Origin of the sequence: Curtobacterium sp. PhB136, from assembly GCF_004346855.1 — a bacterium.
In the GTDB taxonomy this organism is placed as follows: Bacteria; Actinomycetota; Actinomycetes; order Actinomycetales; family Microbacteriaceae; genus Curtobacterium.
Genome location: NZ_SMGH01000005.1, coordinates 222,790 through 280,460 on the forward strand (window position 1 = coordinate 222,790; position 57,671 = coordinate 280,460).

48 protein-coding genes (2 of these 48 only partly in view) are annotated in these 57,671 nt (G+C 71.1%); 27 read left to right on the forward strand and 21 right to left on the reverse strand.

Annotated elements, in window-relative coordinates:
* Together EDF27_RS07480 and EDF27_RS07485 are read right to left on the reverse strand one after the other, a co-directional pair.
* Positions 1 to 991, reverse strand: partial view of a chloride channel protein gene (locus EDF27_RS07480; RefSeq protein WP_123702076.1) — the 5' portion only. 293 nt of this gene lie to the left of the window's left edge; only the first 991 of its 1,284 coding nucleotides appear in the window; it begins with the start codon at positions 989 to 991; its stop codon lies beyond the left edge, outside the window.
* A 58-nt stretch (positions 992 to 1,049) separates the two neighbouring features.
* Positions 1,050 to 1,484 carry a zf-TFIIB domain-containing protein gene (locus EDF27_RS07485; RefSeq protein WP_123702074.1) on the reverse strand — a complete coding sequence of 145 codons (435 nt, stop codon included), beginning with the start codon at positions 1,482 to 1,484 and terminating at the stop codon, positions 1,050 to 1,052.
* A gap of 175 nt (positions 1,485 to 1,659) precedes the next feature.
* Here EDF27_RS07485 and EDF27_RS07490 point away from each other — a divergent pair, with 175 nt between their 5' ends.
* Positions 1,660 to 2,835: an ROK family transcriptional regulator gene (locus EDF27_RS07490; RefSeq protein WP_123702072.1), complete on the forward strand. Its 1,176-nt coding sequence runs from the start codon at positions 1,660 to 1,662 to the stop codon at positions 2,833 to 2,835.
* Positions 2,836 to 2,867: 32 nt separating this feature from the next.
* On the opposite strand, the gene EDF27_RS07495 is transcribed toward EDF27_RS07490, so the two are convergent.
* The 5 genes from EDF27_RS07495 to EDF27_RS07515 all read right to left on the reverse strand — a co-directional run bounded on the left by EDF27_RS07495 (position 2,868) and on the right by EDF27_RS07515 (position 9,638).
* Positions 2,868 to 4,241 carry a sugar ABC transporter substrate-binding protein gene (locus EDF27_RS07495; protein WP_132047986.1) on the reverse strand — a complete coding sequence of 458 codons (1,374 nt, stop codon included), beginning with the start codon at positions 4,239 to 4,241 and terminating at the stop codon, positions 2,868 to 2,870.
* Positions 4,242 to 4,252: 11 nt separating this feature from the next.
* Positions 4,253 to 5,206: a carbohydrate ABC transporter permease gene (locus EDF27_RS07500; protein ID WP_123655630.1), complete on the reverse strand. Its 954-nt coding sequence runs from the start codon at positions 5,204 to 5,206 to the stop codon at positions 4,253 to 4,255.
* A 30-nt stretch (positions 5,207 to 5,236) separates the two neighbouring features.
* On the reverse strand, positions 5,237 to 6,202 hold the full coding sequence (locus EDF27_RS07505) for a sugar ABC transporter permease (protein ID WP_132047988.1): 966 nt from the start codon (positions 6,200 to 6,202) through the stop codon (positions 5,237 to 5,239).
* Between the two features lie 173 nt (positions 6,203 to 6,375).
* Positions 6,376 to 8,607: an alpha-galactosidase gene (locus EDF27_RS07510; protein ID WP_123702069.1), complete on the reverse strand. Its 2,232-nt coding sequence runs from the start codon at positions 8,605 to 8,607 to the stop codon at positions 6,376 to 6,378.
* Positions 8,608 to 8,654: 47 nt separating this feature from the next.
* Positions 8,655 to 9,638, reverse strand: a complete 984-nt coding sequence (locus EDF27_RS07515) for a magnesium and cobalt transport protein CorA (RefSeq protein WP_123655633.1) — start codon at positions 9,636 to 9,638, stop codon at positions 8,655 to 8,657.
* Positions 9,639 to 9,773: 135 nt separating this feature from the next.
* Between EDF27_RS07515 and EDF27_RS07520 the strand changes: the two genes are divergently transcribed.
* Complete coding sequence (locus EDF27_RS07520; protein ID WP_132047990.1) at positions 9,774 to 10,577, forward strand: tryptophan-rich sensory protein; 804 nt, start codon at positions 9,774 to 9,776, stop codon at positions 10,575 to 10,577.
* A gap of 267 nt (positions 10,578 to 10,844) precedes the next feature.
* Here the strand turns inward: EDF27_RS07520 and ald are convergent, their stop codons facing one another.
* The 3 genes from ald to EDF27_RS07535 all read right to left on the reverse strand — a co-directional run bounded on the left by ald (position 10,845) and on the right by EDF27_RS07535 (position 14,110).
* Positions 10,845 to 11,945 (reverse strand): alanine dehydrogenase, encoded by a 1,101-nt coding sequence (gene ald, locus EDF27_RS07525; RefSeq protein WP_123655635.1) that lies wholly within the window; start codon positions 11,943 to 11,945, stop codon positions 10,845 to 10,847.
* A 124-nt stretch (positions 11,946 to 12,069) separates the two neighbouring features.
* Complete coding sequence (locus tag EDF27_RS07530) at positions 12,070 to 13,092, reverse strand: AraC family transcriptional regulator (RefSeq protein ID WP_123655636.1); 1,023 nt, start codon at positions 13,090 to 13,092, stop codon at positions 12,070 to 12,072.
* Positions 13,093 to 13,147: 55 nt separating this feature from the next.
* Positions 13,148 to 14,110: a sugar-binding domain-containing protein gene (locus tag EDF27_RS07535; RefSeq protein WP_165931393.1), complete on the reverse strand. Its 963-nt coding sequence runs from the start codon at positions 14,108 to 14,110 to the stop codon at positions 13,148 to 13,150.
* Between the two features lie 182 nt (positions 14,111 to 14,292).
* Between EDF27_RS07535 and EDF27_RS07540 the strand changes: the two genes are divergently transcribed.
* Entirely contained in the window at positions 14,293 to 16,047 is a 1,755-nt protein-coding gene (locus EDF27_RS07540; RefSeq protein ID WP_132047992.1) for a glycerol-3-phosphate dehydrogenase/oxidase, read from the forward strand.
* An 88-nt stretch (positions 16,048 to 16,135) separates the two neighbouring features.
* Here EDF27_RS07540 and EDF27_RS07545 read toward each other — a convergent pair whose 3' ends face one another.
* Positions 16,136 to 16,792 carry a histidine phosphatase family protein gene (locus EDF27_RS07545; protein WP_132047994.1) on the reverse strand — a complete coding sequence of 219 codons (657 nt, stop codon included), beginning with the start codon at positions 16,790 to 16,792 and terminating at the stop codon, positions 16,136 to 16,138.
* A gap of 66 nt (positions 16,793 to 16,858) precedes the next feature.
* Entirely contained in the window at positions 16,859 to 18,394 is a 1,536-nt protein-coding gene (locus tag EDF27_RS07550; protein ID WP_123655639.1) for an MFS transporter, read from the reverse strand.
* A 198-nt stretch (positions 18,395 to 18,592) separates the two neighbouring features.
* Between EDF27_RS07550 and EDF27_RS07555 the strand changes: the two genes are divergently transcribed.
* Positions 18,593 to 19,120, forward strand: a complete 528-nt coding sequence (locus EDF27_RS07555) for a DinB family protein (protein ID WP_132047996.1) — start codon at positions 18,593 to 18,595, stop codon at positions 19,118 to 19,120.
* A gap of 265 nt (positions 19,121 to 19,385) precedes the next feature.
* Here EDF27_RS07555 and EDF27_RS07560 read toward each other — a convergent pair whose 3' ends face one another.
* The gene (locus EDF27_RS07560) at positions 19,386 to 20,348 is read right to left on the reverse strand and encodes a sugar-binding domain-containing protein (protein ID WP_123655641.1); all 963 of its coding nucleotides are present in this window, start codon (positions 20,346 to 20,348) and stop codon (positions 19,386 to 19,388) included.
* A gap of 77 nt (positions 20,349 to 20,425) precedes the next feature.
* Here EDF27_RS07560 and EDF27_RS07565 point away from each other — a divergent pair, with 77 nt between their 5' ends.
* The 5 genes from EDF27_RS07565 (at position 20,426) to EDF27_RS07585 (ending at position 24,945) form a co-directional block, all read left to right on the forward strand.
* On the forward strand, positions 20,426 to 20,905 hold the full coding sequence (locus tag EDF27_RS07565) for a ribose-5-phosphate isomerase (protein WP_132047998.1): 480 nt from the start codon (positions 20,426 to 20,428) through the stop codon (positions 20,903 to 20,905).
* Positions 20,906 to 21,250: 345 nt separating this feature from the next.
* Complete coding sequence (locus tag EDF27_RS07570; protein WP_132048000.1) at positions 21,251 to 21,883, forward strand: hypothetical protein; 633 nt, start codon at positions 21,251 to 21,253, stop codon at positions 21,881 to 21,883.
* A gap of 116 nt (positions 21,884 to 21,999) precedes the next feature.
* On the forward strand, positions 22,000 to 23,073 hold the full coding sequence (locus tag EDF27_RS07575) for an outer membrane lipoprotein carrier protein LolA (protein ID WP_132048003.1): 1,074 nt from the start codon (positions 22,000 to 22,002) through the stop codon (positions 23,071 to 23,073).
* 86 nt (positions 23,074 to 23,159) lie between these two features.
* On the forward strand, positions 23,160 to 24,083 hold the full coding sequence (locus EDF27_RS07580) for an ATP-binding cassette domain-containing protein (protein ID WP_132048452.1): 924 nt from the start codon (positions 23,160 to 23,162) through the stop codon (positions 24,081 to 24,083).
* On the forward strand, positions 24,070 to 24,945 hold the full coding sequence (locus EDF27_RS07585; RefSeq protein WP_279433185.1) for an ABC transporter permease: 876 nt from the start codon (positions 24,070 to 24,072) through the stop codon (positions 24,943 to 24,945). The genes EDF27_RS07580 and EDF27_RS07585 overlap by 14 nt, the downstream gene beginning before the upstream one ends.
* A gap of 3 nt (positions 24,946 to 24,948) precedes the next feature.
* Here the strand turns inward: EDF27_RS07585 and EDF27_RS07590 are convergent, their stop codons facing one another.
* From EDF27_RS07590 to EDF27_RS07610, 5 genes are all read right to left on the reverse strand, one after another.
* Positions 24,949 to 25,983: an NADP-dependent oxidoreductase gene (locus EDF27_RS07590; RefSeq protein WP_132048005.1), complete on the reverse strand. Its 1,035-nt coding sequence runs from the start codon at positions 25,981 to 25,983 to the stop codon at positions 24,949 to 24,951.
* Positions 25,984 to 26,130: 147 nt separating this feature from the next.
* On the reverse strand, positions 26,131 to 27,048 hold the full coding sequence (locus EDF27_RS07595) for a metallophosphoesterase (RefSeq protein ID WP_132048007.1): 918 nt from the start codon (positions 27,046 to 27,048) through the stop codon (positions 26,131 to 26,133).
* A 25-nt stretch (positions 27,049 to 27,073) separates the two neighbouring features.
* Positions 27,074 to 27,529 (reverse strand): hypothetical protein, encoded by a 456-nt coding sequence (locus EDF27_RS07600; protein ID WP_132048009.1) that lies wholly within the window; start codon positions 27,527 to 27,529, stop codon positions 27,074 to 27,076.
* A 112-nt stretch (positions 27,530 to 27,641) separates the two neighbouring features.
* A complete protein-coding gene (locus EDF27_RS07605; protein ID WP_132048011.1) occupies positions 27,642 to 30,185 on the reverse strand; it encodes an alpha-L-rhamnosidase in 2,544 nt (847 codons plus the stop codon).
* A 69-nt stretch (positions 30,186 to 30,254) separates the two neighbouring features.
* Entirely contained in the window at positions 30,255 to 31,097 is an 843-nt protein-coding gene (locus EDF27_RS07610) for a helix-turn-helix transcriptional regulator (RefSeq protein WP_132048013.1), read from the reverse strand.
* Between the two features lie 136 nt (positions 31,098 to 31,233).
* Between EDF27_RS07610 and EDF27_RS19630 the strand changes: the two genes are divergently transcribed.
* From EDF27_RS19630 to EDF27_RS07640, 7 genes are all read left to right on the forward strand, one after another.
* Positions 31,234 to 31,425, forward strand: a complete 192-nt coding sequence (locus EDF27_RS19630) for a ferredoxin (RefSeq protein ID WP_165931394.1) — start codon at positions 31,234 to 31,236, stop codon at positions 31,423 to 31,425.
* Entirely contained in the window at positions 31,422 to 32,639 is a 1,218-nt protein-coding gene (locus EDF27_RS07615; protein ID WP_165931395.1) for an FAD-dependent oxidoreductase, read from the forward strand. Before EDF27_RS19630 ends, EDF27_RS07615 begins: the two co-directional genes overlap by 4 nt.
* The gene (locus EDF27_RS07620; protein WP_132048017.1) at positions 32,636 to 33,868 is read left to right on the forward strand and encodes a cytochrome P450; all 1,233 of its coding nucleotides are present in this window, start codon (positions 32,636 to 32,638) and stop codon (positions 33,866 to 33,868) included. Before EDF27_RS07615 ends, EDF27_RS07620 begins: the two co-directional genes overlap by 4 nt.
* A gap of 183 nt (positions 33,869 to 34,051) precedes the next feature.
* Entirely contained in the window at positions 34,052 to 35,464 is a 1,413-nt protein-coding gene (locus EDF27_RS07625; protein ID WP_165931396.1) for an extracellular solute-binding protein, read from the forward strand.
* The gene (locus tag EDF27_RS07630; protein WP_207909581.1) at positions 35,461 to 36,432 is read left to right on the forward strand and encodes a sugar ABC transporter permease; all 972 of its coding nucleotides are present in this window, start codon (positions 35,461 to 35,463) and stop codon (positions 36,430 to 36,432) included. Before EDF27_RS07625 ends, EDF27_RS07630 begins: the two co-directional genes overlap by 4 nt.
* Positions 36,429 to 37,358 (forward strand): carbohydrate ABC transporter permease, encoded by a 930-nt coding sequence (locus tag EDF27_RS07635; protein WP_132048021.1) that lies wholly within the window; start codon positions 36,429 to 36,431, stop codon positions 37,356 to 37,358. The genes EDF27_RS07630 and EDF27_RS07635 overlap by 4 nt, the downstream gene beginning before the upstream one ends.
* 76 nt (positions 37,359 to 37,434) lie before the next feature.
* Complete coding sequence (locus tag EDF27_RS07640) at positions 37,435 to 40,101, forward strand: glycoside hydrolase family 78 protein (protein ID WP_132048023.1); 2,667 nt, start codon at positions 37,435 to 37,437, stop codon at positions 40,099 to 40,101.
* A 19-nt stretch (positions 40,102 to 40,120) separates the two neighbouring features.
* Here EDF27_RS07640 and EDF27_RS07645 read toward each other — a convergent pair whose 3' ends face one another.
* Genes EDF27_RS07645 through EDF27_RS07655 form a run of 3 tightly spaced genes read right to left on the reverse strand, consistent with a single transcriptional unit; the run spans position 40,121 to position 42,319 of the window.
* Positions 40,121 to 40,552 (reverse strand): DNA methylase, encoded by a 432-nt coding sequence (locus EDF27_RS07645; protein WP_123702033.1) that lies wholly within the window; start codon positions 40,550 to 40,552, stop codon positions 40,121 to 40,123.
* Between the two features lie 52 nt (positions 40,553 to 40,604).
* Positions 40,605 to 40,997: an L-rhamnose mutarotase gene (locus tag EDF27_RS07650; protein ID WP_243698251.1), complete on the reverse strand. Its 393-nt coding sequence runs from the start codon at positions 40,995 to 40,997 to the stop codon at positions 40,605 to 40,607.
* Positions 40,994 to 42,319 carry an MFS transporter gene (locus EDF27_RS07655; RefSeq protein ID WP_207909582.1) on the reverse strand — a complete coding sequence of 442 codons (1,326 nt, stop codon included), beginning with the start codon at positions 42,317 to 42,319 and terminating at the stop codon, positions 40,994 to 40,996. The genes EDF27_RS07650 and EDF27_RS07655 overlap by 4 nt, the downstream gene beginning before the upstream one ends.
* Positions 42,320 to 42,625: 306 nt before the next feature.
* Here EDF27_RS07655 and EDF27_RS07660 point away from each other — a divergent pair, with 306 nt between their 5' ends.
* The 11 genes from EDF27_RS07660 to EDF27_RS07710 form a co-directional block, all read left to right on the forward strand.
* Positions 42,626 to 43,636 (forward strand): LacI family DNA-binding transcriptional regulator, encoded by a 1,011-nt coding sequence (locus EDF27_RS07660; protein WP_123655657.1) that lies wholly within the window; start codon positions 42,626 to 42,628, stop codon positions 43,634 to 43,636.
* Between the two features lie 18 nt (positions 43,637 to 43,654).
* Positions 43,655 to 44,752, forward strand: a complete 1,098-nt coding sequence (locus tag EDF27_RS07665) for a LacI family DNA-binding transcriptional regulator (protein WP_123702029.1) — start codon at positions 43,655 to 43,657, stop codon at positions 44,750 to 44,752.
* Between the two features lie 304 nt (positions 44,753 to 45,056).
* Positions 45,057 to 46,379: an ABC transporter substrate-binding protein gene (locus tag EDF27_RS07670; RefSeq protein WP_132048025.1), complete on the forward strand. Its 1,323-nt coding sequence runs from the start codon at positions 45,057 to 45,059 to the stop codon at positions 46,377 to 46,379.
* Positions 46,380 to 46,459: 80 nt separating this feature from the next.
* Positions 46,460 to 47,314, forward strand: a complete 855-nt coding sequence (locus EDF27_RS07675; protein WP_123702602.1) for a sugar ABC transporter permease — start codon at positions 46,460 to 46,462, stop codon at positions 47,312 to 47,314.
* Between the two features lie 5 nt (positions 47,315 to 47,319).
* Positions 47,320 to 48,177, forward strand: coding sequence for a carbohydrate ABC transporter permease (locus EDF27_RS07680; RefSeq protein ID WP_243698282.1), 858 nt, complete (start codon positions 47,320 to 47,322; stop codon positions 48,175 to 48,177).
* A 110-nt stretch (positions 48,178 to 48,287) separates the two neighbouring features.
* Positions 48,288 to 50,597: a family 78 glycoside hydrolase catalytic domain gene (locus EDF27_RS07685; RefSeq protein WP_132048028.1), complete on the forward strand. Its 2,310-nt coding sequence runs from the start codon at positions 48,288 to 48,290 to the stop codon at positions 50,595 to 50,597.
* A gap of 326 nt (positions 50,598 to 50,923) precedes the next feature.
* The gene (gene rhaI, locus EDF27_RS07690) at positions 50,924 to 52,093 is read left to right on the forward strand and encodes an L-rhamnose isomerase (RefSeq protein WP_132048030.1); all 1,170 of its coding nucleotides are present in this window, start codon (positions 50,924 to 50,926) and stop codon (positions 52,091 to 52,093) included.
* 2 nt (positions 52,094 to 52,095) lie between these two features.
* Positions 52,096 to 54,180: a bifunctional aldolase/short-chain dehydrogenase gene (locus tag EDF27_RS07695; RefSeq protein ID WP_132048032.1), complete on the forward strand. Its 2,085-nt coding sequence runs from the start codon at positions 52,096 to 52,098 to the stop codon at positions 54,178 to 54,180.
* 4 nt (positions 54,181 to 54,184) lie between these two features.
* Entirely contained in the window at positions 54,185 to 55,678 is a 1,494-nt protein-coding gene (locus tag EDF27_RS07700) for a rhamnulokinase family protein (protein ID WP_132048034.1), read from the forward strand.
* Between the two features lie 128 nt (positions 55,679 to 55,806).
* Entirely contained in the window at positions 55,807 to 56,997 is a 1,191-nt protein-coding gene (locus EDF27_RS07705; RefSeq protein WP_123656005.1) for an alpha-hydroxy acid oxidase, read from the forward strand.
* Positions 56,998 to 57,076: 79 nt separating this feature from the next.
* A protein-coding gene (locus EDF27_RS07710) for an ATP-binding cassette domain-containing protein (RefSeq protein ID WP_132048036.1) crosses the window boundary here: on the forward strand, positions 57,077 to 57,671 show its 5' portion. Its footprint extends 341 nt past the window's final position; the window shows 595 of its 936 coding nt (coding positions 1-595); it begins with the start codon at positions 57,077 to 57,079; its stop codon lies off the right edge, out of view.

A 57,671-nucleotide genomic window follows, 5' to 3' on the forward strand; every position in this document is an offset into this window, starting at 1 on the left:
CCGCACCGGCACCGATCGTGGCCGAGGTGGTGATGGTCCGGATCAGACCGAGCACGAGGAGCAGCACGATCGGCGCGAAGCCGAGCATCGAGCCGTCGTCGACGGAGGTGTTCATCGCCAGGATGCCGAGCGCCCGGCCGTTGCCGAGGATCTCCGGGAACGGCACGGCGATGAGCCCGACCATCGCGAACACGACCGGCAGCACGACGAGCAGGTGCCAGCCCTTCGGCGCGATGCCTTGCAGCCGGTTGGTCAGCTTCACGAAGCCGACGCCGGCGAAGCCCAGCACCGGTCCGACGACGACGGCCCAGACGAGCAGCGACGGCGACATGTGCATCGCGGGCACGTGGTAGAGCACCTCGTCCGGGATCACGAGTCGCGCGACGAAGGCCGCGACGGCGCTCGTGGCGAACGCCGGCAGCGCGGTGGCGAAGGTGAGCTCGCCGAGCAGGACCTCGACCGCGAAGAGCGCACCGCCGAGCGGCACGTCGTACACGGCGGCGAGGCCGGCGGCGGCGCCGCACGCGACGAGGATCTTCGTCTCGCGCTTCGACAGTCCCGCGCGGGCGGTGACGAGCTGGGCGAGCCAGGCGCCGATCTCCCGCGGCGCCACCTCTTTGCCGATGGACGCACCGAGGCCGACCGCGAGGATCTGGACACCGGCGTTCGCCAGGGTCGCGAGCGCCGGCATCCGCTTGCCGTTGACCGCACCGGGCACGGAGACGATCGGTCGGCCCCACCGTCGGAGCGCCCACCAGGCGAACCCGGTCAGGATGCCCGCGGCGACGAGGGCGAGGAACCGGTTCAGCGCGGACGGGGCGTCGGCTGCCTCGAGGTGGCCGGCGAACGGGAACCCGAACGCGACGAACTGGATGAGCTGCAGCGCGAGCCACACCGAGACCCCGGCGATGCCACCCGCGACCCCGACGAGTCCGGTGACGACGACGAGCTTCAGCACCCAGCCCGGGGTCGTGTGTGCGGTGTGCGGCATATCGGAAACCCTATCGGCCGCGGGCCCGCCGCTCCGGCCCCGTCACCGCCGGGCGTCGTCAGTCGAAGAGCTCGCTGAGCCAGTTCCCGCGGCGCTTCTTCCCGTACGGCTGCTGGCCGTACTGCTGGCTGGACTGCTGGCCGTACTGCTGCTGGCCGTACTGCTGCTGGCCGTACCCGCGGCGGCCCTTGTCCCACGACCCGGGCGAGCCCGGGGATCCCGGGGACGCGTACCCGTTCCGCGGGACCGCCATGCCGGACGTGTACCCGGGCACGTAGCCGGGCGCAGGCGCGGCCGGCACCGCGTGCGGACCGGGTGCCGGAGCCGGCGCGGGGGCCGCGGTCGCGGTGGGCGCTGACGGCGCTGCTCGCTCGATGATCTTGTCGAGCTCGCCGCGGTCGAGCCACACACCGCGGCACTCGGGGCAGTAGTCGATCTCGATGCCGGATCGCTCCGACATCACGAGGGTCGCCTGGTCGTTGGGGCACTGCATGAGGAGGTCCTTCCGATCGGCGCGAGGTGCGCACTGCGATCGATCCTGTCGACCGCGTGTGTGCCGCCCGTGCGGAACCCCTGGACAGCCCCTGTGGATCACCGGAGTGTCCACCGCCCGGCACCGGCAGGACCCGGCACCAGCGCCTGCGCCCTAGGCTGACGACGTGCCCGAGATGCCCGACGCAGGACCCCAGCACGGCTGGGAGCCGCTGGTCGGCAGCGCGCAGTCCGTCGTCCTCGAAGTGCTCCGTGCCGGGCCGCGTCCGCGCACCGAGCTCGCCGCCCGCCTGGGCCTCTCCGGCCCGAGCCTGTCCCGGATCACGAAGCCGCTGCTCGAAGCGGGGATCCTGATCGAGCGCGACGGCGTGCAGCAGACGGTGACCGGCCGCCCCTCGATCCCGCTCGACATCGACCAGGACGCACACCACTTCATCGGGGTGAAGCTCACCGGCGACAGCCTCTTCGCCGTCTCGACGGACCACCGCGGCGAGGTCCTCACCGAGCGTGAGGAACCACTCGCCGACCGGGACGTCAGCGCCGTCGTCGCCCGGGTCGCCGAGGTGATCGCCGCCATCACCGCAGCGGACGACCGGGTCCGGGGCGTGTGCGTCGCGCTCGGCGGCGCGACCGAGGACCGCCGGACCGTCCGTCGGGCGCCGTTCCTCGGCTGGGAAGACGTCCCGCTCGCAGCGCTGCTCGCCGACGCGACCGGACTGCCGTGCTCGGTGGAGAACGACGTCCGGGCGCTCACCCACGCTGAGCACTGGTTCGGGGAAGGGCGTGACCACCGGTCCTTCGCGCTCCTGACGATCGGTGCCGGCATCGGTCTCGGTCTGGTCGTCGGCGGCACGGTCGTGGCAGGCGCCCACGGAGCCGCCGGCAGCATCGGGCACCAGCGGCTCGGTGGGACCGCGGGGACGTCGGACCTCCGCTGCGAGTTCGGGCACCGCGGGTGTGCACGGGCGGTCATCAGCGCCCGGGCGATCGCCCTCGCGGGCAGTGCGTCGCTCGGCCGTCAGGTGTCGGCCGCCGAGCTCCTCGACGTGGCGCGTGGCGACGGCACTGGTGCCGACGCTCGCGCTGCCCGCACCGTGGTCGACACCGCGGCCGAAGCGCTCGGGCTCCTCGTCGCGGACGTCGTCAACGTCGTCGACCCCGAGGTCGTCCTGCTCTCCGGGGAGCTCGTCGGCGTCGCCGAGGTCGGCCGGACAGCGCTCGACCGCTCGGTCGAGGCCGCCCGGCACTGGTCGACGCCGGCGCCCACCGTCATCGCGCAGCCGTTCCGCTTCAACGAGTGGGCCCGGGGCGCGGCCGCGGTCGCCATCCAGATGCACGCCCTCGGCGCCTGACCCCCACGCGCCCGCGCCCGCGCAAGCCCCGCCTACGTCAGCTTCAGGAGCGTGTTCACCTGGTCGTTGACCCCGGTCAGCGTGCTGACCGGCTTGCCGTTGGCGTAGATGTCGTCGAACGCCGGCTGGACGAGCGCCTGGATGTCGCCCGGGTTCCGCGTGACCGGGAACAGGAACGTGGTCTTGTCGGCCACCTGCTGGGTGAACGCGGACACGTCGAAGCCCTTCTTCCCGAACGCCGCGACGGCCGCAGCGGTGCCCTCGGGCCGCGCCGGGAAGACGATCCCGGCCTTCCCGACGATCTGCTGCGCGGTGGACCCGCCGAGGAACGCGACCCACTTCGCCGCGGCCTCCGGGTTCCGCGCCTGCTTCGTGATCGAGTCCCCCAGGCCGTTGAACATCGACGCGCGGTGCCCCACCGGCCCGGACGGGGTCGGTGCGATGGCGACGTCGATGCCGGCGAGGTTGCCGTACGCGCCGATCATCCACGAGCCGTTGAACGAGAGCGCGACCTTCTTCGCCCCGAGCTGCACGTCCGGCCCGGTCGTGGTGGAGAACACCCCGTACTTCGGCATGAAGCCCTTCTCGGCGAGCCCGAAGTACCAGGAGATCGTCTTCTGGAACCCGGCGTCGTCGTAGCGGAACTTGTTCCCCCACGGGTTGCTGTTCGTGTAGAACCAGTCGGTCGACCCGGTGAACGGCGACCACTGCGTCTGCCCGAAGCCGTCGCCGCCGCTGCCGTTCGCGCTCATCCCGTAGACGGCGATGTCGGTCTTGTCGAAGCCGGGCTCGTCGCCGCGACGCCCCTTGCCGTCGATGGTCAGGTGGGCGAGCATCTGCTCGAACGTGCCGCCGTCGTCGGGGTTCCACTCGAGTGCGGCGAGCTGGTCGGCGGTCACACCGGCCTTCGCCATCACCTTGGTGTCGTAGAACATCGCGATGGTGTCCCAGTCCTTCGGGGACCCGTAGCGGTGGCCGTCCTGTCCCTTCCAGAGCTCGGCGAGCCCGGACTGGTAGTCGGCGTCCTGGATCGATGCGGTGGCCTCGAGTTCGTCCAGCTTGTAGAGCACGTCGAGGTCGGCGTACTGCGGGAACTTCGTCAGGTGGTCGGTGAAGACGTCGGGCGCGGTGCCGGCGATGAACCCGGCGGTGAGCTTCGTCCAGTAGTCGTTCCAGCCGAGCTGGGTGATCTTGATCGTGATGCCGGGGTTCTCGCGCTCGAAGGCCTTCGCGACCGCCTGGTAGGCGGGGAGCTGGTTCGAGTCCCACAACCAGTACGACACGGTACCGGTCGCACCGCCGGTGGAGGACGCGCGGCCGGGCGACGAGCACGCGGCGAGCGCACCGAGGGCGAGGGCGGATGCACCGCCGGCGAAGAGCGCGCGGCGGGTGATGGAGTTCGTCATGGGGAGCGTCCCTACTTGATGCCGGAGAAGCCGATGGAGTTGACGATGCGCTTGGCGAAGACGCCGAACAGCACGATCATCGGGAGCGCTGCGACGAGCGTGGCCGCCATCAGCCCGGACCAGTCGGTGCCGGACTGCGGGGCCTGCGACTTGAAGACGCCGAGCGCGACGGTGAGCACCCGCGAGCTGTCGGTGTACGACACCATCAGCGGCCAGAAGTAGTCGTTCCACGCGGTGATGTACGTCAGCACGGCGAGCGTCGCGATCGGTGCGGAGGCCATCGGCAGGATGAGCCGGAAGAACACCCGGACCTTCCCCGCGCCGTCGATGAGGGCCGCTTCCTCGACCTCCTTCGAGATGCCGAGGAAGAACTGCCGGAGGAAGAACACGGCGAACGGCGTCATCAGCATCGAGGGCAGCGAGATCCCGAGCAGGGTGTCGACGAGGCCGAGCGACTTGATGAGCGCGAAGTTCGGCAGGAGCGTGAAGATCGTCGGGACCATGAGCCCGGCGAGGAACACCGCGAACACCTTGTCGCGTCCCGGCCACCGCAGCCGGGCGAAGGCGTAGGCGGCGCCGGCGGAGAAGAACACCTGCCCGACGGTGATCATCGTCGCGGTGATCACGGAGTTGAGCAGGTACTGCCAGAAGTTGATCGCCGCGCCGGAGCCGCCCTGGGCGAGCGCCTCCTTCGTGGACTGCAGGCCGAAGACGCGCTCGAACCCGCCGAGGCTGAACCCGGTCGGCAGGAGCGAGGTCGGGTCGGCGGAGATCGCACCGTTCGACGACAGCGCCGTGCGGAGGATCCAGTAGAAGGGGAAGAGGGTCACGACGATCACGGCGATCATCGCGATCCAGGCGAACACCCGGCCGACGGACGGCTTCGGACGTGGGGGCTTCGCACCGCGGGTGGTGAGGGCGCGGGTGGTCGTGGGGTCGGCCACGGGGGGCAGTGTGCTGGTCATCTTCGACTCGCTTTCGGGGTCCGTGGCCGGTCAGTCCAGATCGCTCTCGCCGGAACGCGAGAGTCGGTACTGGATGAACGTGATGACGCTGAGGACGATGAGGAGGGCCACCGAGACGGCGGACGCGTAGCCGAACTGGAACCGGCCGAAGGCCAGGTTGTAGATGTAGTTCTGCACGACGTTCGTGGCGTTGGCGGGTCCGCCCTGGGTGGTCACCGCGACGGTGTCGAACACCTGGAACGACCCGATGATCGTGATGATGAGCACGAGCGACAGGATCGGGCGGAGGAGCGGCACCGTGATGCGCCAGAACATCTTCCACTCGCTCGCACCGTCGATGCGGGCGGCCTCGTAGACCTGCTCCGGCAGGGCCTGCAGTCCCGCGAAGATGAGGAGCGCGGTGTAGCCGACGTTCCGCCAGACGTTGATGAACGCGATGGTCGGGATGCCCCACACGTCGCTCTGCAGGAACGGGATGCGTCCGATGCCGAGCGCGGAGAGCACCTCGTTGCCGATGCCGAGCTGCGTGTCGAGGATCCAGAGCCAGATCAGCGCCGCGACGACGTTCGACACCAGGTACGGCGCGAGGACGATCCCCCGGACGAACGTGGACTTCGTGAGCCGGTGCATCATCACCGCGATGAACAGGGCGAGGACCGTCTGGAACCCGATGTTCAGCAGCACGTACTCGACCGTCACCGCCATCGAGTGCCAGAAGATCGAGTCCTGCACGAGGCGCTCGTAGTTCTGCAGCCCGGTGAACACCGGCGGGGTGAGCAGGTTGTAGGACGTGAAGCTCAGGTAGATGCCGCGGATCGTCGGCCAGAGCAGGAACAGCGCGAACCCGATCGCGGCCGGTGCGATGAAGGCGAGCGCCAGCCACAGGTCGTTGCGTGGTCGTCGCTTCCGCGGAGCGGCGGTCCTGGCCGCTGTCTCGGTGTCGGCGCTCGGTCGGCTGCGCCGGACCGGCACCGTCAAGGGTGTTTCGGTGGCCATCGTGACTCCTTCGTCAACGTGGTTGCCGTCCGGGTGGCAGCCCCGGACGGGTTTAGTGTCGCCACAAAAGAAAGCGGTGTCAAGAGGTCGCCACGACGAGGTGGTGACCAGCTGACGGCCTGGAGGCTCGTGGCGGCGCCGCCACGAGCCTCCAGGCCGTCACGGGGTCCGGATCAGATCGCGGTGAGCCGGAACGGGACCACGCGCTCGGTGTACGTGGCCGGGGCCTCGAGGCCCACCGACGCGAGGACGCGACCGGTGAAGACCCGCGCACCGGACCACCATTCCGGGGCACGGACGCCGTCGGCACCGCTGCCGATGAGCACCGGGTCGACGCGGTACCGCGCGTCCGGGTCGAGGTCGCGGAACGTGATCCGACCGCGGAGACTCACCTCGGGGGCGGCGAGGGACGCCAGGAAGAACATCGCCTCCCGGCGGTCCGGCGCGACCACGCCGTAGACGTTCAGCGTGTCGTCGACCTGGTCGACGCGTACTAGGTCACCACCGTGCAGCAGCGCCCGGGTGTCCTTGTAGAGCGCGATCCACTCGGCGAGGTCCCGCTCCTCGGCCGCGGTGGCCTTGGACAGGTCCCACTCGATGCCGAGGTGCCCGAACAGCGCGGTGCCCGCCCGGAACGACAGGTCGTGCCAGCGCCCCGTCGTGTGGTTCACGCCGCTGGCGATGTGCGAGCCGAGGAGCTCCGCCGGCAGCAGCTGCATCGTCCAGCGGTTCATCTGCTGCCGCTCGAGCGGGTCGATGCAGTCCGAGACCCAGACGCGGTCGGTGTGCTCGATCACGCCGAGGTCCACGCGGGAACCACCCGACGAGCACGACTCGATCTCGAACCCCGGGAAACGGTCCTTGAGCGCCGCCATCAGCCGGTACGCCGCCAGGGTCTGCTCGTGGACGGCCGCCCCGCCGTCCCGGTACCCGGCCTCGACCAGGTCCCGGTTGTGGTCCCACTTCACGTAGTCGATCCGGTACTCGTCGATGATCGCGGTCATCCGGTCGAGCACGTACTCGTACGCCTCCGGGATCGCGAGGTTGAGGACCTGCTGGTGCCTGGACCGGACCGGCAGGCGTCCGTCGGCCTGCATGATCCACTCCGGGTGCGCCCGGGCGAGGTCGCTGTCCTCGTTGATCATCTCCGGCTCGAACCACAGGCCGAACTGCATGCCGGCGGCACGGACGTGGTCGACGAGCGGCGACAACCCGTCGGGCCAGACGTCCTCGTCGACGAACCAGTCGCCGAGGCCCGCGAAGTCGTTGCGACGGTGGCGGAACCACCCGTCGTCGAGGACGAAGCGCTCCACGCCGAGGCGGGCGGACCGGTCGGCGAGGTCCTCCAGCCGGGCCAGGTCGTGGTCGAAGTAGACCGCCTCCCAGACGTTGATCGTCATCGGGCGGACGCTCCGGGGGTGCTGCGGACGGCTGCGGAGGTACCGGTGGAAGCGGCGGGCCTGCTCGTCGAGGCCGTTCGCGTACGCGCCGTGGAGCCAGGGGCCCTCGTAGGTCTCCCCCGTGCCGAGGCGCACCTCGCCCGGCAGCAGGAGCTCGCCGCCGCCGATGACCTGCTTGCCGTTGAACAGGCGCTCCGCGAAGTGCCGGTGGTTGCCGCTCCACGCGGCGTGGACACCCCAGAGCTCGCCGTCGGCGAAGCCGAACCCGGGGACGCCGACGCTCAGGACCGTGGCCGCGTCGGCCCCGGTGCGGCCCTTCCGTCCCTCGCGCTCGTGGATGCCGACCACGAGCTCGCGGCGCTGCGGGGTGCGCTCCTTGCCCCAGCGGCCGGCGAAGTCCAGGATCTCTCGGGCCCTGGTCGGGATCGGGAGCGCGACCGTGAGGTCGTCGACCGTGTACGTGCCGGTGCCGGTGTTCGTGAGGGCGGCGCGGGTGCGGACGAGGCCGGAGGGCAGCAGCTCGATCTCCAGGCGGACGGCGAGCTGGGCGTGGGCATCGGCGGCCTCGACGACGACGGTCGCGGGGCCGGCGTCGATGCGGGTGGGGGCGGCTGCACTGTCTGCCGTCTCGTGGGCCTGCGCCTCGTGGGCCCGTGTCTCGTGGGCCCGCGTCTCGTGGGCCCGTGTCTCGTGGGCTTCTCCGATCACGTCGATGCTCGTCGTCGTGAACCGCGGTGACCAGTCCTCCCCGTCCCGGTGCCCGCTCACGCCCGGCTTCCCGGACCAGCCGGCGTGCGGCTCGGGCAGGATCGCCACGCGGATCGGTTCGTCGACGGCGTTCGACACGATGGGCTCACGGCCCGCGGTGACGATCGCCTGCAGGTCCTCGGTGGACAACTCCCCGAGGGCGGCACCCCAGTGCACCACCGAGGGCAAGCGACCCCCGGTGCAGTCGAGCACGAGGGAGACCCCGGCGGTGGTCAGGTGGACGAGGGAGTGCGTCATCGGAGCTCCTGGTCGGCTTACTTTTGTTGCGTAAGTATGTCAGGTCGTCAGAACCAGCGCTTCACCTTGAAGACCACGAACAGCGCAGCGGCGAACGCGACCATCGCGATCACCGCCAGCGGGTAGCCCCACGTCCACGTCAACTCCGGCATGTGCGTGAAGTTCATGCCGTAGATCGCCGCGATGAGGGTCGGCGCGAAGAGGATCGCCGCCCAGCCGGAGATCTTCTTCGTGTCGTCGTTCTGCTTCTGCGCCGCCAGGGTCGCGTCGACCGTCAGCGCGTTCTGCAGCAGCTGCCGAAACGTGTCGATGCGCTCGACCGTCCGGATCGCGTGGTCGAGGACGTCACGGAAGCGGCGCTGCATCTCGACCGGCAGGTGGTACTTCTCGGCGCCGCGGTGGATGTTCTCGATCATGTGGATGAGGGGCCGGGCGGCGCGCTGGAAGTCGACGACCTCCCCGAACAGCTCGTAGATGCGACGGGACACCCCGGCGACCCCGGCGAAGAGCTGGTCCTCGATCTGGTTGATGTCCTCCTCGAGGCCCTCGATCACCGGGATGTAGTCGTCCACGATCGAGTCCATCAGCGCCCACAGCTGCGCTTGCGGCCCCGCGGTCACGAGCCCCGGCTTGCCACTCATCCGCTGCAGTGCTCGCGGTACGACGTGCTTCCCGCGGGGGTCGGCCTGCACGACGGCCAGGAAGAAGTCCTCCCCGACGAAGGCGTGTACCTCGCCGAACTCGACCTCTTCACGCTGGTCGTTGTAGAGCGCCGGCTTCAGCACCGCGAACAGCGTCGAGCCGTAGCGCTCGAGCTTCGGTCGCTGGTGGCCCTCGGCGGAGTCCTCCACCGCGAGCTCGTGCAGTCCGAGGGCGACCGCGACGTCCCCGAGCTCCACGGCGTCGGGCTGGTAGAGGACCACGCAGGCGCTGGCGTCCTGCTCGTGCATCATCCGGAAGGTGTCGTCGAGCGTCGGACTCGCGATCGGTGCGATGCGGTCGATGTACGCGGTGTTGAGCTCGACGGTCACGACCCCAACCTACGCAGGTCCCGGGGCCGCATGTCCCCCGCTCGCTGGACCCCGCCTGCACGCGCGGGTGGATGATCCGTCTACCGTGCAGGTCATCAGCATGCTGACGAAGGCGTGTCGACGAAGGGAGTGGCCATGCGATGGTTCCGGAAGATCGTGATCGCGGCGAGCGCCGTCGTCGCCGTGGTGGGCTCGTTCATCGGGTCCGGCGCCGCCGGTGGCACGCCGATCCAGGACGCAGCGGGCGGGGCACTGTCGGCGTCGTCCACGGCGATCGCCCCCGACGGGCCGGCCTTCGGCATCTGGAGCGTCATCTACGTCGGCCTGATCGCCTTCGCCGTGTGGCAGTTCCTCCCCCGCCGCGGTGACGAGGCCCGCCACGACCGGCTCGCCGTCCCCGCGACGCTGTCCCTGCTGCTCAACGCCGCGTGGATCCTGTCCGTACAGTTCGGCTTCCTCTGGCTGAGCGAACCGATCATCGTCGCGCTGCTGGCCGTCCTCGCGTGGACGTTCGTCATCCTCCGACGCACCCGCCCCTCCGGCATCGTCGAGGCCATCGTCACCGACGGCACCTTCGGGCTCTACCTCGGGTGGGTGTGCGTCGCGACGGCGGCGAACACGGCCGCGGTGCTGACGGCCGCCGGCTTCCGGGGCTTCGGGCTGTCGCAGGACGTCTGGGGTGTCGTCGTGGCCCTCGTCGCCGGGCTCGTCGGGGTGCTCATCGCCGTGGCCGGTCGTGGGCGCCTGGCTCCGACGGCGTCGCTCGCGTGGGGGTTGGCGTGGGTCGCGGTCGCGCGGCTCGACGGCCCCCTGGTGTCCGTGCCGACCGCGGTCGCGGCACTCGTGGCCGCTGCGCTCGCCGTCGTGGTGACGCTCGTCGTGCGGGCGCGCGCTGGCTTCCGCGCTCCGGCCGCGCACGCGCCCCGCGCGGTCCGGTAGCGCCCCGCGCTGCGGCGGCCGAGCACGCGACGAAAGCGACACCACGCGGCCGGATGCGCCACGCAATCGTGTACCCGATGTCGCCCGATGCGCGTACATCATCCCCGCAGCGACGAAAGCGACACCACGTACACGATCGCGCGGCGCAATCGTGTACGCGGTGTCGCTTCCCTCGCCCCGCCGCGTGCCCCGACGGCCTGCGCGGGTGCGCCGGTGCGGGTGCGCCGGCGCGGGTGCCGCCGCCGCCGGCCAGCAGAGCCCCGCGGCTCAGCGCGCGGCGGCCGTCAGCCCGTGCGCGGCAGCGACGGCCTCGTTCGTCACGTGGCCGTCGTGCACGTTGAGCCCGCGGGCGAGCGCCGGGTCGGACTCGAGCGCCGCTTCCCAGCCCTGGTTCGCGATCGCCACGGCGTAGGGCAGCGTCGCGTTCGTCAGCGCGATCGTCGAGGTGCGCGGGACGGCACCGGGCATGTTCGCAACGCAGTAGTACACGGCGTCGTGCACCCGGAACGTCGGGTCGTCGTGCGTGGTCGGCCGCGAGCCCTCGAAGCACCCGCCCTGGTCGATCGCGATGTCCACGAGCACCGACCCCGGACGCATGTCCGCGACCATCGCGTCGGTGACGAGCTTCGGCGCCGACGCCCCGGGGATGAGCACGGAACCGATCACCAGGTCCGCGTCCTGCAGCGCCGAGGCGATCGCGTGCGACGAGGACCGGAGGGTCGTGATGCGCCCGTCGAACCGGGCGTCGAGTGCCCGCAGGCGCGGCAGGCTGATGTCGAACACGGTGACCTCGGCACCGAGCCCGAGCGCCATCGCCGCGGCGTGCTCACCGGCGACACCGCCGCCGATGACGACCACGCGGCCCTTCGGCGTGCCGGGGACGCCGCCGAGCAGCAGCCCGCGGCCACCGTTCGCGCGCATCAGGTGGTTCGCGCCGACCTGGGCCGAGAGCCGACCGGCGATCTCGGACATCGGCGACAGCAGGGGCAGCGAGCGGTCGGGAAGCTGGACGGTCTCGTACGCGATCGCGGTCGCGCCGGAGTCCATCAGCGCGGAGGTCAGCGGGCGGTCGGCTGCGAGGTGCAGGTAGGTGAAGAGGACCTGCCCGGGTCGGATCGACGCGTACTCGGACGCGACCGGCTCCTTCACCTTGAGGACGAGCTCGGCACGGCTCCACACGTCGGCGGCCGACGGGACGATCGTCGCACCAGCGGCGGCGTACTCGGCGTCCGGGAAGGACGAACCGTCACCGGCCCCGGCCTGCACGAGCACGTCGTGCCCGTGCATCGTCAACTCGGCGACACCGGCAGGGGTGGCGGCGACGCGGAACTCGTTGTTCTTGATCTCGGTGGGGACGCCGATGAGCATGGCGGACTCCTTCGTGGGCTGCGAGCGGCGGGCGACCACCATCCAGCCACTCGTGCGTGTCCGGCGCGTTACGGCCGAACATCCCGCTGATCGGATCGGGATCCGTGCGATGGGATTCGGCCGCTCAGCTCCGGGCGCGGAGCGATTCACTCGGCAGTTCGCCGAACCGCGACCGGTACGCGGCGGAGAAGCGGCCGAGGTGACCGAACCCCCACGACCGGGCGATCTCGGCGACCGAGACCTCGTCACGGTCGGCATGACGGAGGTCCGCGTGCGCGCCGTCGAGCCGGACCTGCCGCAACAGGTCCCCCGGCGTCTGGTCGAGGTGCCGGCGGAGCGACTGCTGCAGCCCGCGGGGGCTGAGCCCCGCGGCCGCGGCGATCTCCGGCGTGCCGATCGGCTCGTTCGCGTGGGCGTGCACGAACTCCAGCGCCCGGCGCAGTCGCGCGTGCTCCGGCCCGGTGCCGGGCACCGAGGCGCGCCAGAGGGTCCGGCGCGGGAACGCACGGAGCGCTGCCGTGCCGAACGACTCGGCGACGACCCGGCGCTCGACGTCACCGAGGACGTGGTCCATGTCGAGCCACGTCGCCGAGTGTGACCGGACGGCGTGCTGCCACGCTCGCAGTCCGTCGCCGGACGCCCGCTGCATCGGCTCGAAGGCGAAGTCGTCCTCACCGGCGAGCGAGCTCAGGAAGGAGCGGTCGAGCTGCACCATGTTCAGCGAGATGTCCCGGTGGTGCAGGTCCCAGGTGTCGTCGATGGGCAGCACCAGGGGGACGCCAGCCTGCAGGTCGACGGACTGGCCGCCGTAGGTCAGGGTGCTCGTGCCCGAGCGCAGCCAGATGACCATGAACTCGGCGTCCGCGCGACTCTCGCTCCGGATGTCGACGTCGAAGCGTGCGGTCCGCAGGGACATCCGCTCGTCGCCGACCCCGGCGAAGCTCCACGCGCTGCGCGGCGAGGTCCGCCGGACGTTCGGGGAGCGGAGCTCGTAACCAGCCGAGAAGAAGGCCAGTGCCTGGTCGACGTCGGTGCCGGCGAGCCGCTTGGACCAGCGACGATCGGGTCGGTCGGCGGCGTCGATCGGGGACACAGGTGTGGCGCTCACCGCCGTGGCCGGCGGACGGGAGTCCGTGGGAAGCACCATGGCCGAGAAGGTACGCGCGACCACCGACAGCGACCCGTGATCCGCGTCCCCCGGCTCAGTTCTGCAGGATCGCCTGCCCGATGCTCTCGTCGAGGATGAGGTCGGTGATCAGTCCCGCGGCCAGTGCCCCCTTGAGCGACGCCGCCTTCCCCCGCCCGGCCACGACGCAGATCCGCCGCGGAGCCCGCTTGATCGTGTCCAGGTCCGGCCCACCGGCGCGGGCGTTCACCCCGATGTCCCGCCAGGACCCGTCCGCCCGGTAGAACACGGTGGAGACGTCACCGACGACCTTGGCCTTCGTGAGTTCCTCGCGGTCGGCGGGGTCGAGGTACCCGCCGGAGTACACGTGCGAGGGGACCGGGGCCTGCGGGGCGCCGACGCCGAACACGACGACGTCCATCCGCTCGTGCAGGTCGAGCACGCGGCGGATCGAGCGTTCGCGGAACAGCGCCTCCTTCGTGGTGGGGTCGTCGAAGAACGCCGGGACCGGGAACTGCTGCACGAGCGCGCCGTACGCCTCGCCGAAGCGCCGGAGGATCTCGGACGCGTAGACGATGCCCGTGGTGCGGGTGTTCGCGGCGCCGTTCACCTGCACGACCGTCGACCCGTGGGTGGTCTTCGGCACGAGGTACCGGCTGACCGCACTGACCGTCGAGCCCCAGGAGATCCCGATCACCATGTTCGACTCGATGTACTGGGTCAGGATCCGAGCGGCGGAGAGCGCGACCCGCTCGAGCCGGTCGACGTCGCTCGTGTGGTCCGGCACGGGGACGACGTGCGCGTGCACGCCGAACCGTGCACGGATGTTCCGGCTGAGCGCTGCGGCCTGGTCGAGGGGGGACCGGATCTGGATGTCGACGAGTCCGGTGTCCCTGGCGTGCTTGAGCAGGCGGGACACCGAGGAGCGGGACGTGCCGAGCTCGTCGGCGATCGCGTCCATCGTCAGGTCCTGCAGGTAGTAGAGGTGCGCGGCCCGCAGGGCCTGCTGCGTGCGCATCGGTTGGGCGGCATCGCTCATGGAGCAACCATGCACGGACGTGCATGGCGCTTGCAAGCCCGACCGCCCGTGCCGAACCGGAATCGGACACGTCGACACGTGTGCTGCACGTTCGTGCACGCGAGTTGCCCGGCCTCTCACCGGAGGAGCACGATCGTTCTCGAACCCAGCGAACCGACCCACAGAAAGCGACGCGTACGCACATGTCGAAGACGACGCAGCCCCGACGCACAGTGACGAACCTCACCGAGCGTCCGAACGCACAGGTCCTCATCGTCGGTGGCGGCATCAACGGCATCGCCACCTTCCGCGACCTGGCCCTCCAGGGCGTCGACGTCGCGCTCGTCGAGCGTGGCGACTACGCCTCCGGCGCCTCCGCGGCGTCGAGCCACATGATCCACGGCGGCATCCGCTACCTCGAGAACGGCGAGTTCCGCCTGGTGCGCGAGAGCGTGCAGGAGCGCAACGGCCTGATCCGCATCGCCCCGCACTACGTCAAGCCGCTGCAGACGACGATGCCGATCTTCTCGACCTTCTCCGGCATCATGAACGCCCCCTTGCGGATGCTCACGCACAAGCAGCGCTCCACGAAGGAGCGCGGCGCGATGCTCATCAAGATCGGCATGACGATCTACGACTCCTTCTCCCGTGACGGCGGTTCGGTCCCGAAGCACGTCTTCCGCACCAAGAAGGCCGCGCTCGCGGACATGCCGGCCCTGAACAAGGACCTCAAGTACACGGGCACCTACTACGACGCCTCCGTGCACGAGCCGGAGCGCCTGGCGCTCGACGTCCTCAAGGACGGCCTCACGGCCGGCACGAGCGCCGACGGGACCACCACCAGCGCGGCCACCGCCCGCGCCACGAACTACGTCGAGGCAGCCGGCACCCGCGACGGCGGCGTCCTGCTCCGCGACCGCGAGACCGGCGACGAGTTCGTCTTCACCGCCGACGTCGTGATCAACGCCTCCGGCCCCTGGACCGACCTCACCAACGGCGCGTTCGGCGGCGAGACCAAGTTCATGGGCGGCACGAAGGGCTCGCACATCGTCGTGCACAACGACGAGCTGCTCGAGGCCACCAAGGGCCGCGAGCTGTTCTTCGAGAACGACGACGGCCGCATCGTGCTGATCTACCCGCTCAAGGGCCGGGTCCTCATCGGCACGACGGACATCGACGCCGACCCCGCGAAGCCGGTCACCACGACGGACGAGGAGATCGACTACTTCTTCGGCCTCGTGAAGCACGTCTTCCCGCAGATCGACGTCACCCGCGAGCACATCGTCTACAGCTACTCCGGCATCCGTCCGCTCCCCCGCCACGAGGACACCGCCCCCGGCTTCGTCTCCCGTGACTACCGGATCGTGGACACCCCCATCGCCGGTCTGCCGAACAGCACCGTGCTGTCGCTCGTCGGCGGCAAGTGGACGACGTTCCGTGCCCTCGCCGCGCACCTCTCGACCGAGGCCACGACGAAGCTCGGTGTCGCCCGCAAGGTCGACACGACGGGCATGGCCATCGGCGGCGGCAAGGAGTACCCGACCACGGACGCCCAGCGCGCCCTGTGGATCAAGTCGCACCGCGACGGGCTCGACGCGAAGCTGGTCGAGGGTCTGCTCGAGCGCTATGGCACCCGCGCGGCCGAGGTCGTGGACGTCCTCACCGACGGCCCGGTCGAGGCACTCGAGTCCGACCCTGCGCTGACCCGCGCCGAGGTCGCGTACTTCGCCGAGCACGAGCACGCCGTGCACCTGGTCGACGTGGTGCTCCGCCGCACGAACCTCGCGTTCGTCGGTGGCGTCACCATCGACCTGCTCGACGAGCTCGCCGACGTGCTCGCCGGCGTCCTCGGCTGGTCGCCGGAAGAGCGCTCGGACGAGGTCCAGCGCACCCTCGACGTGCTGCGCGAGTCGCACGGCGTGATCGTGCCGTTGACGGCAGCCGCCGCCCGCGCGTAGTCGCGGCCAGGTGGGTGGTCGTCACCACTGACGGACGGGAGGCCCGGTGCCAGCTGGCACTGGGCCTCCCTTCCGTCTGTGTCCGGGTCTAGAACCGCTCGCCGGTCGGGTCCTGCGCGGTCCGGTCGATGAGGTCGTCGCCGCCCATCGGCTCGCCCTCCCAGTCCACGAGGCGCCACCCGTCGGCACTCGACCCCTCGAGCTCGACGACGCCGGTGTTCTCCAGGTGCCGGTCCGCGCCGAGGTCGTTCGGCACGTTCTGCGCGGTCGTGGCGGCCCAGATCCGGATCGCCGCACCGTGGCTGAACGCCGCGGCGACCGCGACGCCGGTGTCCTCGATCTGCCGGACGGCCTCGTCGTAGCGGTCGAAGAAGTCCTCGCCGGTCTCCGCGCCGGGCATCCGGGCCTCGCGCTCCCCCGACGCCCACGCGTAGCAGGCGGCCAGGTACCGCTGCACGGAGGTCTGGTCCCGCGCTCCCTGCAGGTCCCCGGCCTCGATCTCGCGGAGGCCCGGGAGCACCACGGGGTCGATGCCGAGCGCGGCGGAGAGCGGAGCCGCGGTGTGGTGCGTCCGGACCATCGAGGAGACGAAGAGCCGCTCGATGCCGCGGTCCGCGAGCGCCGCCGGCAGTGCTGCTGCCTGCTGCTGCCCGAGCTCCGTCAGGCTCGGACCGGGCACCTCGGCGTCGAGGACGCCGTTCACGTTCGCGGGGGTCTGGCCGTGTCGGATGAGCAGCAGTCGCATGCTCCCACCCTACGGCGGCCTCGGAGCCCGGCCCGGGCCCCGACGCCACCGTCGGTGCGCGGCGCGTCAGCGTGCCGCGGACAGCTCCCGCTCCCGGGCCGCCCGGACCGCGTCCTCAGCGGCGAAGGGCAGGTCCCCGAGGTCGAGGTTCGGGTTCGTGTCCTGCGTGAGGACGAGCTCGCGGGCCTCCTCGGCCGTCTCCACCGCGGGCATCGACCCGGGGAGCGGTCGCTGCGAGGACTCCTTCATGCAGAACACCCCGATCGCACCGACGACGCTCATCGCCATCAGGAAGTACGCCGGCGCGAGCTCGTCGCCCGTCGCCGTGAGCAGCGCCTGCACGATGAGCGGCGTCGTCCCGCCGAACACCGCGATCGCGATGTTGTACGCGAAGCCCATCCCGCCGTACCGGGTGGAGGTCGGGAACAGCGCCGGCAGCGACGCCGCCTGGTTCGACACCCACAGCGCGGTCATCAGCGCCAGGAGCGCGAGGCCGGACAGCGTCGACCACTGCTCGCCGTGCCCGATGAGCAGGAACGCGGGGACGACGAGCACCACGGTCGTGGCGGCTCCGATCCACATCACGACGCGGCGGCCGAGCTTGTCGGACAGCTTGCCGGTCAGGGGCAGCATCACGGCGAGGAGCACCAGCACCGGGATGGTGAGGAGCGTGCCGTCGAGCGCGGAGTACCCGAGCGAGTCGGTGAGGTACGTCGGCATGTACGAGGTCAGCGCGTAGCCGACGGTGTTCGACGCGGCGACGAGCATGATCGCGATGACGATCGGACGCCAGTGCTCGCGGATCATCGCGAACACGTTCGCGGGGCGGTCCCCGGACGCGTCGGCGAGCACCTCGGAGGACGCGGCCTGCGCGGCCTGGGTCGCGGCGAACACCGGGGACTCCTCGATGCGCAGACGGAACCAGATCGCCACGGCGCCGATCACACCGGCGGCCAGGAACGGCAGCCGCCAGCCCCACGCGGTCATCGCGTCGTCGCCGAGGGTGATCTGCAGCACCGACACCACCGTGGCGCCGAGCGCGAAGCCCATGTAGCTGCCGAAGTCGAGGATGCTCGCGAAGAACCCGCGACGACGGTCGGGGGCGTACTCGGTCACGAACGTGGTCGCGCCGGCGTACTCACCGCCGGTCGAGAAGCCCTGCAGGAGCTTGAGCACGACGAGGACGATCGGTGCGAAGACCCCGATCGTCGCGTACGCCGGCAGCGCCCCGATGAGGAAGGTCGACGACGCCATCAGGATGAGTGTCGTGGCGAGCACCTTCTGGCGACCGATCCGGTCCCCGAGGCGCCCGAACACGATCCCGCCGAGCGGCCGCGCGACGTACGTCGCCGCGAACACCCCGAGGCTGAACAGGATCTGCACCGCGGGCTCGGCGGTCGGCAGGAACACCCGCCCCATGGTCACGGCGAGGTAGCCGTACACGCCGACGTCGTACCACTCCATCGTGTTGCCGACGACCATGCCGCTGACGGCCTTGCGCATCATGCTCTTGTCGACGACGGTGACGTCGCTCTCGCGGAGCCGACGGGCCGGCTGTTCGGCTGGCCGTCGGCGCTCGGTACTGCTGGGATCGGAACCCACGTGTTTCTCCTCGGGTCGGGACTCGGGACGGACCCGGATCGGCCGGGTCGGTGAACGGGCCACGACGTTACCGAGCAACCGAAATGTCATTGGCCGGTGATTCCCAGGCAACGGCGTGTCACCCGAACGAGGGGCACGCCCGATCCGCAGCGGGACACGGAAGCGTGAACCTGAGTAACGACGTCATAACATCGGCCCATGGCGATCGAACCGGACACGAAGAACTGGACCTGGGTCATCGAGGGCGCGTGCCCCGAGTGCGGCTACGACGGCAGCACGGTGACGATCCGCGACGTCCCGGGCATCATCGAGGCGAACGCGACCGGCTGGCCCGGCGAGCTCGCGCGGGCCGGTGTCCGCGACCGTCCGGACGAGGACACCTGGTCAGCGCTCGAGTACGGCGCGCACGTCCGCGACGTGCACCGGAAGATGACCGAACGCCTCGCGCTCATGCTCGCCGAGGACGCCCCGACGTTCCCGAACTGGGACCAGGACGCCACCGCGATCGAGGACCACTACGGCGAGCAGGACCCGGCCACCGTCGCGCGTGAGCTCGGCGAGGCCGCCCACCGCGCGGCCCGGGCGTTCGACGACGTCCGGGACGACCAGCTCGAGCGCACCGGCCTCCGCTCCGACGGCAGCGCGTTCACCGTCGCGACGCTCGCCACCTACTACGCACACGACCCGGTGCACCACCTCTGGGACGTGCGGCGGGATCGCGCGTAGCCAGTCCCAACGCGCGTCGGCAGTCGAAATGCGCGTTGGCGGTCCTAACGCGCGTAGGCAGTCCCAACGCGCGGAGGCAGTCGAAACGCGCGTTGGCGGTCGTTCCTTTCGACCCGGTACGCGCGTTCCCACCTCCTGACGAGCGCGCGGTGGGTGGGAACGCGCCGACCAGCGGACGGGAGGCGCGGGTCGGACCCGCACCGCGCCTCCAGACCGTCTCGTCCCACGTCCGGAGCCGCAGCCGCGTCACCCGTGTGGTGTCGGGTCAGGCGAGCGCGTCCAGCAGGGCCCGTCCCGTCGCGGCGTCCGTCACCAGCTCGTTGACCAGGCCGCCACGGACCGCCCCGATGATGCTCGGCACCTTCGACTCCCCGACCGCCAGGCCGACGACGTGCGGGACGGCGGAGAGGACCTCGCGCGCGGTGCGCACCATCCGGTCGCTGCCCGCGAACTCGATCGCCCGCCCGTCGGCGTCGTAGAAGTTCAGACAGACGTCGCCGGCCGCACGGTCGAGCGCCTCGTCCTCCACCGGGATGCCCCGGGTCATCGCGTCGCGGGTCGGGATCGGCGCACCGATGCCGAGGATCGCGCCCTTCGCCCGACCCCAGAGCCCGATGACGTGCTGGAACGCCGGGTCCTCGTCGAGGGAGGCGCGCATCGCCTCCGACGGCAGCGCCTGCGCGAAGAGGAAGGCCGGGATCGCACCGGAGCGCTCCGCGGCCGTCCGGGTGATCTCGTTCGTCTGGAACCACGGCATCGGGTCCGCCTGCCCGCCCACCGTCGGGACGAGCTGCACGCCGTGGAGCTGCGGCATCCCGGAGCGTGCGACGTCGTACACCGTGCGACCGGAGGACATCAGGACCGCGTCGCCGGGCTGGAGCGCCATGCCCTCGACGGCTGCGGCGACCGGCGCGGCGAGGTCGGCGCCGAGCGTCGCCGCGTGCGTGACCGCTGTGAGGTGCACAGCCCGGAGGCCGAGCACCACCTGCAGCCGTTCGGCGAGCGCGACCGTCTCGTCCTGGAACGGGTCGACGACCTCGATGCGGACGAGCCCGGCGCGCCGGGCCTCGGAGACCAGGCGCGACACCGTCGGCCGGGAGACGCCGAGCCGGGCGGCGATCTCCACCTGCGTGGCGTCCTCGAGGTAGTACATCCGCGCCGCCTGGTAGACGGTGTCGAGCGGGAAACGGCTGCGGGCGCCGTCCGGGGTGGGGGTCTCGGCCGACATGGGGTGATCGTAGCGCGCCACGCGCAGCAGAAATTGTGTGCTGGACAAATGTCCTGAGCCCGCGCAGACTGGGCTGCATGACGTACCGACTGGTGATCGGCTCGGATGATGCCGGGTTCGACTACAAGGAGATCATCAAGCGCGACCTGCTCGCGGACGACCGGGTGTCGAGTGTCGTGGACGTCGGTGTCGACGCCGACGGGCACACGGCGTACCCGCACGTGGCGGTCGACGCCGCTCGACTCGTGGCCTCGGGCGAGGCCGACCGGGCGATCCTGATCTGCGGGACCGGGCTCGGGGTGGCGATCAGCGCGAACAAGGTGCCGGGCATCCGGGCCGTCACCGCGCACGACTCGTACAGCGTCGAGCGTTCGGTGCTCTCGAACGACGCGCAGGTGCTCTGCATGGGGCAGCGTGTGATCGGGGTCGAGCTGGCGCGGCGCCTGGCGAAGGAGTGGCTCGGGTACTCGTTCGACACGTCCTCGGCGTCGGCCGAGAAGGTCGCCGCGATCTGCACCTACGACGGCAGCGCCCCCACCGGGGTCGACGCGGTCTGACGTCGGCGGCCCGGGCCCGGGCCCGGGCCCGGACCGTCGCGGGGCCCCGCGTGCTTCGCGTGCTTCGCACAACCAAAAGCAGTCCGCGCCACGGAAGTCCGTGGTGCGGACTGTTCTCGGTTGTGCGGCGGGCCTACGCTCGCACCGTGCAGTGGACGGACGATGTCGAGCGAGGGGCGTGGCTGCTCGACCGAGTGGGGCGATGGGCGACACCGGGCGGCGTCGCCGGCATCGGGTTCGCGGCGTACGCCAGGATCCTGCACCCGCCGAGAGGCGGCCACCGGCGTCCCCGCGGTCGACGGCCGTGCTCTGCGGTGGGCGGACGTCGCAGCGCGGACCGGGCGTGTGGTGCACCCGCTCGTGCAGTGGTCCCGCCTCGTCGGTCGGGAGGACGAGTTGCCGCGGTCGTTCGACGACGGCTGGACGATCTGCCCGCCGCCGCGGGGCTGGTGCGCACCGGAACAGTTCGCGGTGCTCGCCCGGCACCTGGCCGTCGCGACGCACACACCGTCGGACCTCACCGCGGGTGTCTGGACCGGGTGGGGTGATCTCAACGGGTCGGCCACGGCAGGTGTGTTGTGGCGAGGCGACCAGGAACCGACCCCGGGCGAGATCGCCGAGATGCAAGCTGAGGCCGTCCGAGCGATGCACGCACAGGTGGCCGAGGACCTCCGGCGTGGAGTCGTCGCTGGGCCGGTCCTCGAGTGGCCCGGTCGTGACTTCGCCCTCCTGCGGACCTCCGTGGCAGAACTCGGCGGATCGTCGTGGCTCGACGTCGGCCACACGCCGCAGATGCTGTGGCCGGAGAGCCACGAGTGGGTCGTGGCATCGGAGATCGACTGGGACTCCACCATCGTCGCCGGTCCACGCGGCCTCGTCGATGCGGTGCTCGCCGACGGTCGTCTCGAGGTGTTCGAGGTCGACGTGGATGCCGACCTCACGCAGTCAGGGGACGAGGTCGACGTTCGCCGGCGGTGACACCCTTCCGGTCGTCGGCGGCTCGGGCCACTGCGGCGCGGGACGGGTGCACAGCGGACTGTCGGTTGCCCGACCTAGTGTGCTGAGCACTCGAACGCTGTACCGAGGGGAACCCGATGAAGAAGTCCGCATGGCTGCCCGCCGTCATCGCGCCGGTGGTCGTCGCCGGGGCCATCGCGGCGCCGGCACTCGCCAACGCCGCCAGCACGCCGCTCGCGGGGGCGAACCCGACCGCGGCGGACGTCATCGCCAGCGTCGCGAAGTCCTCCGGCGCGCAGTACTCGGGCAAGCTCTCGCAGACCAGCGACCTCGGCCTCCCGGAACTCCCCACCGGGTCCGGCGGGTCCTCGCTCGAGGGCAACGCCTCCGACGCGCTGAGCCTCCTCACCGCGTCGCACACCGCGCGCGTGTACGTCGACGGTGCGACGAAGCAGCGCGTGCAGGTGACGGAGCAGCTCGCCGAGCAGGACCTCATCCGCAACGGCAGTGACGTCTGGACGTGGGACTCGAAGGAGCGCCAGGCCACGCACGTGACCCTGCCGGCGGACACCGCGAAGTCGATGCAGGACGGCACCACGACCCCCGCCGACATCGCGAAGCAGGCGATCGACGCGATCCGCCCGAGCACCACCGTCTCGAAGCCGACGACCACGAAGGTCGCCGGGCAGAGCGCCTGGCAGATCACGCTCACCCCGAAGTCGTCCGGCACCCTCGTCGGCAGCGTCCAGCTCGCCGTGGACAAGCAGACCGGTCTCCCGCTCCGCGCTGCGATCGAGGCGAAGGGGCAGTCCGACCCGGCGTTCCAGGTCCGCTTCACCAGCCTGTCCTACGGCGCACCGGCGTCCCGGCTGTTCGACTTCACGCCCCCGTCCGGCGCGGAGGTCACGACGAAGGACCTGTCCGACGCCGCTGACCACGCGGGCGCCGGCAAGGGCGACCGATCCACGAGCCACGACGGCGCTCCGACGCTGACCGGCAAGGACTGGTCCACGATCGCCGAGCTCCCGGCCGGCACCGCAGACCAGAGCGGCCTCGGTGACGATGCCTCGACGCTGCTGAACCAGCTCACGAAGGCCGTCGACGGCGGCCGTGCGATCCAGACCTCGCTCGTGTCCGTGTACCTGACCGACGACGGCCGTGTGCTCGCGGGCGCCGTGCCGGTGTCGAGCCTGGTCGCCGCCGCGAAGTGAGCCCGACCGACCCGGCACCCGACACCACCGACGCGGCACCCGCCACGACCGACGCGGGCGCCCCGACGACCGCAGCCGACTTCGCGATCCGCACCACGGGCCTCCAGAAGGTCTTCCGCAAGCAACGCGCGGTCGACGGCATCGACCTCGCCGTCCCCCGGGGTGCCGTCTTCGGGTTCCTCGGGCCGAACGGCTCGGGGAAGACGACCACCATCCGGATGCTGCTCGGCCTGTCGTCCGCGACGGGCGGCACCATCGAGGTGCTCGGCGAGTCGATGCCCTCGGCGCTGCACTCGGTGCTCCCCCGCGTCGGTGCGCTCGTCGAGGGCCCGGCGTTCTACCCGTACCTCTCCGGCCGCGCGAACCTCAGTCGCTTCGACGCTGCCGATCCGACCTCGGACCCGCGCAGCCGGAAGGCCCGCGTCGCGGCGGCACTCGACCGTGTCGGGCTCTCGCATGCCGCGGACAAGAAGGCGCACGCGTACTCGCTCGGCATGAAGCAGCGACTGGGCCTCGCGAACGCGCTGCTCTCGCCGCGCGACCTGCTCGTGCTCGACGAGCCGACGAACGGCCTCGACCCGCAGGGCACCCGGGAGGTCCGCAACCTCATCCGGTCGCTGGCGGACGACGGCACGACGGTGTTCGTGTCGAGCCACCTGCTCGCCGAGATCGAACAGGTCTGCACGCACGCCGGGGTCATGCGCACGGGCAAGCTCGTCGCGCAGGGTACCCTCGACGACCTCCGGTCCGCCGGCGCACGCACGGTGACCGTCCACACGCCGGACCTCGGTCAGGCCGGGTCGGTGCTGATGCGGCTCGGGCTCACCCCGCGGCACGACGGCGGCGCCGATGCGCTGGTGGCCGACCTGCCCGCCGAGCTCCTCCCCGAGACGATCGTGGCGGAACTCGTGCGCGCGGACGTCCGGGTCCGCGGCGTCGCCGTCGGTGGTGGCACCCTCGAAGACCTGTTCGTCGCGCTCACCGGGGAGGGCTTCGATGTCGCAGCCTGAGCGCACGGCGACCCCGGCGCACACGGCCCGCACGGCTCCCCTGACGCGGTCCCGGCCCTTCGCGCTGCTCGGCTCCGAGCTCGCGCTCGTGTTCCGCCGTCGCCGCACGTGGGCGATGCTCGGCGCGCTGGCGCTCGTCCCGATCCTCATCGCGGTCGCGGTCCGACTGACCACCGGGGACGACTCCGGCGGCCCCGCGTTCCTCGGCGACATCACGAACAACGGCCTGTTCGTCTCGTTCACGGCGCTCACGGTGTCGATCCCGCTGTTCCTGCCCCTCACCGTCGGGGTCGTCGCGGGTGACACGGTCGCGGGCGAGGCAAGTCACGGCACGATCCGCTACCTGCTCGTCGCGCCGACCGGGCGCCTCCGGTTCATCCTCGTCAAGTACGCGGGCGCGGTCGCGTTCTGCCTCGCCGCGACGCTCCTCATCGTGCTGGTCGGTGCCGCGATCGGCGCCGCGCTGTTCCCGATCGGGCCGGTGACGCTGCTCTCCGGGACGCAGGTCGACGGCTGGTCGTACGCCGGTCGTGCCCTGCTGCTGGCGCTCTACGTGACGCTGTCGATGCTCGGGTTGTCCGCGATCGGGCTGTTCGCGTCGTCCCTGACGAACGTGCCGGTCGGTGCGATGGCCGCGACGGTGGTGCTGGCCGGGGCATCCCAGGTGCTCGACCAGCTCCCGCAGCTGGACTGGCTGCACCCCTTCCTGTTCTCGCACCAGTGGCTCGGGTTCGGGGACCTGCTCCGTGACCCGATCGCGTTCGACTCCTTCGGCAGCAACGCGCTGCTGCAGCTCGGCTACGTCGCGGTCTTCGGCACGCTGGCGTACGGCCGGTTCGCGACGAAGGACGTCCTCAGCTAGCGCTCACTGCGCCTCGGGCCGTGCCGGCGTGCCGCTCGACACCGGGTCCCTGAGGTCGCGGGACTTCTCGGACTTGTACCAGTGCAGTCGCGCGCCGGTCTCGACCGGCTGCATGCCGACCACGACCTTGCCGCGCGAGTGCATCTCCGCCAGGTCCTCGTACGCGTCGACGATGTACTCGAACGGGTAGTATCCCGAGATGATGAACTGCACCTTGTGCCGCTGCACCAGGTCACCGAGGGTGGTGAGCATCTCGATCGCCTCCTGGTCGTCGCCGGGGGCCCGCAGGAACCGGATCTCGAGGTCGCGCCGGTCCTCGCTGGAGACGAACCGCTTCTCCGGGACACCGAGCGACTCCGCGAGGGCAGCGTTCTCGCCCTCGTCCCGGTTGTCGATGAAGGCCGTGATCGGGCGGCCGTCGGCGATCTCCCGGATACGGTCTGCCTCCCCGTCGCCGTAGGCGACCGGCAGCGTGCCGATCTGCCGGAGGGCGTCGTGGTTGCGCGGGCTGCCGAGCCCGATCACGGTCGCGCCGGCCTCGTGCGCGAGCTGGCACTCGATGTGTCCGACGCCACCCGCCGCGGCGCTGATCACAACCGTGTCCTGGGGCCCGAGCTTCAGCGACCGCACGACCGAGAGCGCCGTGCACCCGGCGAGGTACAGGCTGCCCGCGACCTCGAACGTCATCGTGGAGGGCTTCTTCACGACCGCGCCGCGCGGGACGGTCACCCACGTCGCATGCGCGCCGCCGTGGGGTGCGTGCCCCATGACCTCGTCGCCGACGTGCAGGTCGCGCACCTCGGTACCGCGGGCGCGGACGACGCCGGCGAAGTCGACGCCCTGGTGTGCTGGGAACTCGAGGTCGATGTGGTCCTGCAGCCGGCCTTCGCGGAGGAACCGCTCGATGTGGTTCAACCCGGCGACCGACACCTCGACGACGACCTCGCCCGGTCCGGGCTTCGGCTGTTCCTGGGTGACGAGCTCGACGACGTCGAATCCGCCGTAGCGGTCGTACTGCACTGCACTGCCGGTTCGCATGGCGCACTCCTTCGGACGTTGTTGCACCGGCCTACTCGCGCTGCCGAGGAACTGCCTGCGCGTCCGGGGTACCGGCAGCTCCGCTGCACCGGACGGGAGGTACGGCGTGCGTCCGACCCGTCGGCCGCGGCGATTCGACGGCCGGCTTCAGTGCGCGCCGGCTTCGGCGATGATCGCCGCGACCGCGTCCGTGTCGTGGTGCACGGCCACGGTGTCTGCTCCCGCGACGGGGACCCGGACCGGGGTGGACCAGAGCGAGCCGTCCTCGGCGACGTCCACGACCAGCGCGCCCGTGCCGACGTACGCCGTCTCGGAGCCGTACGCACCGATCACGTCGGTGTCGTTCGCGACGCCCGGGGCGACGAGGACCGGCACCCCGCCGATGCTGCCGGCGAAGTGGTGGTGGTAGTGCCCGGCCAGCACGACCCGCACGTCCGAGCCCCGGAGCACGTCGGCCAGGTCGCCCGGGTTCTGCAGTCGCAGCGCTTCGTGCAGGGCGGTCGGTGCGGGCAGCGGCGGGTGGTGCAGCGCGACGATCGACCCGTGCGGCGCACCCGCGTCCTCGGCGAGTGCCGTCCGGAGGCGGTGGAGGGTCTCCTCGCTCAGGGCGCCGTAGCCGGCACCGGGGACGCTCGTGTCGACGGTGAGCACCCGACGCCCGGCGACGAGCGACTGGCCCCAGACGGGGACGGTCGGCGGGTGGTACTCCATCGTGTGCATCACGGGGCGGCCGCCCTCGCCGAGGACGTGCCCGTTCGCGAGGACCTGCCGGAACCCCTCGCGCTGGTCGTGGTTGCCCGGCACCGTGACGAGGGCCGCGCCGTGTCGGGTCGCCCAGCCCCCGACGCGCTCGAGGAGCACCGCGTAGGACTCGGGCGAACCGTCCTCGGAGACGTCCCCGGAGACGACGACGAGGCCGACCCCCTCGACCGCGTCGAGTCGTTCGAGCAACGTGTCGAGCACCGCCGTGGTGTCGACCGTCCCCTGGTGCAGGGCACCGTCGCCGGTCAGGTGGGTGTCGGACAGGTGCAGGACGCGGAGCGTGCCGGGAGCGGGGGTCTGCATGGCGCCACGCTAGCGACCGGAGCGCTCAGCCCGCGACCGTCGCGAGGATCGCCGGGCGTTCCTGGGTGTCACCCTGGTCGATCCAGGAGAGCACCTGGGCCGTGATCTGGTCCGTGGACGGGTCGGTGTCGGTCGCGAACGCGATCGCGGAGCTCCACCGCTCCCCTGCTCCCAAGTGCTTCGTGACGGTCCTCGTGTCGACCACCTGGTGGTCGTCGGCGTCGCCGTGCCAGGCGGTCGCGTCGACCACGACGTCGCGGGGTTCGTCGCAGCGCAGGTCGAACACGACGACGCCGTGGACGTGGTCCGCCTCCGCCGAGGTGACGGCACAGCCGGGCGCGTCCGGGTCCGCCTGGGCCGGTGCGGCGCCGAGCAGCAGCGCTCCGGCGACGGCGAGCGCTACTGCCGTCGCGGTGGTGCTGGTCTTCGTCGTCGTGAACATCATCGTCCTCTCGATCAGCCAGTGTGCAACATGTTGCATTCTGGTCTGCCTTCGCCGAGTGCGCAACAGTGGCGCTCTGCAGCATGCGAGACGCCACTTGCTGCGCTCTCGACGAAGCCCCCTCCCGGACCGGCAGCCGGCAGGCGGGCCGTCAAGCGAGCGCGCTCGACACGGTGTGCGACCCGGGGCCGAACTCCGTCGATGAACCGTCGGGCAGTCGGACCTCGGCCGTCGTCCCCGGCGGCACGTCGACCGTCAGGGTGACGACCCCACCCGCAGCGGACCACCGCACCCCCGCCGTCCCGTACGGCGTCCGGACCGAGCACGACGCTGCCCCGACGGCCCCGCACACGGCCGGCGCGACGAGGAACCGCAGCCACCCGGGCGACACCGGCCGCAGCCCGGCGACGTACCCGGTGAGCCAGTCGTCGACCGTGCCGAGGAAGTAGTGCCCGTGCGACCGCGCGGCGAGGTCCCAGTGCTCGAAGGTCGACGTCGCGCCGGCCGCCCACCACGCACCCCACGACGGGACCGTCGTCTGCCGGGCGACCGCGAGCGCGACGTCCGCGTACCCGGCGTCGGTCAGCACCGGGAGCAGCCACTTCGTCCCGATCGCCCCGGTGTCCAGGTGGTCTCCTCGGGCCCGGACGTCCGCGGCGAGCGCCGCCGCGACGGACGCCCGGTCGGCGGGCGAGCGCACCACGTCGAACGCCAGCGCGAGCACCTGGTGCGACTGCCGGAACCCCTCGTCGCGCGGACCTCGCACGACACCGTCGACGACGAACGCGTCCACGAACGCGCGTCGCACGTCGTCGGCTGCGGTGGCCGCCCACGAGCCGTCCCGGCCGAGCACGTCGTCGATCCGGGCGACGGTGTCGAGGATCCGGACCAGGAACGCCGTCGCCGGGACGCGGGAGTCCTCGGGTGGGTTGCCGCCGCCGGGGTCCGTGCCCGGTGCGACCCAGTCGCCGAGGATCGTGTCCGCGATCCCGCCGGGCGAGCGGGACAGCTCGAAGCGGGCGTACTCCTCGATGGTCTCGACGTGCGCCCGGAGCACGGCCGGGTCCCCCGTGTGCCGGTACAGGTCCCACGGGACCGTCGCGAGTGCGGCGTGCCAGACGGGTGCCCGTTCGTCGACGCCGAAGACCCCGGCGTTCGGGGCGATGAGCGCCGGCGGGTGACCCGGCGTGGTCGTCTCGGCGAGGTCGCCGACCCACTTCGTGAGGACGGCCGCGGCGTCGAGGTCGGTCAGGAACATGTCCGCCCCGACGGCGGCGTCCCCGGTCCACCCGTTCTTCTCGTACTTCGGGGTGTCCGTCGGGTACCCGTGCAGGTTGTTCTCCATGGTCCGCACGGTGGCGTCGTGGATCCACTGCAGCAGGTCGTCGTCGACCGTGAACGTGCTCGTGACGGCGGCGTCGGTGCGGACGACGCACGCCACGACGTCCGACAGGGCGGGTCCGGCGTCCGAGGGCCATCCGGACACCTGCACGTACCGGAACCCCTTGTAGGAGAACCGCGGTTCCCAGGTCACGGCGTCGTCGTCGAGCGTGACCTCGTCCGTCTGGAAGCCGTCCGCGAAGTAGTGCTTCTCGTCGTCGGCGTTCGGCAGTCCGTCGGCGCGGAGCCGCTCGCCGTACCGGATCCGCACGGTGCTGTCGGCAGCACCACCGGGCAGGCGGAGGCGCACCCACCCCGCGATGACGCGGGGGAACGCGACGACCCACTCCCCCGGTGCCGTCTCGACCACCGAGTCCGGGACGAGTTCCTCGACGACGCGGATCGGCTGCTCGAGCCGCGCTTCGAGCCGGCCGCCGGGTCCGGGCACGACGACGGCGGGGCGCACGGCCCCGGCGGACGGTCGGCCGGGTCGACGGCGGAGATCGTGGATCTCGCCGCCGTACAGGTCGTCCAGGAGGATCGTCCCGCGTCGGGCGGTCCAGTCGGGCCCGGTGCCGATCACCTCCACTGCCCCGTCCTCGCGTTCCAGCCGCAGCAGCGCCCGGACGCGCGGCTCGGCGTGCCACGGCGCGCGCTCCCACGCCCAGACGTTCGCGTTCGTCATGCCGAAGAACCCACGGCCGAGTTCGAGCCCGAGGTCGTGCCCGCCGCCCTCGGCGAACGCGGGCGTCAGGTCGTGCAGGACGACCTGGACCCGCTGGTCCCAGTGCGTGGTCGTCGGCGAGAGGACCTCGTCCGTGGCCAGGCGTCCGTCGACGCGGACGTCGACGTGCCCGCCGGCGGTGACGGCGAGGAGCGCACGGGTGACGGGAGCCCCCGCAGCGATCGTCCGGGCGAGCACCGGTGCCGCGAGGCTGCCGTCCCGCGACCGCTCCCGCGCGTGGTCGGTCTCTGGCGCACCGTCGGTCGCCGCGACCCAGTCGGCGTCGTGCCAGGCGCGCTCGTCGGTGGGGGCGGGTGTGAACGCACCGCGTGCGGTGGTGACGGACGCGCCGGAGTCGATCCGGGCCTCCCAATCGTGTCGTCGCCACGGTGCGAACCGGACGCCGCTCGGCGATCGCAGCCACGGTTCGGACGTCGCGACGGGGCCGGAGTCCCAGACGACCGCGTCGCCGTCCCGGACCACGACGCGCACCGCGGTCTGCGGTCCGGTCGGCGTCCAGGCGAACCGCACCCCCTGGTCAGCGGTGCCGACCGCGTCGATCCGACCGTCCGTGGTGCCCAGGGGCTCCATCGCTCCTCCATGCCGCGGTGCACCGGCACACCGACCGCGTGAAACGATTCACTGCTCGGGCGCCTCCTGTCAAGGACGGATCTGCCCGAGCCCGTAGCGGCTCGGCGGTTCCCCGAACGTCGCACGGAAGACGCGCGAGAAGTACAGCGGGTCGGTGAAGCCGACGGCCCGGGCGACCTCGCCGACGCGGAGTCCGCTCGTGCGGAGGAGTTCAGCGGCCTCCCGCATCCGGGCGTTCCGGATCGACGCGGCGACCGACGTGCCGAGGTGCGCGGCGAACAGGCGACCGGCGGTGGAGACGCTGCACCCGCCCGCAGCGGCCACGTCGCCGACCGTGAGCGGCGTCTCGAGTCGCTCCGTCACGAAGGCGGTCATGCGTTCGAGTGCGGCGGGGATCCCGTCACCCTGGCCGGCGGTGTGCACCGACTCGGCACGGAAGAGCGCACCGAGTGCGCGGCTGGCGGACTCGTCCCACGCCTCCTCCCCGAAGCGCTCGACCGTGTACCGGCCGAGCGAGGCGATCCGGCGCGCCAGTGCCGTCGACGCCACGGAGTGCACCGGGTGACCGGCGTCGCCGTCGCGGGCCGCGGAGGCGTACAGCGGGTCGCCCGGTTGGTGCGCGACGGCGGGGACGACCGGGACGCCGCGTGCGTGCCGCGGCACCACGTGCACGGTGCCGAGGCGGAAGGGCGAGCGGGCGTCGGCGCGGTACTCGACGTCGTGGTCCCACGGCAGGCGGAGGACCGCGCCCGCCGACAGCGTGAACCACTCGTCGCGCGAGCGCACCCGGCCGGTGCCGCCGAGCACCCACAGGAAGCACTCGCTCCGCACGCGCTCGTGCCGGATCCGCTCCCCGGCGCGGAAGCGGTACCAGTTCGCCGCGACCACCACGGGGCCGACGCCTTCGTCCATGCAGCGAGGGTAGCTGCTGCCCGTGGTGACCGGAACATCCATGTTGTGGTCGCTCACCCCATGGGCTGCGCGCGATCGTCGACCTAGCGTCGACGGGACCGGTCGACACACGGCCGGCGGAGCCACGGGAGGCACCATGCAGATCATCGCCGACACCAGTGCGTGCGTCGGGGCGGGCCAGTGCGCCCTCGTCGCCGGCGAGCTGTTCGACCAGGACGACGACGGGATCGTCGAACTCCTGGTCGAGCGGCCGGACGGGCCCGACCAGCCCGACGCCCGACGTGCCGCGGCGCTCTGCCCGGCGCGCGCGATCACGATCGAGGAGTGAGCGTGCACGTCGTCGTGGTCGGCGCCTCGGTCGCGGGCGTCACCTGCGCCGAGGGGCTGCGGGCCGCCGGGCACACCGGGCCGATCACGCTGGTCGGCGCCGAACCACACGATCCGTACGCCCGGCCGCCGCTGTCGAAGCAGGTGCTCGACGGGTCGTGGGAGCCGGCACGCGCCACGCTCCGGACGGCCGCCGCGCTGCGGGAGCTCGACGTGACGCTGCGGAGCGGTGCCGCCGCCACGGCACTCGACCCGCTCGCACACCGCGTCGAGGTCGGGGACGAGCTGCTGCCGTACGACGTGCTCGTCGTCGCGACCGGGGTCGAGGCGGTCCGTCCGTCGTTCCCCGGTGCCGACGGCGTCCGGCAGCTCCGGACCCTCGACGACGCCCTCGCGCTGCGGACGGCGTGGGCCACGGCCCGGCACGTCACCGTGATCGGGACGGGGGTCCTCGGGTCGGAGATCGCCTCGGCGGCCCGTCGGGACGACCGCGAGGTCGTGGTGGTCGGGCGGAGCGGACGGCTGTCCGCGGGCACCGTCGGGCCGCTGTTGTCCGATCGGCTGCTGGCGCTGCACCGCGGGAACGGGGTGGACGTGCGGGCGGGCGTGGGAGTGCGCGGTGTCGCACACGCCGGTGCCGGCGCGGCGACCGGCGCCGGTGTGCGGACCGGCGCGGCGACGGTGTTCCTCGGCGACGGGGACTCCGTCGCCACCGACCTCGTGGTCGCGGCGACCGGCGGGCGACCGCGGACCTCGTGGCTCGCCGGGTCCGGGCTCGACGTGTCCGACGGCGTCGGCTGCGACGAACTCGGCCGTGCCGCCCCGGACATGTACGCGATCGGCGACGTCGCCCGATGGCGGGACCCGCGCTCCGGTCGGGCCGTCCGCGTCGAGCACCAGACGAACGCGGTCGAACAGGCGCTCTCGGTCGCGGCGACGATCACCGGCAGCGCCGCGACGCCCGCGCCGACGCCGTTCTTCTGGTCCGAGGTGCACGGGCTCCGGATCCAGGCCGCCGGCACCTTCGACGCCGCGCTGCCGCTGTCTCCGTGGCCCGACGACCCCGACGTGCTCGTGCAGCGGGACCGCGTCGGCACCACCACCGGCGTCGTCGGATGGGGTGCACCGCGGGCGTTCCGGCGCGCCCGAACCGAACTCGACCGATCCGTGCCCGTGCCCGTCCCCGTGCCCGTGCCCGCGCCCGTGCGGGCATGAACCCCCAGGAGGCCCCCGTGTCCGGATGCCCGTTCCACCAGCTGCCCGCCGACAGTACCCCGCTCACACCGTCCCCGCGGTTCGCCGCGTGGCGGGACGCCGGCCCGGCCACCCCGCTCGAGTACCAGGACGGCCACGTCGGCCTGGTCGTGACGCGGTACGACGCCGCGCGGGCGGTGCTCGGGGACCCGCGCTTCAGCCAGGTGCCGCACCGGATGCCCCGCGGTCCCGCGCCGGACCCGGCGGAGGGTGGGACGCCGGACCACGACCCGGACCCGGCGCCACCGCTCGACGACGCCGCCCGGCGCTCGATCGACGCGGCGAACCTGCTCGCGCTCGACGGCGACGTCCACCAGCGGATGCGCCGCGGCGTGACCGGACGGTTCTCGGTGAAGCAGGTGCGCGGCCGCGAGCCCGAGGTGCACGCGTCCGTCGAGCGACAGCTCGAGCACCTCCGGAGCACCGGCGGCCCGGTCGACCTCTTCGCGGAGTACGCCCAGCCGATCGCCGCGCGGACCCACTGCAGCGTGATCGGCGTGCACGAGGACCTGGTCCCCGAGTTCTCCCGGCACTTCGTCCGGGGCACCACGACGCAGGAGCGGTTCGACTTCATCCGCCGGGTGGTCGACCGGCGGGCGGCGGACCCGGGCGACGACGTCATCACGGACCTGCTCGCCTCGGACTTCTCGCGCGAGGAGCTCGAGGGGCTCGTCTTCCAGCTGATGAGCGCCGGCCACGACTCGGTGGCGTACCTGATCGCGACGGCGACGGTGGCGCTCCTGACCCATCCCGACCAGCTCGAGCGACTCCGGGCGGACCCGGCGCGGGTCGCCCCCGCGATCGAGGAGTTCATGCGCACCGGGGCGATGTTCCTGACGCTGTTCCCGCGGACGGCGACCGAGGACCTGGAGATCGAGGGCGTCGCCGTCCGTGCGGGGCAGACCGTGTCGGTCTCCCCCGTCGGGGCGAACCGGGACTCCCGGCGCTTCGAGGACCCCGAGCGGTTCGACGTGGACCGGGACGCCTTCGGGCACCTCGGCTTCGGGCACGGTCCGCACGGGTGCATCGGCCAGCAGCTCGCCCGGCTGGAGATCCGCCTGGCGATCACCCGGCTGCTGACCGGCCTGCCCGGGCTCCGCCTGGTCGACGCCGAGCAACTCCGGCCGCTGCCGTTCGCGAACCCGGTGGCGACCTACGAGGCGGGCGCCGTCGTCGTCGCGTGGGACTGAGCACGGGACACGGAAGGGCCCAACACCGACCGCCAGTCAGTTTCATCCATCATTGTGAATTAACACTGGCGCCCATGACCACGGATGCGTATATTCATCGCCACACCGCTGAAACGATTCATCGCGAACGATGAACGCCACCCACGGCGCCCGATCATCAACGACGACGACCGGAGGTACTCGATGACGAGACCACCATTCCCGCCCACCAGGCCCGCGGCACGCGACGTGTCCCGACGGGCGTTCCTCGCCGCACTCGCTGCCGGCACGGCCACCATCGGACTCGCCGGCTGCACCGTGATCTCCGGCGGCGCCGTCGCCGCCGACCAGCAGGGCATCCGCCTCAGCAAGGACCCGGCATCGGGTCGCGAGCACGTCGTCGAGATGTACAACATCTGGGGCGGCACGCTCGGCAACGCCTGGGTCATGCTCGCCGAGCTGTACGAGCGGTCCCAGTCCCACACCGGCGTCCGCGTGACCTACGCACCGCTGTCCGGCAACACCCAGATCCGCCTGCAGACCGCGATCGCCGCCGGCACTCCGCCGGACCTCGCCTTCTGCACCCCGGAGGAGTACCCGCAGTTCGCGGGCTACGGCGTCGTGACCCGCCTGGACGGCTACATGGCGAAGGCCGGGCTGGGCGAAGCGGACTACGCTCCCGCCGTCTGGAAGCAGATGACCGCGACCGACGGCATCTGGGCGCACCCGATCCTCGTCGACGTGAACTTCCCGCTGTTCTGGAACAAGAAGGTGTTCGCCGCCGCCGGGCTCGACCCGGAGACACCCCCGAAGACGATCGACGAGCTCGACCGCTTCTCGGACGCGATCCTCACGAAGGACGGCCGTCGGGTCACCCGCATCGGCACCATCCCGTGGGACTACTACGGCTTCAGCAACTCGATGTTCACGATGGGCTTCGCCTTCGGCGGCAAGTTCATGAGCGACGACAACCAGGTCGCGACGCCCGACGACGACAACATCGTGCAGGCGCTGCAGTGGATGTGCGACTACGCGAAGAAGGTCGGCGGCGCGAGCCAGCTGGCCGTCACCGCGCCGTCACAGACCCTGCCGACGATCGCCAGCGGCAACGTCGGCATGGCGCCGATGACCACGACCGACAGCTCGAACGTCTACAAGCAGGGCGACAAGGCGAAGGTCGAGCTCGGCGCGGCGCTCTTCCCCTACGCGGAGGGACTCGGCCAGCCCGGCGGCGCCACCTGGCTCGGCGGCTACGACCTCTTCATCCCGAAGGAGTCCAAGGAGCACGACGCCGCCTGGGACTTCCTGCAGTTCGCGACGGTGTCGGACAAGGGAACCGAGTCGAACTACGAGTACGGCACGCTCCTGCCCGGCTACACGAAGTCCCCGGTGCTCGAGGAGTTCCGCAAGGACCCGAACGTCGCGATCTACCGCGAGGGGCTCCTCGCCGCCCGCAACATCCGCCCGACCATCCCGGTCGCGAGCACCTACGCGACCGCGCTCGACGTCGCCGTCAGCAGCGCGATCTACGGCAAGACGACCCCGGAGCGCGCGCTGCAGAGCGTCGCCTCGCAGGTCAACTCGGCCCTCGACGAGTTCCGGAAGGAGCACCCGTGAGCGTCACACGGAGCATCACGACGCGCGGTGCGAAGCCGCGCGGGACGTCCTGGTTCACCCACTGGATCCCGCGCACGCGCGCGCAACGCCAGACGTTCCTGTGGGGCCTCTTCTTCACCGCACCCGCCATCATCGGGCTCATCGCCTTCACCGGCGGCCCGATCATCACCAGCGCCGTGAACAGCTTCACGAACGCGAACCTGCTCGGCGGCACCCGGCAGTGGGTCGGGTGGGACAACTACCGCCAGCTGTTCGGTGACGGGCAGTGGTGGCTCTCCCTCGGCAACACGCTGTTCATCACCGTGATCTCGGTGCCGCTCGGCATCGCGGTCGCCCTCGGCCTGGCGCTGCTGCTCAACTGGCGCGTGAAGGGCCTCGGGTTCTACCGCGTGGTCTTCTTCGTGCCGTCGATCGTGCCGATCGTCGCGAGCGCCGTGATCTGGGCGTACGTCCTCAACCCGCAGTACGGCGTGATCAACAACGTCCTCGGACTGTTCGGCATCCAGGGGCCCGGGTGGCTCTCCGACCCGGACTGGTCCAAGCCCGCGCTGATCCTCTTCGGGCTCTGGGGCGTCGGGAACCTCATGGTGATCCTGCTCGCGGGACTCCAGGGCGTGCCGCAGGACCTCCTCGAACAAGCCTCCCTCGACGGGGCCGGCTCCTGGCAGCAGTTCCGGAACGTGACGCTGCCCTTCATCAGCCCGCAGCTGCTCTTCGCGACGATCACGGGCCTCATCGCCGGCTTCCAGTACTTCACGCAGGCGTTCGTGATGACGGGCGGGTACGGCGATCCAGCCGGCTCGACCCTGGTGTCCGGCGTCTACCTGTACCAGTCGGCGTTCTACCACTACCAACTCGGGTTCTCGAGCGCGGTCGGGTGGGTGCTGTTCATCATCATCGCCGCCGTCTCGATCCTCGCGTACCGGATCATCGGCCGGCGCGTCTACTACGGAGGTGAGGCGCGATGACCGCCATCCAGAACCCGACCGCCGCCGCGGCGGCCGCTCGCGAACCCGGGCGGAACACCGCACCGAGCAAGCCGGTCCCCCGGCACCGCCGCCGGACCTGGCCGCAGATCGCCGAGTCGATCGCGAAGCACTCCGTCCTCATCGTGCTCAGCGTCGTGTTCCTGATGCCGCTGTTCTGGATGGTGACGGGTGCGTTCAAGACGCAGGCGGACATCGGGGCGTTCCCGGTGAAGTGGTTCCCGGAGACCATCACGACGGGCAACTTCTCCTACGGGCTCGCCACGTTCCCGCTGCTGCAGTACTTCTGGAACACCCTCGTGATCTGCGTCCCGTCGATGATCGGCGCCGCGCTCTCCAGCGCGATGGTCGGCTACGGCGTCTCGAAGATCCGGTGGCCGTGGCGGAACGGCGTCTTCACGATCCTCATCGCGACGATGATGGTGCCGTTCTACGTGACGATGGTCCGGCTGTTCGTGGCCTACCGCGACATCGGATGGACGGGCACGTACCTGCCGCTGATCGTCCCGACGTTCTTCGGCATCCCGTTCTTCATCTTCCTGATGCGGCAGTTCTTCCTCGGCATCCCGGAGGCACTGTCCGACGCAGCCCGGATCGACGGCGCCGGCGAGCTGCGGATCTTCATCCAGGTGATCCTGCCGCTCTGCAAGCCGGCGCTGGCAGCGGTGATGCTGTTCCAGTTCCTGGCATCGTGGAGCGACCTGCTCGGACCGCTCCTCTACCTCACGAAGTCGAGCCAGTACACGCTGTCGCTCGGCCTGACGTTCTTCCAGGGGGCCCAGGGCGACACCGCCGTCGGCCCGCTGATGGCCGTCTCGACCATCATCCTCATCCCCATCGTGGTGCTGTTCTTCTTCGCCCAGAAGACGTTCATCCAAGGAATCACGATGTCCGGGATCAAGGACTGAGCGCAGAAGACGTTCATGCAATCCAACCCGGGCGCATCACGATGTCCGGGATCAAGGACTGACGAAAGGACCACGCATGACCGACACGACAGACATCCTGACGGCCCGGCGGGTGGCCGGTTCCGCATCGACCGACGGGAGGCCCGGCTCGGCTCCCAGCGCAGCGCTCGCCCCGACGGGACTCGCCGTCGAACACGTCCGCGAACCGCTCGGGATCGGCGCGGCCGAGCCGCGGCTCTCCTGGCACGTCGCGGAGGCCGACTCCGGCTGGGAGCCCGGCCTCGCCGAGGTCGAACTCCTGCACCGCTCCGCGGGGACCGACACCGGCACCGTGGCCGAGGTCGACGTCTCCGGGGTCCTCGTCCCGTGGCCGTTCGCCCCGCTGGCATCCCGGGAACGCGCCACGTGGCGGGTCCGCACCCTCGGGGTCGACGGCACCGCGACCGACTGGAGCGAGCCCCTGGAGGTCGAGGCGGGCCTCCTGTCCGACACCGACTGGACCGCCTCGTTCGTCGCGGCGCCCTGGCGGGAGAACACCCGCGTCGACCAGGCGCCCCCGATCCTCCGGCGCGAGGTCACACTGACGGGCGACGTCGTCCGCGCACGGCTCGCCGTGGCGAGCCTCGGGCTGCACGAGGTCACGATCGACGGCGTCCGCGTCGGCGACGCCGAACTCGCACCCGGGTGGACCTCGTACGGCCACCGCGTCCGCTACCTCGTGCACGACGCCACTCCGATGCTCACGGGCGGCCCGCGGACCGTCACGCTCGGTGCGCGCCTCGGCGACGGCTGGTACCGCGGCCGGATCACCTGGGACGACCGCGTCCGCGACGTGTACGGCGACCGGCTGGCGCTCATCGCCCAGCTCGAGGTCGAGTACGCCGACGGCTCCACCGAGACGTTCGGCACCGATGACTCCTGGCGCGCGGCGCGCGGCGGGATCCTGCTCTCCGGACTCTACGACGGAGAGAAGTGGGACGGCAGGGTCGAACCCGACGGTTGGCAGGCCGTCGGGTTCGACGACGCCGCGTGGGACGCGGTCGAGGTCGTCGACCGTCCCGACGCGGCACTCGTCCCCTTCGACGGGCCGGTGGTCCGCGTGACCGAGGAACGCGAACCGGTGTGGTCGCGCCGCTGGGACGCCGGCGCGATCCAGCTCGACTTCGGTCAGAACCTGCCCGGGCGCCTGCGCATCCGGAACAAGGAGGTCGGGCCGTTCGGCGTCACGATGCGGCACGCCGAGGTGATGCAGGACGACGAGCTCGCGACCCGGCCCCTGCGCACCGCGAAGGCCACCGACGTCTACTACTCCGGGCCCGGCGACGACGGCAGCGGGACGTGGCAGCCGCGCTTCACGGTGCACGGCTTCCGCTACGCCGAGGTCGAGGGCTGGCCGGCCGCCGAGCTGGAGCCGGGCGACGTCGTCGCCGAGGTGATCCACTCGGACATGCGCCGCACCGGCTGGTTCCGCTGCTCGGACCCGCGGCTCGAACAACTGCACGAGAACGTGGTGTGGTCGATGCGTGGCAACTTCGTCGACGTGCCGACCGACTGCCCGCAGCGCGACGAGCGCCTCGGGTGGACCGGGGACCTGCAGGTGTTCACGCCGACCGCCGCGTTCCTCTACGACTGCGCCGGCGTGGTGCGGTCGTGGCTCCGCGACCTCGCGCTCGAACAGCGCCCGGACGGCGGCGTGCCGTTCTTCGTGCCGACGCTGCCCGATTCCGACCCAGCCGGACACCACGCCGCGGTGTGGGGCGACGCGGCGACGCTGACGCCGTGGGGGCTGTACCAGGCGTTCGGCGACCAGGGGCTCCTCGAGGACCAGTGGGCGTCCGCGAAGGCCTGGGTGGACGGGGTGCTCGCCACCTCGGACGAGGCACTCGTGCGTGTGGACGGCTTCGAGTTCGGCGACTGGCTCGACCCGCTCGCGCCGCCGGAGGACGCCGCCGCGGCGAAGGCGGACAAGTACTGCCTCGCGACCGCGTACTCGTACCGGTCGACGTCGGTGCTCGCACAGTGGGCAGCGGTGCTCGGACACACGGACGAGGCCGCGCACTACGCGGACGTCGCGTCCCGGATCCGCGTCGCGTGGCAGGACCGCTTCCTGCGCTCGGACGGCACCGTGATCGACGACTCCCAGGCATCGTCGGCGATCGCCATCGTGTTCGGGCTCGTCGACGCTGCCGGGCCGGTCGGTGCGCGACTCTCCGAGCTCGTGCGGGAGAACGGGCACCGCATCGGGACCGGCTTCGCCGGCACCCCGGTGGTCTGCGACGCGCTGCTGCTCGCCGGGCACCTCGACGACGCCTACGGGATGCTCCTGGAGGACTCCTGCCCCTCGTGGCTGTACCCGCTGACGCAGGGCGCGACGACGATCTGGGAGCGCTGGGACTCCCTGCTGCCCGACGGCCGGGTGAACTCCGGCGGGATGACCTCGTTCAACCACTACGCACTGGGGTCGGTCGCCGACTTCATGCACCGCGTGGTCGCCGGCATCGCGCCTGCCTCCCCCGGGTACCGGACCATCCGGTTCGCACCGCGGCCGGGCGGCGGGCTGACCTCGGCGGGAGCGACGCTCGACACCCCGTACGGTCGCGCCTCGATCGACTGGTCGGTGGCCGACGGCACGCTGTCCGTCAGCGCGCGGGTCCCGGTCGGGGCGACCGCGGTGCTCGACCTGCCGGGTGCCGCGCCGATCGACCTGGCGCACGGCACGTGGGAGGCGTCCGTCCCGGTGTGACCTTCGGTCCTGCCCGGCGTCAGTCGGGCAGGACCGCGTCGGGCACGTCGCGCAGGAAGATCTCGATCGTCTTCGGCCCGACACCCTTGAGCTCGCCCAGTCGGTCGCGCAGTTCCTGCCGCGAACTCGCCGTCTTCACCAGATGTGACACCGAGCCCTCGTCGGCGTCGAGCGTGTGCATGGTCTCGTGCAGCGCATCGGTCATCTGGTAGTCGAAGCGCCCGTAGCCGCCCTCGTCCAGGACCTTCCGCAGCCCCTCACGACCGGCCTCGGCGAACTTCCCCGGACTCGTGAACCCGTGGTCGATGAGCGCGCGGTACGTGTCGGCCGCCTGCTGCTGCCGGATCGGCCTGCCGAAGAGCATGCTCGCGAGGAACCACCGGTAGAGCTGCTGGGGCTTGCCGTCGGACAGGTCGATCCCGAGGTCCTCGGCGTGTGTGACGTCAGCCATGCCGCGGACGCTACCCGCCGCGTCCCGAGCGCCAGGGCAGCAGTGTGCGAGGTCAGTCGGGAGCGTCGGCGGCGGCGAGCTGGTCCTCGAGGTTGAAGACCTCCGGCAGGATCCGGGCGGTCTGGTCGGCCCGGCCCGTCGCGCCGTCGAAGAGGTCCTGCATGTGCGACTCCCACGCCGCCGCGACCTCGCTCGACGCGAGCGCCGCATCGGCATCGGCCACCGAGTCCGTCTCGTAGTAGCCGATCAGGAGCCCGTCGTCGTCGAGGAACAGGGAGTAGTTCCGTCGGCCGGCGCCGGCGATCGCGCGGAGCATCGCCGGCCAGACGGTGGCGTGGCGCTCCCGGTAGGCGTCCATGTGCTGCTCGGCCACCTGCAGACGGAAGCAGACGCGGGTGACGTGATCCGGGCCTCCCGTCGGGTGCTGACCCGTGGACTCGATCACCGGGACGCTTCCGCGCGCTCGTCGACCGTGCGGACCGTGCCCGTGCCGCTGGTGACCGTGCCGTAGCGTTCGACCTCGATCTCCTCGAGGGACTTGCCCCGCGTCTCCGGTGCCCAGATCGTCCCGACCAGGAACGACACCGCCAGCAGGCCGATGATCAGGCCACCGAGCGGGCGGAGGCCGATGTCGGTGAGGAGCACGGGGAACCACATGCTCAGCAGGCCGACCGTGACCCGGGCGGCGAGGAACAGCACGCCCTGGGCGCTCGCGCGGTAGCGGGTGGCGAAGAGCTCGCTCGTCCACAGGCCGTAGAACGCCTGCGCGCCGATGCCTGACGAGATCCCCCAGCCGATCGCGAAGAAGAGCAGGGTCCCGAGGTTCGCGGGGCCGTAGATCAGGACCGCCCAGGTGAGGATCGCGAGCGCGGCCCCGACGGCGAACAGGAGGCGTCGGCTGATCCGGTCGCCGAACCGCATGAACACGAAGTACGTCGTCAGCACCGTGCAGAACCACACGAGGACCTGCAGGGAGTCCTGTTCGATCACACTCGTGACCCCGGTGGCGGCGTAGATGCGCGGCTGGAAGATGCCGGCCTGCCCCGCGACGGTGTTCCACATCGCGTAGACGCCGAACAGGAACAGCATCGCGACGAGGTTGATCCGCTTGCTGAAGAGCTGGCCGACACCGTGGAAGAAGCTGACCTGGCCGGTGGCGGCACGCTCGTCCTTCCAGATGTTCGACTCCGGGAGCCCGCGGCGGAGCCACCACACCACGGCCGCGACGACGAACAGGTGCGCGAAGATGAGCCGGCTGCCGAGCAGACCGAGCGGTGCCGCGGCGATTGCGAGCGCGAAGCCGACCATCGGGCCGATCGACCACGCGAGCTGCGCCGTGCCGACGTGGGCGGCACGCTTGCCGGCGGGGGCCTGCTCGGCGATGTACGTCCAGCTCGCGGGGACACCGGCGCCGACGGCGATGCCGCAGAGGATGAAGCCGGTGAGGAGCATGCCGTAGTTGCCGGCGAACACCGCGAGCACGACGCCGAGCATGTAGAGGAGCAGGTCGTAGGTGTAGATGAACTTGCGGCCGTAGCGGTCGCAGAGCGGGCCACCGATGGCCGCGCCGATCGCGGCGCCGAACGCGTTCGAGGACAGGCTCGCGAGGAGCCCGACGCCGAGGTCGCCGATGTGGAACTGCGCCTGCCAGAACGCCAGGCTCGTGGCGATCGCGATGATCGACCCGGACTCGATGTAGTTCGACATGGCCACCGAGATGGTGGCCTTCCAGCCGGTGGTGTTGCTCGCTCCGATGCGGACCGCCATTGGTCCTCCGTTCGTCCGTTTCGTCAGTGAATCGTTTCAACGCTGCGCGAGGACGATATCCGGTCCCGCTCCCTCGCCGCAAGTGCAGGGCGGGGTGGCGGGTGTCGCGGGTGTGGCGGGGGTCGGGGCCGGGGGGGGGGGGGGACGGATCGCGCGTGGGAGGTGGAATCGCGCGTAGGAAGTCAGTTCTTTCGACCACCCACGCGCGATTCCACCTCCCATCGCGGACGTGATGGGAAGGAACGAGCGTGGACCCGGGGGCGCGCCTCGCACGGTGCGGGGCCACCGGGATGCCAGGATGACCGCATGACGGTGAGCGTTCGTGAAGTGGCAGCGCTCGCGGGCGTGTCGCTCGGCACGGTGTCGAACGTCCTGAACCGCCCCGAGAAGGTCGCCCCCGCGACGGTCGAACGTGTGCAGAACGCCATCGCCGAGCTCGGCTTCGTGCGGAACGACTCAGCACGCCAGCTCCGGGCTGGCCGGAGCTCCACCGTCGGACTCATCGTCCTCGACGGCGGCAACCCCTTCTTCACCGACGTCGCACGCGGCGCCGAGGACGCCGCGATGTCGAAGGGCCTCGCGGTCCTGATCGGCAACTCCGACGAGTCCACCGAGCGGGAGGCCACCTACGTCGACCTGTTCGAGGAGCGCCGCGTCGCCGGACTCCTGATCTCCCCCGCCGGCGACGACCTCGCGCGGCTCGCACGACTCCGGGACCAGGGCACTGCGGTGGTCCTCGTGGACCGGCGTGCCGACGACGAGCACTTCGCGTCGGTCTCGGTGGACGACGTCGCCGGGGGCCGGATCGCGGTGTCGCACCTGCTCGCGATCGGCCGCCAGCGCATCGCCTTCGTCGGAGGGCCCTTCGGGATCCGGCAGGTGGCGGACCGGCACGCCGGAGCACTGGCCGCGGCGACCGCAGCGGGCGCGTCGCTCGAGGTGCTGCGGACGACGTCGCTCTCCGTGCTCGAGGGACGGCGCATCGGCGAGGAGCTCCAGCGCCGCCCCGCCGGTTCGCGCCCGGACGCCGTGTTCGCGGCGAACGACCTCATCGCCGTCGGACTCGAGCAGGCGTTCATCATGCGCGGGTCCGTCGTCGTGCCCGACGAGATCGCGATCGTGGGCTACGACGACATCGCGTTCGCCGAGGCCGCCGTGGTCCCGCTGACGTCGATCCGGCAGCCGGCGCAGGACCTCGGTCGTCAGGCGATCGAGCTGCTCGTGCGCCAGGTCGAGCACGGGCAGGACGTCGACCTGGAGCACGTGGAGTTCACGCCGGAGCTCGTGGTGCGCCAGTCCACGGTCCGCGAACGCTGACACGTCTACGATCAAGGGATGGTGCAGCCCCCTCGTCGTGACGGGCCGCCGAGCGTGCACCACGTCGCTGCTCGGGCGGGCGTGTCACTGGCGACGGTGTCGAACGTCCTGAACCACCCGGAGCGCGTGCGCGAGACCACCGCCGCACGCGTGCACGCGGCGATCGCCGACCTCGGGTACACGCCGAACGGCAACGCCCGCGCGCTGGTCTCCGGCAGCACGCGCTCCATCGGCCTCGTGGTCTCCTCGCTGCAGAACTCCCTGTTCAGCGACATGCTGAACGGCGCACAACTGGCCGCGCGCGCCCGGGGTTTCACGCTGCTCATCGCCAGCAGCGAGAACGACCTCCGTGCGCAGGCCGACCACCTCGCGTTCCTCGAGAGCACCAGGACCTCGGGCATCCTGCTCGCCACGATGAGCGAGTCGCGCGAGCAGGTCGAACTCACCCGCCGACACGGACACCCGGTCGTCTACGTGAACTTCGAGCCGTCCGAGGTGGACGCCTGCTCGGTCGTCGTCGACAACGAACAGGCCGGGTTCATCGCAGCCGAGCACCTCATCGCGCTCGGCTGCCGTCGGATCGGGTTCGTCAGCGCACGTCAGGAACTCCAGCCGGTGCACCGACGACGCTCCGGGGTCCTCCGCGCGATCGCCGCCCACGCCGGCGTCTCGCTGGTCGACGTCGACGCCGGGGACATCGACCCACCCGGTGGGACTGATGCCGGCGCGCGGATCGCCCGGATGGCCGATTCCGAGCGACCCGACGGCGTGCTCGGCGTGACGGACCTGCTCGCGATGGCGGTTGTGACGGAGCTCCGCGCTGCTGGGATCCGCGTTCCGGAGGACATCCCGGTGTCCGGCTGCGACCACAACTCGATCGCCTGGGGTGGCGCCGTGCCGCTGACATCGGTGACGATGCACGGTGCCGAGATGGGATCGGCCGCGGTCGAGCTGCTGCTCGGCGAACTCACGGACGCTCCGGACAGACACGTGCACCGCAGCGTCGTCATCGGCAGTGAACTCGTCCCCCGCGAGAGCACGCTCGGCCGCGAGGGGGCGGCCGCCGCCCGCGCCGCCGCTGCCTCACCGACGGATCCGCGCCGCACCGAGCCCTGACGCACCCCTCGCCCGTCGAGACACCGCCGGGCTTCGGGCGTCTCACGATCAGGCCGACGTCTCGACGGGTCTGGGCACCTCGGGTGTTCCGGGAACGGACACCCGCGCACCCCGTGCATGACGCCTCGGGCTTGGAGCGCGCCAGTTCGTCACGAATCGGAATCAGTTATTGACACGCTTCAATCGACGTGATTCGATTCCGATTGAAACGTTCTAAACAGCACGACCGGAGCCGCGACGACGCGGTTCCGGGTCCGTTTCACCCCGGGCACCCCGCACGCTCGGGCCTTACGAGGAGGTAAGGATGTCAGCTCGTTCCCTGACCACAAGGCTGCTCGCCATCGGCGGCGCCACGGTCCTCATCGGCGGTCTCGCCGCGTGTTCGTCGGGCGGCTCCGCCGACACCGGCAGCGGCGGCAAGCTCCAGATCAGCTACCTGGTCGACAACTCCACGGCGACCGCCGTCACGACGAAGGCCCTCGTCGCGGCGTTCGAGAAGTCGAACCCGGACATCACCGTCAAGGTCGACACGAAGCCGCAGGGCACCGACGGCGACAACCTGGTCAAGACCCGGCTGTCCACCGGCGAGATGGACGACGTCTTCAACTACAACTCCGGCTCGCTCCTGCAGGCACTCAACCCGGACAACACCCTGGTGGATCTGTCGGACCAGAGCTGGGCGAAGGACGTCGACAAGCAGTTCACGAGCGTCGTCAGCACCGACAAGGGCATGTACGGCGCACCGATCGGCACGAGCTTCGGTGGCGGCGTGATGTACAACAAGAAGGTCTACGCCGACCTCGGCCTGAAGATCCCCACCACGTGGGACGAGTTCATCAGCAACAGCGAGAAGATCAAGGCCGCGGGCAAGGCCGCGCCGATCATCCAGACGTACGGCGACACGTGGACGAGCCAGCTCTTCGTGCTCGCCGACTTCGCCAACATCGCGGCCCAGCAGAGCGACTGGGCATCGCAGTACACCGCGCACGAGGAGTCCTACGCGAAGCAGCCGGCATTCGCCGGGTTCCAGCATCTCGCGGCAGTGCAGGACAAGAGTCTGCTCAACGAGGACTACGCATCGGCCACCCAAGCCAACGGCCTGAAGATGCTCGCCGACGGGACGGGTGCGCAGTACCCGATGCTGACCAACTCGATCTCCACGCTGCAGCAGGACAGCCCGGACGCGGTCGACGACATCGGCGTCTTCGCGCTCCCGGCGGACGACGCGGCGGACACGCGGATGACGATCTGGGAGCCGAACGGTCTCTACGTCCCGAAGACCACGACGGGCGACAAGCTGGCAGCGGCGAAGAAGTTCATCGCCTTCGCCAACTCGTCCGACGGCTGCAAGGTGCAGAACGACACCGGCATCGCCGGGGGCCCCTACGTGATCAGCTCCTGCACGCTGCCGGACTCGGTGGCTCCGATCGTCGATGACCTGCAGAAGTACATCGACGACGGCAAGTCGTCGTCGGCCCTCGAGTTCCACTCCCCGATCAAGGGACCGAACCTCGAGAAGATCTGCGTCCAGGTCGGCTCCGGCATCTCCACCGCTGCGGTGGGCGCGAAGCAGTACGACCAGGACGTCGTGCAGCAGGCCCAGCAGCTCGGCATCAAGGGCTGGTGACGACGGTGACCGCGACCCTCACGACGGCGGCGGCCCCGCCGCGGACCACGAAGGCCGGACCGGGTCCCGCCCGGAAGCGCATGCGCTCGTTCTACCCGGCCTGGTTCTTCATCCCGGCGATCGCGCTCTACGTCGTGTTCTTCGCGGTCCCGACCTTCGCCGGGTTCTACTTCTCGCTCACCCGCTGGACGCTGTTCGACCAGACCTTCATCGGCTTCGACAACTTCGTCCGGTTCTTCCAGGACCCGCAGCTCGTCTCGGGATTCGTCCACACGTTCGAGTACGGGTTCGTGACGAGCGCGGCGAAGGTGGTCCTCGGACTCGCCCTCGCCCTGCTCCTCACGTCCCCCGTGCTCGGGCGTGGCTACCTCCGGGCGGTCGTGTTCTTCCCGGTGCTCGTATCGACGATCGGCATCGGCATCACCTTCAAGGCACTGATGGACCCGTTCCACGGGATCATCAACGGCGTGCTCGGCTCGGTCGGCCTCCCCACCCCGGGTTGGCTGACCGACCCGGCGCTCGCACTGTGGAGCGTCGCGGCGGTGGACATCTGGAAGGGCGTCGGCATCGCGACCCTCATCTTCATCGCGGGCATCGTGGCGATCCCGCAGGAGTACTTCGAGGCTGCTCGTGTCGACGGCGCGAGCGCGTGGACGATCTTCCGGAACATCACGCTGCCGCTGTCCCGCCCGGCGATGGGGACGGTGATCATCCTGTCGCTCATCGGGGGCCTACGGTCCTTCGACCTGATCTGGGCGATGACCGGCGGCGGACCCGGGTTCACCAGCGATGTCATCGCGAGTGTGATCTACAAGCAGTACCAGGCGGGCTTCTACGGCCTGTCGACGGCCGGCAACGTGGTCCTGTTCGTCGTCGTCACGGCGATCATGGTCCCGGTGTCATGGCTGCTGAACCGGAAGGAGCCGGAACTGTGACCGCCATCAGCACGCCCACGCCGCGCAGGAGACGCCCGGCGGCCGTCCGCAAGTGGATCATCGGCATCGTCGCCATCGTCGTCTCGTTCGTGGTCTTCCTCGTGCCGTTCGTCTTCGTCCTGCTGCAGGCCGCGAAGTCACCGGCCGAGGCGAACCAACTCGGTTTCACCCTGCCGACCGACTGGCAGCTGTGGCAGAACCTGCAGGCAGTGTTCCAGACGGGCGAGTCCGGCATCGTCCGGGCGTTCCTGAACAGCGCCGTGCTCACCGTGGGCAGCGTCGTCATCATGGTGGTCTTCTCCGCCATGGTCGGCTACGTCCTGCAGCGTCGCCCAGGGCGGTGGAACGGTGTGATCAACTTCTTCGTCCTCGCTGGCCTGATCGTGCCACCAGCGATCGTCCCGACGATCTGGGTCCTGCAGGGGCTGAGCCTGTTCAAGACGATGGGCGGGATGATCCTCATCGAGGCCACCTTCGGCCTGTCGTTCTGCATCCTGTTGTTCCGCGCGTTCGTGGCGACCATCCCGAAGGAGCTCGACGAGGCAGCCGTGCTGGACGGCGCCGGCCCGATCCGGCTGTTCTTCGGCGTCATCCTGCCGCTGCTCAAGCCGGTCATCATCACGGTCGTGCTCGTGCAGGCGGTCGTCGTCTTCAACGACTTCGCGAACCCCCTGTACTTCCTGCCCGGGTCCGAGAACGCCACCGTCCAACAGACGCTGTACGCGTTCCAGAGTCAGTCCGTCAGCCAGCTCAACCTGCTGTTCACCGACGTGCTGCTCATCACGATCCCGCCCCTGATCCTCTACGTCTTCTTCCAACGCCAGATCGTCGCCGGCATGACCAGCGGCGCCGTCAAGGGCTGACGCCCGCCCCGGACGGGAGGCCCGACCCACCACCACGGGTCGGTCTCGTCCGGCATTCCCCACCCACCAACGACGCGGCCGTCGACGACGACGGCCGCCGGAAGGACACCATGACCAGCTGGACCGCACCGTTCATCGCGAGCGACACCGACCTGGGCAGCGCTCCGATCCTGCGCCGGGAGTTCACCATCGACGACGGCCACGGCGCCGTCCGCAGAGCGACCCTCGACGTCAGCGCCCTCGGCGTCGTCGAGGCGTGGCTCGGCGGGACCCGGGTCTCCGACCACCTGCTCGAGCCCGGGTGGACGAGCTACGAGTGGCGCATCCGCGTCGCCTCGCACGAGGTGCTCTCGCAGCTGCGCTCGACAGCCCCGGGTGCGGCGGTCGTGCTCGCACTCGTCATCGGCAACGGCTGGGCGGCCGGACGGCTCGCATGGGGCGGCGGTGGCGGCTGGTACACGGACGAACGCGCCGGGTTCGCCGAGCTCCGCATCGAGTTCGAGGACGGCCACGTACAGACCGTCGCCACGGACACCGACTGGCAAGCGCTGTCGAGCGCGATCACCGCCGACCAGCTCTACGACGGTGAGGACATCGACGGCCGCCTCCGCGACGGCAGCTTCCTGACGCCCGGCACGGTGACGACGCCGAGCACCGACGGACACACCGGCACGACGACGACGGTCCACACGGTCGACATCGGCGACCGCGAGCTCGTCGCCGACACGGTCCCGCCGGTCCGACCGCTCGCCGAGATCACCCCGGTCGAGGTCTGGACGAGCCCGTCCGGCGCGACACTGGTCGACTTCGGCGTGAACCTGGTCGGCTGGCTCCGCGTCGTCGCCTCCGGTCCGGCCGGCACCGTCCTGACGATCAAGCACGCCGAGGTGCTCGAGCACGAAGAGCTCGGCACGCGCCCGCTGCGCACGGCGAAGGCGACGGACCACTTCACCCTGAGCGGCGCTGCGGAGGACCGCTTCGAGCCCCGCTTCACGTTCCACGGCTTCCGGTACGCGTCCGTCGAGGGCTGGCCAGGCACCCTCGACGAGCTCCGGACGGCACTGGTCGCGGTGCAGGTGGGCTCCGACCTCACCAGGACCGGCACGTTCGAATCGAGCCACGACCTGCTCAACACCTTCCACGACAACGTCGTCCGGGGCATGCAGGGCAACTTCCTGAGCGTCCCGACCGACTGCCCACAGCGCGACGAACGCCTCGGCTGGACGGGCGACATCGCGGCGTTCGCTCCGACGGCGTCGTACCTGTTCGACACCAGGGCGTTCCTCGGCGACTGGCTTCGCGACGTGTGGCTCGAGCAGCAGCACGCCGACGGGGTCATACCGTTCGTGGTGCCGGACGTGCTGAAGTACTCCCCCGCCGAGGACTTCGGCAAGCCAGACGCCACCGCGATCTGGTCCGACGCCGGGGTCTGGGTGCCGTGGACGCTCTACCAGGCCTACGGTGACACCGCCGTACTCGAAGAACAGCTCGACTCGATGGTCGCGCACCTGCGTCGGATCAAGGACCACCTGTCGCCCCAGGGCCTCTGGGACACGGTGTTCCAGTTCGGCGACTGGCTCGACCCCGACGCCCCGCCGGAGGACGCGGCGAAGGCGAAGGCCGAACCGGGCGTCGTCGCGACGGCGTGCGCGTACCGCAGCGCGACTCTGGTGGCGCAGGCGGCGCGCTTGACCGGCCACGAGGCGGAGGCGAGCGAGGCCCAGGAGCTGGCCACGAGCCTCCAGGCCGCGTTCCGGGAGCACTACGTGACGGGCGGACGGATCACGTCCGACTGCACCACCGTCTACGCGCTCGCCATCGTGTTCCGGATCCTGTCGGACGAGGAAACCGCGGCGGCCGGTGACCGACTCGCGGAGCTTGCGGCCGCGTCGGGGTACCGGATCTCGACGGGCTTCGCCGGCACGCCGTTCATCACGGACGCGCTGACGCAGACGGGTCACATCGACGACGCATACCGGCTGCTGCTGCAGACGGAGTGCCCGTCGTGGCTGTACCCGGTGACCATGGGGGCGACGACGGTCTGGGAGCGCTGGGACTCGATGCTCCCCGACGGCACGATCAACCCGGGCGAGATGACCTCCTTCAACCACTACGCACTCGGTGCCGTGGCGGACTGGATGCACCGCGTGGTGGGTGGCCTCGCGCCGCTGGAGCCCGGGTACGCGTCGGTGCTGATCGCGCCGCAGCCCGGCGGGGGCCTGACGTGGGCATCCACCTCACTCGAGAGCGTACGCGGGCGGATCGCGGTGCGGTGGGAGGTGATCGACGGCGAGCTCCAGGTGCAGGCGACGATCCCGGACGGCGTGACCGCCGTCGTGCGGCTGCCCGGCCTCGACGAGCAACGGCTCGGCGGCGGTACGCACGAGCTGCGTGCGCCGGCCGCGGTCCCCGCGGGGTAGGCCGGGCGGACCCGCCGGGTAGGCCGGGCGGACCCGCCGGGCGGCCCGGCCCGGCCCGGCCGCCCGGCCGCCCGGCCCGGCCGCCCGGCCCGGCCGCCCGGCCCGGCCGCCCGGCCCGGCCCGGCCCGGCCCGGCCCGCGGCCCGCGGCCGTTCGCACAACCGAAACCACCTCGCACCACGGGATCTCGCGGTGCGGAACGCTTTTGGTTGTGCGGAAGCGATCCGCACCGCTTGCGCGACGGGCGCGCACGCCGCACCGCTTGCGCCGCGCTCCGCCGACGACTACCGTATGAAACGATTCAATCGCACACGAGGAAGTGACACGATGACATCAGCGAGCTTCAGCTCCGTCGCCGAACAACTGGCGCGCCAGCAGATCGAACTCCCGTCCTGGGCCTTCGGCAACTCCGGCACCCGCTTCAAGGTGTTCAGCACACCCGGCACCCCGCGCGACCCCTACGAGAAGATCGCGGACGCCGCGCAGGTGCACCGGTACACCGGGCTCGCCCCCACCGTCGCGCTCCACATCCCGTGGGACGTCGTCGACGACTTCGCGGACCTGAAGCGTCACGCCCAGGAGCACGGGGTCTCCCTCGGCACCGTCAACTCGAACACGTTCCAGGACGACGACTACAAGTTCGGCGCACTGACCCACGTCGACGAGTCGACCCGGCAGAAGGCGATCGACCACCACCTCCGCTGCATCGACGTGATGGACGCCACCGGCAGCCGTGACCTGAAGATCTGGCTCGCCGAGGGCTCGAACTACCCGGGGCAGGAGGACATGCGGAGCCGCCAGGACCGCCTGCACGACTCCCTGTCGACGATCTACGACCGGCTCGGGGACGACCAGCGCCTGGTGCTCGAGTACAAGTTCTTCGAGCCGGCGTTCTACCACACGGACGTCCCGGACTGGGGCACCAGCTACGTCCAGACGAGCGCGCTCGGGGACAAGGCGATGGTCTGCCTCGACACCGGCCACCACGCCCCCGGCACGAACATCGAGTTCATCGTGATGCAGCTCCTGCGTCTCGGGAAGCTCGGTTCCTTCGACTTCAACTCGCGCTTCTACGCGGACGACGACCTGATCGTCGGCGCCGCGGACCCGTACCAGCTGTTCCGCATCCTGGTCGAGGTCGTCCGCGGCGGCGGCTACGACAACCCCGACGTGGCGTTCATGCTCGACCAGTGCCACAACGTCGAGGACAAGATCCCCGGCCAGATCCGCTCGGTGCTGAACGTGCAGGAGATGACCGCCCGTGCGCTGCTGCTCGACCGCGTGGCGTTGACCGCCGCGCAGGAAGCCCACGACGTCCTCGGCGCGAACGAGATCTTCATGGACGCGTTCCAGACGGACGTCCGGCAGGACCTCGCCGCCTGGCGCGAGTCCCGCGGACTCCCCGCGAACCCGATGCGCGCCTACCTCGACTCCGGCTACCAGCGCACGATCGCCGACGAGCGTGTCGGCGGCGTCCAGGCCGGTTGGGGCGCGTGACCATGAGCAACAGCCTGGAGGCCCGGGTGGACCCCGCAACGCGCGACACCGACGCAGACACCACGATCAGTGCCCTCATCGCGCGGTCGAACGCGCTCGGCTCCGATCCCCGCATCACGAACTACGCCGGCGGGAACACCTCCGCGAAGGGCACCGCCACCGACCCGGTGACCGGCGAACCGGTGGAGCTGCTGTGGGTGAAGGGCTCCGGGGGCGACCTCGGGACGCTGACCCCCGCTGGCCTCGCGGTGCTGCGGGTCGACCGGGTCCGCGCGCTCCAGGACGTCTATCCAGGCGTCGAGCGCGAGGACGAGATGGTCGCCGCGTTCGACTTCTGCCTGCACGGCAAGGGCGGCGCCGCGCCGTCGATCGACACGGCGATGCACGCACTGGTCGACGCCCCGCACGTGGACCACCTGCACCCGGACGCCGGCATCGCCATCGCCACCGCGGCCGACGGCCCGGCCCTGACCGAGACGATCTTCGGCCAGAAGGTGGTGTGGGTCCCGTGGCGCCGTCCGGGGTTCCAGCTCGGGCTCGACATCGCCGCGATCAAGCGCGACCACCCGGAGGCGATCGGCACGATCCTCGGCGGGCACGGCATCACGGCGTGGGGTGACACCAGCGACGAGGCCGAGCGCAACTCCCGCTGGATCATCGACACCGCGGAGCAGTACATCGCACAGCACGGCGCAGCGGACCCGTTCGGCCCGGTCCGCCGGGGCTTCGAGGCGTTGCCCGTCGACGAACGACGTACCCGTGCGGCCGCGCTCGCGCCGACCATCCGCGGCATCGCCGGCCACGACAAGCCGGTCGTGGGGAGCTTCACCGACAGCGACGTCGTCCTCGACTTCCTGGCGTCCGCACGCGCCGAGGAACTCGCGGCCCTGGGCACGAGCTGCCCGGACCACTTCCTCCGCACCAAGGTGAAGCCGCTCATCCTCGACCTGCCCGCGACGGCCACCGCCGAGGAGCAGATCGAACGCCTGCACGAGCTGCACACGACCTACCGCGAGGACTACCAGGCGTACTACGACCGGCACGCCGACGAGCAGTCCCCCGCGATCCGCGGCGCCGACCCGCTCATCGTGCTGGTCCCGGGCGTCGGGATGTTCTCCTACGGCAAGGACGCCCAGACCGCCCGCGTCGCCGGCGAGTTCTACGGCAACGCGATCAACGTCATGCGCGGCGCGGAGTCCCTCAGCACCTACGCCCCGATCGACGAGGCCGAGAAGTTCCGCATCGAGTACTGGGCCCTCGAAGAGGCGAAGCTCCAGCGGATGCCCGCACCGGCGAAGCTCGCCACCCGCATCGCCCTGGTCACCGGCGCGGCGAGCGGCATCGGCAAGGCGATCGCGAAGCGTCTCGCGGCCGAGGGGGCGGCGGTGGTCATCGCGGACCTCGACCTCGAGAAGGCACAGGCGACCGCGACGGAGATCGGGAACACCGACAGGGCGATCGGCGTCAGCGCGAACGTCACGAGCGCCGCCGACATCGAGCGTGCGGTCCAGGAGACCCTGCTGCACTTCGGCGGCCTCGACCTCGTCGTCAACAACGCCGGGCTGAGCCTGTCGAAGTCCCTGCTGGAGACCACCGAGCAGGACTGGGACCTGCAGCACGACGTGATGGCGAAGGGCTCGTTCCTGGTGTCCAAGGCCGCCGCGAAGGTCCTCATCGAGCAGGGGCTCGGCGGCGACATCGTCTACATCTCGAGCAAGAACTCGGTGTTCGCCGGCCCGAACAACATCGCCTACTCCGCCACGAAGGCCGACCAGGCCCACCAGGTGCGACTCCTGGCGGCCGAGCTCGGCGAGCACGGCGTCCGCGTCAACGGCATCAACCCCGACGGGGTGGTCCGCGGCTCGGGAATCTTCGCGTCCGGCTGGGGTGCGAACCGCGCGAAGACCTACGGCATCGAGGAACAGGACCTCGGGAAGTTCTACGCCCAGCGGACGATCCTCAAGCGCGAGGTCGTGCCGGAGAACGTCGCGAACGCCGTCTACGCGATCTGCACGGACGACTTCTCGCACACCACGGGGCTGCACGTGCCCGTGGACGCGGGCGTCGCCGCGGCGTTCCTGCGCTAGCGCCATGGCCAGCAGCAGCGGCAGCGTGGCCGCGGTCGACCTCGGCGCCACGAGCGGCCGGGTGATCGTCGGGCACGTCGACACGGACGGCGTGCGGATGGAGCACGTCGCCCGGTTCCCGAACGGTCCCGTGACGCTCCACGAGCACGACCGGGACGCCCTGCACTGGGACGTCGTCGAGCTCTACCGGCAGGTGACCGTCGGGCTGCGTGACGCCGTCGCCCGGCATCCGGACATCGCCAGCATCGGCATCGACTCCTGGGCGGTGGACTACGGCCTGCTCCGTGACGGCCGGCTGCTCGGGCTGCCGTACGCCTACCGCGACGAGCGGCACGAGCGCGGGGTCGCCGAGGTGCACGCGCGCATGGACGCCGCCGAGCTGTACCGCCGGAACGGCCTGCAGCACCTGCCGTTCAACACGCTGTTCCAGTGGGCCGCGGACCCGGCGGTCGGCGGAGCCGACCGTGCCCTGCTCGTCCCGGACCTCCTCGGGTACTGGCTCACCGGCGTCGAGGCGGCCGAGCGCACGAACGCATCGACGACCGGGGCCCTGAACGCCACCACGCGTGGGTGGGACCCGGCGTTGCGGGCTGCCGCGGGCCTCCCGGCCGGGTTGCTGCCCACCCTGCGCGATCCCGGAGACCGACTCGGTCCCCTGCTGCCGGCCGTCGCCGACCTGGTCGGTGCCAGGACCGGTCGGCGCAGCGCGCCCGTCACGCTCGTCGGGTCGCACGACACGGCCTCCGCCGTCGTCGCGGTCCCCGCGACCGAACCGGACTTCGCATACATCTCCTCCGGCACCTGGTCCCTGGTCGGCGTCGAGCTCGACGCGCCCGTCCTGTCGGACGCGGCGCGCGACGCGAACTGCACGAACGAGGGCGGCGTCGACGGCCGGGTCCGGTTCCTCAAGAACGTGTCCGGGCTCTGGCTGCTCTCCGAGAGCGTCCGGACCTGGGAGCGTGGTGGCGCGAGCATCGACCTGGAGGCCCTCATCGCCTCCGCCGCGGCCGTCACCACCCCGGTCACCGTCTTCGACCCCGCGGACGAGTCGTTCACGCCGCCCGGCGACATGCCGACCAGGATCGCGGCGTGGTGCTCGGCGCACGGTCTCCCCGCACCGACGACCCGCGCGGAGTTCGTGCGGTCGATCCTCGAGTCGCTCGCCGCGGCCTACGCGTCCACGCTGCGGACGATCACCGAGGTGACGGGCAAGGACATCCGCGTCGTGCACGTCGTCGGCGGCGGATCGCAGAACCGGCTGCTCTGCCAACTCACCGCGGACCGCACCGGGCTGCCCGTCCTGGCGGGCCCCGTCGAGGCCACGGCGCTCGGCAACGTGCTCGTCCAGGCGCGCGCCGCTGGACTCGCAGGCCTCGGAGGGGCTTCACTGGAGGCACTCCGGAGCATCGTCGCGCGGACCGTCGAGCCCGTGCGCTACTCCCCCACGGCGCCGTCGCGCGCCGAACCCGACCGGACCAACGTCAGGAGCCACGCATGACCACCACCGACGACGGCACGCGCATCGACCCCGCGACCGGAGCACCGTTCCCCGGGCCGGGGAGCGCGTCGACCGCACGGCCGAAGGTCAAGCGGCAGCTGCCGACGGTGCGCGACCTCGCGCCGCTGATGCAGTTCAAGAAGCCGGACCTGAACGCCCGGCGTCGGCGGCTCGACCAGGCGCTGACGATCTGGGACCTCCGGGACATCGCCGAGCGCCGCACCCCGCGTGCCGCGTTCGACTACACCGAGGGCGCCGCCGAGGCGGAGATCTCGCTCGCCCGTGCGCGCCAGGCGTTCGAGGACATCGAGTTCACGCCCGCGATCCTGCGCGACGTGTCCTCGGTCGACACCTCCTGGGACGTGCTCGGGTCGCCGGTCGCGTACCCGTTCGGCATCGCGCCGACCGGGTTCACGCGGATGATGCAGACCGAGGGCGAGCGGGCCGGAGCCCGCGCCGCCGGACGCGCGGGCATCCCGTTCGCGCTCTCCACGATGGGCACCACCGCGATCGAGGACGTCCGCGATGCCAACCCGCACGGCCGCAACTGGTTCCAGCTCTACATGTGGAAGGACCGCGAGAAGTCGATGGCGCTCGTGTCCCGCGCCGAGAAGGCCGGGTTCGACACGCTCCTGGTCACCGTCGACGTGCCCGTCGCGGGAGCGCGGCTCCGCGACAAGCGCAACGGGTTCTCGATCCCGCCGCAGCTCGGCGTGAAGACCATCGTGAACGCGATCCCGCGGCCGTGGTGGTGGTTCGACTTCCTCACCACCGAGCCGCTGGCGTTCGCCTCGCTCGACCGCTGGTCCGGCACCGTCGGGGAGCTCCTCGACCACATGTTCGACCCGACCGTCACCTACGAGGACCTCGCCTGGATCCGCTCGCAGTGGAAGGGCAAGGTCGTCGTCAAGGGCGTCCAGTCCCTGGCGGATGCGAAGCGTCTGGCCGACATGGGCGTCGACGGCATCACGCTCTCGAACCACGGCGGCCGGCAGCTCGACCGCGCCCCGGTCCCGTTCCACCTGCTGCCGCAGGTCGTGAAGGAGGTGGGGAACGACACCGAGGTGCACCTGGACACGGGCATCATGTCCGGCGCGGACATCGTCGCCGCCGTCGCCCTCGGTGCGCGGTACACGATGGTCGGCCGGGCGTACCTCTACGGGCTGATGGCGGGTGGCGAGGCCGGGGTGGACCGGATGATCCAGATCCTCTCCGAACAGATCGAGCGCACCATGCGCCTGCTCGGTGTCGCGTCGCTCGAGGAGCTCGAGCCCGGTCACGTCACCCAGTTGGCGCGCCTGGTGCCCCTCGGCCGGTAGTCAGCGTCGATCCGGACCGTCCCCGGAGGGGGCGGTTCAGCGGCGGCCGGTAGGGTCGGCGGAGCGAGAAGGGGGCTCCATGGCCGGGGCGAGCATCAGCGTGCAGGACTTCGTGATGCGGTTCGGGGACCGTGCGGTGGTGGACGGGCTCTCGTTCGACATCGCCCCCGGTGAGACCTTCGGGCTGCTCGGCAGCAACGGCTCCGGCAAGACGACGACGATCCGCGCGCTGCTCGGCATCACGTCGCCGACCTCGGGCACGCTCACGATCGACGGGCACCCGTACCGGCCGGCCACCGGTGGGATCGGGTACCTCCCCGAGGAGCGCGGGCTGTACCGCAAGGAGTCCGTCCTCGACGTGATGACGTACTTCGCGGCGCTCCGCGGCATGAAGCGCCCCGCGGCGACGGCCTGGTCGATGGACTACCTGGCGCGGGTCGGGCTCGCGGACCGGGCGAAGGCCCGCGTCGACAAGCTCTCCGGCGGGCAGCAGCAGAAGGTCCAGCTCGGGATCACGATCATGGACCGGCCGCGCCTGCTCATCCTCGACGAGCCGACGAAGGGCCTCGACCCGGTGAACCGCCGGCTGCTGCTCGACCTGGTCGACGAGCGGAAGGCCGACGGTGCGACGGTGATCCTCGTGACGCACCACATGGACGAGGTCGAGCGGCTCT

Bases quoted from the DNA above. Each gene is read 5' to 3' on its own strand.
- EDF27_RS07485 (WP_123702074.1), bottom strand. From the start codon at position 1,484: ATGCAGTGCCCCAACGACCAGGCGACCCTCGTGATGTCGGAGCGATCC.
- EDF27_RS07490 (WP_123702072.1), top strand. From the start codon at position 1,660: ATGCCCGACGCAGGACCCCAGCACGGCTGGGAGCCGCTGGTCGGCAGC.
- EDF27_RS07495 (WP_132047986.1), bottom strand. From the start codon at position 4,241: ATGACGAACTCCATCACCCGCCGCGCGCTCTTCGCCGGCGGTGCATCC.
- EDF27_RS07500 (WP_123655630.1), bottom strand. From the start codon at position 5,206: ATGACCAGCACACTGCCCCCCGTGGCCGACCCCACGACCACCCGCGCC.
- EDF27_RS07505 (WP_132047988.1), bottom strand. From the start codon at position 6,202: ATGGCCACCGAAACACCCTTGACGGTGCCGGTCCGGCGCAGCCGACCG.
- EDF27_RS07510 (WP_123702069.1), bottom strand. From the start codon at position 8,607: ATGACGCACTCCCTCGTCCACCTGACCACCGCCGGGGTCTCCCTCGTG.
- EDF27_RS07520 (WP_132047990.1), top strand. From the start codon at position 9,774: ATGCGATGGTTCCGGAAGATCGTGATCGCGGCGAGCGCCGTCGTCGCC.
- ald (WP_123655635.1), bottom strand. From the start codon at position 11,945: ATGCTCATCGGCGTCCCCACCGAGATCAAGAACAACGAGTTCCGCGTC.
- EDF27_RS07530 (WP_123655636.1), bottom strand. From the start codon at position 13,092: ATGGTGCTTCCCACGGACTCCCGTCCGCCGGCCACGGCGGTGAGCGCC.
- EDF27_RS07535 (WP_165931393.1), bottom strand. From the start codon at position 14,110: ATGAGCGATGCCGCCCAACCGATGCGCACGCAGCAGGCCCTGCGGGCC.
- EDF27_RS07540 (WP_132047992.1), top strand. From the start codon at position 14,293: ATGTCGAAGACGACGCAGCCCCGACGCACAGTGACGAACCTCACCGAG.
- EDF27_RS07545 (WP_132047994.1), bottom strand. From the start codon at position 16,792: ATGCGACTGCTGCTCATCCGACACGGCCAGACCCCCGCGAACGTGAAC.
- EDF27_RS07555 (WP_132047996.1), top strand. From the start codon at position 18,593: ATGGCGATCGAACCGGACACGAAGAACTGGACCTGGGTCATCGAGGGC.
- EDF27_RS07560 (WP_123655641.1), bottom strand. From the start codon at position 20,348: ATGTCGGCCGAGACCCCCACCCCGGACGGCGCCCGCAGCCGTTTCCCG.
- EDF27_RS07565 (WP_132047998.1), top strand. From the start codon at position 20,426: ATGACGTACCGACTGGTGATCGGCTCGGATGATGCCGGGTTCGACTAC.
- EDF27_RS07575 (WP_132048003.1), top strand. From the start codon at position 22,000: ATGAAGAAGTCCGCATGGCTGCCCGCCGTCATCGCGCCGGTGGTCGTC.
- EDF27_RS07585 (WP_279433185.1), top strand. From the start codon at position 24,070: ATGTCGCAGCCTGAGCGCACGGCGACCCCGGCGCACACGGCCCGCACG.
- EDF27_RS07590 (WP_132048005.1), bottom strand. From the start codon at position 25,983: ATGCGAACCGGCAGTGCAGTGCAGTACGACCGCTACGGCGGATTCGAC.
- EDF27_RS07595 (WP_132048007.1), bottom strand. From the start codon at position 27,048: ATGCAGACCCCCGCTCCCGGCACGCTCCGCGTCCTGCACCTGTCCGAC.
- EDF27_RS07600 (WP_132048009.1), bottom strand. From the start codon at position 27,529: ATGCAACATGTTGCACACTGGCTGATCGAGAGGACGATGATGTTCACG.
- EDF27_RS07605 (WP_132048011.1), bottom strand. From the start codon at position 30,185: ATGGAGCCCCTGGGCACCACGGACGGTCGGATCGACGCGGTCGGCACC.
- EDF27_RS07610 (WP_132048013.1), bottom strand. From the start codon at position 31,097: ATGGACGAAGGCGTCGGCCCCGTGGTGGTCGCGGCGAACTGGTACCGC.
- EDF27_RS19630 (WP_165931394.1), top strand. From the start codon at position 31,234: ATGCAGATCATCGCCGACACCAGTGCGTGCGTCGGGGCGGGCCAGTGC.
- EDF27_RS07620 (WP_132048017.1), top strand. From the start codon at position 32,636: ATGAACCCCCAGGAGGCCCCCGTGTCCGGATGCCCGTTCCACCAGCTG.
- EDF27_RS07625 (WP_165931396.1), top strand. From the start codon at position 34,052: ATGACGAGACCACCATTCCCGCCCACCAGGCCCGCGGCACGCGACGTG.
- EDF27_RS07635 (WP_132048021.1), top strand. From the start codon at position 36,429: ATGACCGCCATCCAGAACCCGACCGCCGCCGCGGCGGCCGCTCGCGAA.
- EDF27_RS07640 (WP_132048023.1), top strand. From the start codon at position 37,435: ATGACCGACACGACAGACATCCTGACGGCCCGGCGGGTGGCCGGTTCC.
- EDF27_RS07645 (WP_123702033.1), bottom strand. From the start codon at position 40,552: ATGGCTGACGTCACACACGCCGAGGACCTCGGGATCGACCTGTCCGAC.
- EDF27_RS07655 (WP_207909582.1), bottom strand. From the start codon at position 42,319: ATGGCGGTCCGCATCGGAGCGAGCAACACCACCGGCTGGAAGGCCACC.
- EDF27_RS07660 (WP_123655657.1), top strand. From the start codon at position 42,626: ATGACGGTGAGCGTTCGTGAAGTGGCAGCGCTCGCGGGCGTGTCGCTC.
- EDF27_RS07665 (WP_123702029.1), top strand. From the start codon at position 43,655: ATGGTGCAGCCCCCTCGTCGTGACGGGCCGCCGAGCGTGCACCACGTC.
- EDF27_RS07670 (WP_132048025.1), top strand. From the start codon at position 45,057: ATGTCAGCTCGTTCCCTGACCACAAGGCTGCTCGCCATCGGCGGCGCC.
- EDF27_RS07675 (WP_123702602.1), top strand. From the start codon at position 46,460: ATGCGCTCGTTCTACCCGGCCTGGTTCTTCATCCCGGCGATCGCGCTC.
- EDF27_RS07685 (WP_132048028.1), top strand. From the start codon at position 48,288: ATGACCAGCTGGACCGCACCGTTCATCGCGAGCGACACCGACCTGGGC.
- rhaI (WP_132048030.1), top strand. From the start codon at position 50,924: ATGACATCAGCGAGCTTCAGCTCCGTCGCCGAACAACTGGCGCGCCAG.
- EDF27_RS07695 (WP_132048032.1), top strand. From the start codon at position 52,096: ATGAGCAACAGCCTGGAGGCCCGGGTGGACCCCGCAACGCGCGACACC.
- EDF27_RS07700 (WP_132048034.1), top strand. From the start codon at position 54,185: ATGGCCAGCAGCAGCGGCAGCGTGGCCGCGGTCGACCTCGGCGCCACG.
- EDF27_RS07705 (WP_123656005.1), top strand. From the start codon at position 55,807: ATGCAGTTCAAGAAGCCGGACCTGAACGCCCGGCGTCGGCGGCTCGAC.